This is a genomic window from Phytohabitans aurantiacus (assembly GCF_027923225.1).
Taxonomy (GTDB): domain Bacteria; phylum Actinomycetota; class Actinomycetes; order Mycobacteriales; family Micromonosporaceae; genus Phytohabitans; species Phytohabitans aurantiacus.
The window spans coordinates 56,216-113,219 of record NZ_BSDI01000008.1; the positions used below are offsets into that span (position 1 = coordinate 56,216).

A 57,004-nucleotide genomic window follows, 5' to 3' on the forward strand; every position below is an offset into this window, starting at 1 on the left:
CGGCGGGAGGTGTCGGGGACCGGGAGTGGGCGGAGTTCGGGGGGCGAGAAAGAGCGACGCTAGGACTTCACATTCTCGCAACATCCACGTACGGTAATCGATGTCATGGGAGCGCTTCCAGAGAATGTGTTCGATGAAAAGGGAGTCCCGCATGCGCAGGAGATCCGTGCTCACCGCGGCCGTCGCAGTCGCGGCCATGAGCCTCGCCGTGGCGACCGTGGTCGGCGTCGGGTTGTTGCGACCACACGCGGCGGCCGCGGCCGATTCCGCGTTCTACGTCGATCCGGACACGGGAGCAGCCCGCTGGGTCGCCGCCAATCCTAACGACTCACGCACCGCCGTCATCCGGGATCGCATCGCCAATGTTGCCCAGGCGCGCTGGTTTACCACCACCAACACGTCGGCCGTACGGGCACAGGTCGACGGGTTCGTCGGTGCCGCCGCGGCGGCCGGGAAGATCCCGATCATGGTGGTCTACAACGTGCCCAACAGGGACTGTGGTGGTGCCAGCTCCGGTGGCGCACCCAGCCACCAGGCGTACCGCCAGTGGGTCGACCAGGTCGCGGCCGGCCTCGCGGGCCGCCCGGCCACCATTATTCTCGAGCCCGACGTGCTCGCCATGATGAGCGACTGCCAGAGCGCGGCCCAGCAGGCCGAGACGGCGGCCTCGATGGCGTACGCGGGCAAGGCGCTGCGCGCCGGCTCTTCCCAGGCACGGGTGTACTTCGACGCCGCTCACTCGGCGTGGCTCTCGGCCGGTGAGATGGCTCGCCGCCTCGTGCAGGCCGACATCGCCAACAGCGCGCACGGCATCTCGGTCAACGTGTCGAACTACCGCGCCAACAGCGAGCTCATCCCCTACGCGAAGGCGGTCGTCGCCGCCACCGGGGCGCCCAACCTGAAGATCGTCGTCGACACGAGCCGCAACGGCAACGGGCCGGCCGGTTCCGAGTGGTGCGACCCGCCGGGGCGTGCGATCGGCATCGAGACCACCAACGTGACCGGCGACGCGGCGGTTGACGCGTACCTCTGGATCAAGCTGCCGGGCGAGGCCGACGGCTGCATCGCGGCGGCCGGCCAGTTCGTACCGCAGCGGGCTTACGATCTTGCGATCGCGGCCCCGCCGCGGACGACTCCGCCCGCCACGACCCGGCCGCCCACCACGCCGCCGGTCACCACCCCGCCGGTGACGACCCCACCCGTCACGACCCCACCGGCTACGACGCCGCCCGCCACCACGCCGCCGCCGACCGCGTGCTCCATTGTGTACACGCCGAACGTGTGGAGCGGTGGCTTCACCGCGGAGATCCGGATCACGAACCGGGGCAGTGCGGTGACGAGTTGGACGCTGACGTTCACGGTCGGCTCGACCGTGCGGCTCACCAGCGGCTGGAGCGGCACCTGGTCACAGTCCGGCAGCCAGATCACCGCACGCAACGCCGCCTGGAACGGATCGCTGGCCACCGGCGCCACGACCAGCGTCGGCTTCCAGGCCACATACACCGGTAGCGCACCGGGTACGCCCACCGCGTTCGCCCTGAACGGCGTTGCCTGCACGGCTTGACCCGCCCCCACAAAACGGGTGTGGCCCCTCGCTGGGACGTCGAGGGGCCACACCCAGGGACATTTGGATGGGACGATGTAGTCATGTCCACCGCTGTCGATACGGCCACCCAGCCGCCGCGCCGGCGCGGCCACACCCGCTGGATCGCCATCGGGGTCGTCGTCCTGACCGCCGTGCTCGTGGCGGTGGTGCTGCGTGGCCTCGGCTCCGGTGGCACCGCCGAGCCGCCCACCCTGCAGAACCAGCTCGCCGATCAGGTCGCCGCGATCCTCGAGCAGTCCACGCCCACCGAGCATCACGCGCACGGCCACGGCGAGGTGGCCGAGGCCGGCAAGGTGGTGTGCGAGGCGAAGACGCTCGGCTTCGATCCGCCGAGCGCGACCACGCTGCCCGAGGTGAAGACCTTCTACGGATACCACCTGTGCGCGGTCGCCGAGAAGGACCGGCCCTGGGATTTCGCGGTCAAGCTGAGCGGGCCGCTGTCCGTCCAGTTCGCCCAGCCGCCCGTGATCCAGGTGGCCGAGGGCGGCGAGGGTTACCCGGAGCGGGTCCGCGAGATCATCCCCGCGCAGTACCAGGAGCAGGCGTTCAAGGCGTTGATCGACCCGGAGGACATGCGCGACCTGCGGTCGCGCTTCGAAGACGCCGCTTAAGGATGTAGGACCACCTTCACCGCGCCGTCCTGCTTCTTCTGGAAGATTTGGTACCCGTGGGGCGCCTCGTCGAGCGGCAGGTGGTGGGTCGCAAACGTGTCCACGCCGAGCGGGTCTGAGTCGCCGGTCAGCAGCGGCATGATGTCGTCGACCCAGCGGCGCACGTTCGCCTGACCCATGCGCAGCTGCACCTGCTTGTCGAAGAGGGTGAGCATCGGCATCGGATCGGCCATCCCGCCGTACACGCCGATCAGCGAGATCGTGCCACCGCGCCGCACGATGTCGATCGCCGAGTGCAGCGCCACGAGCCGGTCCACGCCAGCCTTCTGCATGATCTTCGCGGCGACCGCGTCGGGCAGCAGGCCGGCCATCTGCTGGGCCAGCTTGCCGGCGGGCGCCCCGTGCGCCTCCATTCCGACGGCGTCGATCACAGCATCTGGGCCGCGCCCGTCGGTGCGATCCCGGATTACCTCGGTGAGATCGCCGTCGATCGCATCGAGGTCGACGACCTCAATGCCTCGTACGCGGGCCCGCTCGAGGCGCTCCGGCACAAGGTCTACGCCAATGACCCGACCGGCGCCTCGGTGCATCGCGATCCGGGCGGACATGTCACCGATCGGTCCGAGACCGAGTACGACCACCGAGCCACCGGGCGGGATCGCTGCGTACTCGACGGCCTGCCACGCGGTGGGGAGGACGTCCGACAGGTACACGAACCGGTCGTCGGGCGGACCCTCCGGCACCTTGATCGGCCCGTAGTGCGCCTGCGGCACCCGCAGGTACTCCGCCTGACCGCCGGGCACCTCGCCGTACAGCTTGGTGTAGCCGAACAGCGCCGCGCCCATCCCGGTGTCCCGGCACTGCGTGGTCTCGCACTGGGTCTGCAGCCCCTGGCCACACATATAGCAGTGGCCACACGCGATCTGGAACGGCACCACGACGCGGTCGCCGGGTCTGATCCCGGTGACGTCCGCCCCGACCTCCTCGACGATGCCCATCGGCTCGTGGCCGAGCACGTCGCCCTTGCCCATGAAGGGACCCATCACCTCGTACAGGTGCAGGTCGGAGCCGCAGACACCACTCGACGTCACCTTGATGATCGCGTCGGTGGGCTCTTTGATCGTGGGGTCGGGAACGTCGTCGACCCGGACGTCCCTCTTGCCATGCCAGGTAACCGCTCGCATGTAGGCGAGGTACCCCCAGCCGGGGAGCCGAAACTGGCCCGGCTGGTGGCCCGACCAGCCGGGCGCAGGTCGGAACCACCAGCCGGGGGTTCGTGGGGCGCTATCCGCCGGTGGCGTGCAGGTCCGCCACCTCCGCCGCGGTCAGCACCCGGCTGTACACGCGGAAGTTGTCGAGAGCGCCGTCGAGGTAAGGATCGCCGCCGTACTGCGAGCGACCGAGCCAGTTCTGGGTGGTGGTGCCGAGGTCCGCCGGGCGCCGGGTCAGCGAGGAGTTCCGGGCCGCTTCGACGCCATTGATGTACAGGATGCCGACGCTGCCGGAGAGCGTGACCGCGACATGCGTCCACACGCCGGCCGTCAGCGCGACCGGTGCGTTGATGCGTTGCTCGCCACCGGATCCGGAGCTGGTGATCGCGAAGCGCGCCGTGCCCGCGCTACTGCGCGGCGTGAAGAACATGCTCGCGGACGTACCGGCGCCGAAGTCGAACACCCGGGCCCAGGTCGCGATCGTGTCCACCCGGACCCAGGTGGCGACGCTGCACGCGGTCGCGCCGGCGAGGATGCCCGACGGGAGCGCCACGTGCGCGGTCGAACCGCTGAGGTTGACCGCGTTGCCGGTGCGGCCCGCTATCCAGCCCGCACCGCCAGCGAGGGAGGCGGTGCGCCCGTTGCCGGTCGCGTCCGCCGCGGTGGTGCCGCCCGTCTCGTCGAAGCGGTAGTGCGCGACGAACGGCGGCAGCTGGGGTGTGGTGCCGACGGTCCAGTACACCGTGTACCGCTGGCCATGCATCTTGTAGAACGGCAGCAGTGTGACCTGCCCGGTGCTGGCGGTCGCGGTGAACTGCAGCGGCGTCGACGTCGACGCGATGGTCGACGCGTTCAGCGTGGGCAACGACGAGATGTTGTTGGTGCCGTACGCCCCCGCGAGCACGATGGGCCCGTACTTGACCGCCTGCGTGGCAGCACTGTCTGGAGTGGACTCACGAGACAGCGCCATCGGCAGCGAGATGTCGACCGCGTCACCGGAGGCCCACGCGCGGCTGATCGTCGCGTACGAGCCGGGCGTCACGGGCTCGGTCACGGCGGTGCCGTTGACGCGGATCTGGGCGCCGGTGGCCCACGACGGCACCCGCACCTTCAGCGTGAAAGCGCCGGAACCGGTGATGGTCAGGCGGCTGGTCGTCGTCTCCGGGAAGCTGGTCTCCTGCCGCACCGTGATGCCCCGCTCCGACCACATCAGCACCGAGGCGATGAAGAGGTTCACGTACAGCGTGTCTTCCGAGTGGAAGTAGATGCTGTCGGCGTACTTGGTGTTGCTCTCCATGCCGGTGCCGTGACAGCACGTCCAGTCGTTGTAGTCGTTGCTGTACGTCTTGATGCCACCGGGGCGCAGCGGCACGTAGTAGCAGTGGAAGCCGTGCGACGACGACGGGTTCTGGGCACCGAGGATGTGGTTGTAGAGCGCCTTCTCGTAGTACTCCATGTAGTCGGCGCGGGTCGGGTTGGTGAAGAAGAGCTGCCGGCTGAGCTTCAGCATGTTGTACGTGTTGCAGCACTCGGCCGTCGTGTCGCTCAGCTCGCTGGCGATGCGGCCCGCCGCCTTGAAGTACTCGCCGTTGGAGTTGCCGCCGATCGCGTACGAGTGCCGGCCCACCACGATGTCCCAGAAGTTGGTCGCGATGTCGCGGTATCGCGTCTCGCCGGTGGCGTGGTACTCCCGGATCGCGCCCAGCGCCTTGGGGATCTGCGTGTTGGCGTGGTACCCGTTGAGCTGGTCCAGATTGGACGCCAGCGGGTCGAAGACCTCGGCGTGGTCGAAGTACCGGGCGGTGGCCAGGTGATTGGGGTCACCGGTGAGCTGGTAGAGGTTGGCGAGCGTCTCGTTCATCCCGCCGAACTCGGTGTCCAGCATGTTCTGCCGCTGCGCCTGCGTGAGCCGGTCGTTGCGAAGCTTCACCCACGCGGCCATCTTCGTCAACACGTCGAGCGCCTGCGCGTTGCCCGCCAGCAGGTGCATGTCGAGCAGACCCGCCATCGTCTTGTGGAGCGTGTAGTACGGCGCCCACACCGACTGCCGGGCCTCGACGCGGTCGATGAAGCTTTCCGGAAACGCCGACAGGTACCCGGTGTTGAAGCCAGCGGCGGCCGCGCGGTCCTGGCACTTGGCCAGCTCGGCGACCAGGTAGTCGCCCTTGGTCTTGAAAGCGGCGGGACCCGCGTTGGCGTATCCCTGTGCGAGCGCGGTGAGCAGATGGCCCATCGAATGGCCGCGCAGCTCGGTGGTCGGTGACTCCCAACCGCCCATCGCGGCGGCCGACGACGGCAGGCCGACGTTGAGCCGGAACATGTGGAGCATCCGGTCGGGGTCGAGGAAGCTCAGGTAGCTGTGCGTACGCGCCATGTTGGCCTGGAACGGGCCGGACAGCAGCGTGACGGCGGAGAGTGGGAACGGGTACACGGACACCCCGGTGTCCGGCCGGGCGGCCGCAGCGGGCCGGCCGCTCAGCGCCGTGAGGCCAGCGGCGCCGGCGACACCGGTGACTCCGGCGCGAAGGACGGTGCGGCGGGTTGGGGACATTGCTTTCACCCCCTCCTCTGTGGCAGCCAGACGCGCATGGTCGCCGGACCGCGGTTGGCCCACAGGTGGTACGGAACAAGCCTGAGCGTGCCCACCTCTTGGTCGCCGTCGCCATGCGACCCGTACGGCCAGCCGTTGGCGGAGACCGGAAGCTGAGCGGCCGGCACGTCGAGGGCGACGGCGTCCGGCCCGAGTGCCGGCAGCGGGTGCTCCACCACCGGCGCCGACCGGTCCGCCGCGACCGCTTCGAGCGGCACCGCGGGGTCCTGGTCGACCGATTCCGCGCAGTACACCAGCGGGCCCCGCTCGACCGCGATACAGTCACGCACCGAGTCGATGCGCGGATCGGGTGTCGTCCATCGTGGACCGACCGGCAGTTCGAGCCGCACCTGGTCGCCGACGCGCCAGGTGCGCGTCACCCCCGCGTACCCGGACCGGACCCGCTCGGTGCCCTCAGGCGTGACGAGCGTGGCCTCGCCGGCCCAGCCTGGCACCCGCAGTGAAAGCCGCCATGGCCCCGCACCGGTCTCGGTGATCCGCACGGTGACGTCGCCACGCCACGGATACCCGGTCTCGACGGTCAGCCCGGTCTCGCCCGCCCGCACCTCCGCCGACGCGTACTGGTGTATCTGGACACCGTCGCCGTCGGCGGTCGCCAGGTATCCGCCGAGCGAGGCGAGCGTGCGCGAGATGTTGGTCGGGCAGCAGGACACGTCACGCCACGGGGCCCGCTCGCTCGACGAGGCACGCGGCCACGGCTTCGACGAGTCCATCGGGGCGCCGGTCACCCGCTGGTGCAACGGGTTGGTGTAGAAGAAGGACCGCCCGTCCAGCGACGTGGAGGCGGCCACCACGTTGTACAGCGTCCGCTCGGCCAGGTCGGCGAAGCGCGACTCACCGGTGGCCAGCAGCAGCCGCCACGACAGCATCACCGATGCGATGGCTGCGCAGGTTTCCACGTACGCCCGGTCGGTCGGCAGCTCGAAGTCGTCGCCGAACGCCTCACCCTCGTGCCGCGAGCCCATGCCCCCGGTGAGGTACGTGCGGGCGGCCACGGTGCGCTCCCACTGCCGGACGACGGCGGCGAGCAGCTTGTCGTCTCCCGTCTCCACCGCGACGTCGACCGCGCCGGACGCCAGGTACAGGGCGCGCACGGCATGACCGTCGAACGCGGCGCGCTCCCGGATCGGCATGTCGTCCTGGAAGTACGCCCGGCCGAGCTCGATGTCGGGGAGCGTGGCCTGCCCGCGCCGGTCGATGAACAGCCGAGCCTGGTCGAGGTAGCGGGTGATGCCGGTGACCCGGTACAGCTCGACGAGCGCCATCTCGATCTCGGGGTGTCCACAGAGGAACTGCCGGCCGGCTGCCCCGAACTCCACGCACACGTGGTCGGCGGCGCGGATGGCGGTGGCGGTGAGCGCGTCTTCGAAACCGGTGCGCAGGCGGGCGACCCCGGCCTGGATGAGGTGCCCGTAGCAGTACAGCTCGTGCCCCCACACCAGGTCCGAGTAGCGCGGCTGCTGCCCCGGGCGGCCGAACATGGTGTTGAGATATCCGCCCGGCTCCTGCGCGGCGGCGACCACGATGGACAGTTCGTCGAGAGGCGCGTCGCCGCCTCGGCCGATCTCCCAGGCCATCGCCTCGGCCAGCTTGTAGACCTCGGAGTCGGAGAACTCGCGGCCTTGACGGAGGTGCGGCGCGAGCTCGCCCGCGGCGGCGAGGCGGAAGTTGCCGAGCCAGCCGGTCCGCTCGAGCCAGCTGTGGGCGTGCGGGATCGTCGCGGCGCCGTTGCGCTGCTGCCGCTCGGCCCAGAACCCGCTGGTCAGCCGGGCCTGGTCGATCCCCAACGGGCTCAGCGAGCCCCTCGACGGATGCACCGGTCCGATCATCTTCACCCTTTCAGAGCGCCAGCGAACGGGCCCGGCTGGGCGCACTGGGGACCCATCGGCATTCCACCTCCATCGATCCCCGAAAACCTTTTCGGCAATGTAGCCACGCTATTACACCGCTGTCAAGGTCACATTTCTTATGGATCTCATGGCGTCATGGTCTACATTGTTGAGGTACCCGAAAGCGTTTCGAAAGGGTTTCGGTGGCCAGGCAGCGTTCGCAGTCCGTCACACTCACCGACGTGGCCCGCCGCGCCGGGGTGTCCGTCGCGACCGCGTCCAAAGCGCTCAACGCCCGCGACGAAGTCGCACCCGAGACCCGCCGCCGCGTCCTGCAGGCAGCCGACGAGCTCTCGTTCCAACCCAACGTGCTGGCGCGCGGCCTGATCTCCGGCCGCACCCGCACCATCGGCCTGCTCACCGACGAGCTCGCGGGCCGGTTCTCCATCCCGATCCTGCTCGGCGTCGAGAACGCGCTGGGCAGCGAGCAGATGTCCGTCCTGCTCTGCGACGCCCGCGGCGACGCCATCCGGCGCCGCCACTACATCCGCACGCTGCTCGCACGCCAGGTCGACGGCTTCATCATCCTCGGCGACTCCAACGACGTCCGCCCGTCGCTGACGGGTGACATCCCGGTGCCGGTCGTGTACGTGTACGGCGAGTCCGACGATCCCAACGACCTGTCCCTGCTCGCCGACGACGCCGACGGCGCCCGCCTCGCCACCGAACACCTCGTGTCGCTCGGCCGGCGCAACATCGCCCACATCACCGGCCCGGAAAACTACCGCGCCGCCCGCGACCGCGTCGCCAGCCTGCGCGACGTACTGGACGGCGCCGGCCTGTCGTTGATCGGCGGCGAGCCGCTGTACGGCGAATGGTCGCAGCGCTGGGGCCGGCACGCCGCGCGGATGCTGCTCAGCTCGTACCCTGAGATCGACGCGATCTTCTGCGGCAACGACCAGATCGCGACCGGCGTGGCCAACACCCTCCGCGACCTCGGCCGGCGCATACCTGACGACGTGTCGATCGTCGGATACGACAACTGGCACGAGTTCGCGGCCGACTGCCAGCCCCCGCTGACCACCGTCGACCTCAACCTCCAGCAGCTCGGCGAAACGGCGGTCAAGCACCTGTTCGCCGCCCTGGACGGCCAACCATCATCCGGCGTGATCCGCCAACCATGCCGCCTGGTAGTCCGCGACTCCACCGGCCCCGCCTGACTCCCTCTTTCGTGATCAGGGCGTCCCCCAAGTCGCTATAGCGACTTGAGGGACGCCCTGACCACCGCAGCGTTCGTCGACGGCCCGGTACCGTGGGCGGGTGACGGTGGTTGAGGTTTACACGGATGGGGCTTGCAGCGGAAATCCCGGCCCCGGCGGTTGGGGCGCGGTGCTGCGGTACGGCGGGCATGTCAGGGAGCTGTGGGGCGGCGAGCCCGCCGGCACCACCAACAACCGGATGGAGCTGACCGCCGCGATCCAGGCGCTGGAGCACCTGAACCGGGCGGTCACCGTGCGCCTGCACACCGACAGCACGTACCTGCGGGACGGCATCACCAAATGGATGCGCGGCTGGGAGCGCAACGGCTGGATGACGTCGGCGCGTACCCCGGTCAAGAACGCCGATCTGTGGCGCCGCCTCGCGGCAGCGGCCGAACGTCACGAGATCGAGTGGGTGTGGGTCAAGGGCCACGCCGGCGACGAGGGCAACGAGCACGCCGATCGCCTCGCCAATCGTGGCATGACGGAGGCCCGCAGCGGCGCCACCCCGCTCACGACTCCCTAGGCGCGATCTCGACCGAAACGGTTTCGGTGTAGTGGACCTGGCCGAAGCAGGCCACCCGCACCGCCGCCCACCAGTGTGCGCCCGGTCGCGCCGTCGGCGGCGCGTCCACGACGAACGGGACTTCGATCGTCTCCCCGGCCGGCACGATGACGCCCCGCGTCCAGGGTGTGATCGCGACGCCGTCGCGGCCGCCCCAGGTGCCGTCCGGGCTCAGCAGTTGGGCCTCGCCGCGCAGCTCGCTCCGGAGCAGGTTCGTCAGCCGCAACGTCAGCTCTGCCCGCTCGCCGGGTCCGACGCGCACAGTCGCCGCTGGTTCGGACCCAGCCGGGTGAAGGACCGCCGCCACGAACGGCCCCGAGGCCGCGCCGGAGACCGATACGGCGACGGCGTCTTCCAGGGTCTGGCCCAGGTCGTCGCGGATGCGCGCCGCCACCACGTAGGTGCCTGGCGAGGCGTCGAGAGTACGCACCGTCACGGGGAACGTCGCGTGGGAGCCCGCCGCGAGGTCGTACCGGAATGGACCGGCTGGCTCCACGTGGAGCCCCGCGGGCACATCCAGCGCCACTTCGCCGGACGCCGCCCGGCTCGACGCCGCCACCCGCACGATCACGTCGCCAGTCGCGCCCAGCGCTAGTGACGACGGTTCGACGTGGACGGCCGTGGGCAGGTATCCGGCCGGGGCCGGTCCCTTGTTGTGGAGCCAGTACCGGGTGAAGACGGGCTGGGCCGGCTCCACGACCGGCGGTGGCAATGTGGACGGCGCCGCCGCGGACGGGCGCGCGGTCACGGTCACCACGTCGGCGGCGCCGAGCTCGACCACCACCGCGTCACCGTCCACAGTGAGCGGTCGCCGCTCGCCACCCTCCAGGACGTCGGTTCGCTCGGGTGACGTGAGCCCACCGTGCAGGCGGACACGTGCGGTCGCGGGCACACCGCTCGACTCGTACAGCCGCAGCGTCACACCGTCACGCGGGTCGACGTCGCCGGGCAGCCCGGACGCCATCGGGTTGCCGCGCGGCTTGACCGCCGACAGGATGACATTCGCGGGCTCGACTGAGGCGAGGCTCAGCCGCGCCGGCAGCTCTCCCGGCGACGCCGGCGCCTCGTCGACGCGTACCGCGTGGTTGGCCTCCTGGCCGGCGCGCACGAAACCGGCGGCGCGCCAGTCACCGGGCCCCGCGACCAGGCTGTAGCGGAACGTGTGGCTCCAGTGCTGCAGTTGAAAGCCGCTGCCGTCCGGTGCGGTGCGTCGGGGGCCGTCGATCCAGACGCCGCTGGGCCACGCGCTGCACGCGCGCATGAGGGAGAGGTACAGCGTGCCGTCCGGCTGCGCGACGAAGCTCGGCGTGCCGTGGTTGACCAGCGCTACCGAGTACTCGTCGACCGGCTCGGCGGTGCCGGGCAACCCGTGCGGCAGCGGCACCTCGATGGTCGAGCCGTCGAAGTCGAGCGTGTCGCCGGCGACGATCAGCACCGGCAGGTCGCGCGGCCCGCGCAGGTCGGCGCCCGGCGTCCACGCCGACAGGCGGTCGCGGGTCGCGGGTACGAATACGATGCCGTTGCGTACCAACGCTTCCCGGTACCCGGGATCGGCGGCGTCGAGCACCTGAGCGGCGAACGCGTTGCCGGCGCCCAGAACGATCCGCACGTCGGGCAGGTTCGAGTCGGCGTCGAGCGCGCCGTACCGTGGCCCGTCCGGCAGCGTGGACGTCGCCGTCACGCCCACTGCGACGAGCCGCGCGAGCAGGTCCCGCACGGGTCCGGCGGACACGACCTCGGCCACGCCGAACGCGTGTGCGGTGCGGCTGCCGTCCGGCCCCACCAGCGCGATGCGGGCGGTGGAGGACAGTCCGGCCCACGTGTGCGCGGGACTGTCCAATGTCCACAGATCCGCGGCCGCGTCCGATTCGGGAAAGCCGAACGACCGCCCGATGGCCGCGTATCCCACCTCGGCAACGGGAAGCGCACCGGGCAGGTCGAGGTCGAACCGGACGCGCAGCAGGTTGTCCTGCCCGATGGAGCCGTCGACGTGGGTCTGGAAGTCGATCCGGTCGACACCGTCCCACAGTACGGCCTCGTGGCGGACGCGCAGGTCGCCAAGAGCAAAGGAGGACACGACCCGGCGCCCGATCGGCGACTCCTCAATGGACACATCCGCCGACTCGGCGCAGATCCCGGGACCGCTCGGGAGCAGGTGCCACGGCCCTTCGCCCCAGCGCGGGTGGGTCGCGTGCTCGGGCTGGCACACCAGAGCGGCACCGGCACCTCCGGGACGGAGCAGCTCGCGCCCGGTGCGCCGGTCGACGATGCTGCTGAGCGCGCCGCTGGGCGAAGCCTCGACGGCGAAAGCGTCGTTCTGAGCAACGAGAGCTGGAGACCAACCCGCCGGCAGGGTGGAGGCCGGGACGGCACGGTACACGCGATAGCCGAGCGCCGGCACGTCACGCGCCACGAACGACAGCGTCACGTCCGCGAGCCCACCATCCGGGTGCCGCAGCACTCCTTCGGCCATGGCCGGCACCGGCTGGCCTGACTCGTCGCGGAGTGAGACGCCGGCGGGACCCGGTGCCGGGTAATGCAAACGGACGGTGGTGACGCCGTCGCGAGCCCAGGACAGCGGGTTGACCGCGACGAGGGCCCGCCCCGGCCCGCTCGTGTCGGCGGCCGCCGCGATAGCCGCCACCGCCGCGGCCCGGGCCCCCTCCCCCAGCTCGTACGCCTCCCGCCAGCCGCCGAGCAGGTCGAGGTACACCTGGTCCGACTCGGTGCCGGTGACCGCGTCGTGATGCGCCCCGTAGGCGAGCTGCCGCCACGCCTTGTCCAGCCCCTCGGTGGGGTACCGGCTGCCGAGCAGAGCCGCCACAGTGGACAGCCGTTCGGCGTCGAGCACGGCGACCTCGCCGGCCCGCTGGCCCTGCTTGGTGTCGATGTAGGACACGTCCTTGCCGGTGTAGACAGGGTTCATGTCGCGCGTCTGCGGTGACGGGGCGCGCCCGCTGTCGGCAAGCTCCCGGCGCACTGCGGCGAAGTAGTCCCGGGGCAGCCCGAGGACGAACCGCGGCCACACGTAACGCTTCGCCCACAGCCGGTGGATCTCCGTGCACCAGCGGGACGGGATGTTGTGGTCGTGGCCGACCGGCAGCAGCACGTGCCGGGTGGCCGCCACCTGCTTCAGCTCGCTGTACTGGGCGTACGCCTCGGCCATCGCCTCGTCGAGGGTGTCCTTGCGCTCCATGTTCCAGCCGGCGACGTAGTGGTCGGCCATGTACGCCGTCAGCAGGCCCCGGCCGGTCGGCGATATCCACTCGAACTCGCTCGGGAACTGCATCCGCGTGATGTCACCGGCGTGCCGGCGCGGGCCGACGTGGTGAAACGGTCCCCGCGCCCACGCCGAGGAGTCGAGGCCGGCGTCGGCCATCAGGCCAGGGAAGGCCGGGTCGTGTCCGAAGACGTCGAGCATCCACGCGGTACGCGGATCGCCACCGACCACGTCACGCTGGTATCCCACGCCGTACACGGCATTGCGGATCGTCGACTCGGGGTGCGTCAGGTTGGTGTTTGGCTCGTTGTACGTGCCGCCGACCAGTTCGACGCGCCCCTCCCGGAGGAACCGCCGCAGGTCGTCCCGGTCCTGCGGAAACACGTCCCAGTACGGCTTGAGGTAGTCGAGCTCGGCGAGCACGAACTTGTAGTCCTCGTCGTGGCGGGCCGCGTCGAGGTGCGCGCGCACGAGGTCGAACGCGGTGCGGTTGAACTCCGGCCGACGCTCCTCCGCCACCGGCAGGTCGTACCACGTCTCGGTGAAGCCGGCCTGCGTGTTCCACCAGACCGGGTCGTAGTGGAAGTGCGACACCATCCACATCGTCCAGCCGGTCTCGGCCGCCGTGACCGTACCGTCCAACGTGGACGGACCCGCAACGGCGGTGACCCGGTGCACCGACCCGGGACGCGACGGCGCGGCGATCCGCACGCCGACCTCGACGACGCCAGGTGCGGTGGCGAGCACCGGCTCGGGCGTGGTCACGGTGGGGCCCTCGACCCGTACGCGCACCGGCGCGAGCACAGTGGACAGCGTGACGCGCACGACCTGGCAGGGTGCGGCGGCGGGGCCTACGAAGAGATCGGTGGACTGGATTTCGGTTATCACACTGGTTCCGCTCGTTGCAGGGCACGTTCTCGGGCGTTGCGAAGGCCGCTCGCCAGCCCACCGAGGAGGGTGGCGTCGTCACCGAGCGCGGACACCGCGAACGCGGGGATGGGCAGCGGAAGCAACGCTGCGAGCCGCTGACGAAGGGGTACCAGATAATCGCCGAAGTGGCGGCCGACGCCGCCGCCGAGCACGACCAGCTCGGGGTCGAGCAGTGTCATCACCGCGGCCAGCGCGGTGGTCAGGTGGTCGAGTTCGTCCGCCATGGCGCGCACCGCGGCCGGTTCTTCGGCCTTGGCCGCGGCGAGCACGTCTTCCGCCCTGGTCGCGGTGGTGAGGCCGTGCCGGTGCGCCGCGGCGACCAGGCCGTCGGCCGCGGCGGCGGTCTCCAGGAGTCCACGGCGCAGCGCGGCGGGGCCCGACGCCGGCGTCACGACCGGGAGGAACGCGACCTCGCCGGCGGTGCCGTGGGCGCCGCGATGCAGCCTTCCGCCCAGTACAGCTCCGATGCCGAGCCCGCTGCCGATGTGCAGGTATACGAAGTTTTCGACGCCGCGTCCGAGACCGTACGCCTGCTCGCCGAGCGCCGCGAGGTCGACGTCGTTTTCGAAGGCGATGTGCTCGCCGAGCCGCTCGCGCAGCGTGGGCACCAGGTCCGGGCGCTCCCACCCGGGCAGGTTGGAGGCGTGGCGGACCCGGTGGCCGGTCTTGTCGTACACGCCGGGGCTGCCCACCACGACGTTGAGCACCGACTCAGGTGCGACGTCGGTGCCGGCGAGCAACTCGTCGACCATGTCGCCGATCTGGTCGACCAGCTTGCGAGCGCTGCGCTTGGACCGCCGCCGCGACTGGCCGGCGATGGTGCCGGTCAGGTCGGCGAGCAGTACCCCCACCCACCGCAGCCCGACGTCGATGGCGACCACCCACCCGGCCTCGGGACGCGGGCCGAACAGCTGCGGCGCGCGGCCGGCGGCGCCGGTGCGCAGGCCGACCTTCCGGACCAGACCGACCTGCTCCAGCCGGGCGAGGGTGAGCCCGACGGTCGGCTTGGACAGGCCGGTCTCCTTGACCAGTTGGGTGACCGAGGTGGGCGCGAGCTCGAGCACCCGCTTGAAGACGGTGCGCTCGTTGACCTGGCGCAGGAACGCGGCGCTCGTGGCGACCTCGGACGCGGTCATCGGACCAGTAAACACCACCCGCGTTCGCGATTGAAAGGAAACCTCCCTTACACTCACCCACCATGACAGAGTTGGCTGGCGCTCGCTCCGCTCACGCGGGTCACGCATGACGAGCCAGGTTCTTGGGATCGACATCGGCGGGACAAAGGTGGCGATTGCTACCTCGGCGGCCGGGAACCGGCTCCACGAGACGCATCGCGCCACCAACGCGACCGACGGCGTCGAGGCGGTCGTCGACCGGATCGTCCGGAGCGCGCGCGAACTGGTCGAGGCCGACCCGGCGCCGCTGGCCGCCGTGGGCGTCGTCTCACCCGGCGTCATCCGCGAGGACGGCGTCGCGCTCGCTCCCAACAACCCCGGCTGGGAGACGCTGCGGCTGCGCGAGACGTTCGCGGCGGCGTTCCCGGGAGTACCGGTGGCGGTCATGAACGACGTCAAGGCCGGCGCCCTCGCCGAAAGCGTTTCCGGCGCGCTGGTCGGCACCCGGTCGGGCATCTACCTGAACCTCGGCACCGGGCTGTCCGCGGCGTTCGTCGTCGACGGCACGGTGGTGGAGGGAGCGCACGGCGCCGCCGGCGAGATCGCGTACCAGCTGCCCGGCCCCCGGCACCCGGTGGCCTTCGCCGACGGTCGCGCGCCACTGGAGGAGATCGTCTCGGGCCAGGCCATCGGCGCGAACGCCTCCGCTGTACTCGGCCGCCGGGTCGACGCCGCCGAGGCGTTCGCACTGGCCCCCACGCAGCCGGCGGTCGCCGCGGTGGTCGACGCGGCCATCGAGGCGCTCGCCACGCACGTCGCCAACCTGTCGGTCGCTCTCGACCCCGACCGCGTGGTGCTGGCCGGCGGCCTGGTCGGGCAGGCGGTGGTACTCGTACCCCGGCTGGCGGCGGTGCTGCGCCGGACCGTGCCGTTCCCGCCGGAGGTCCTGGTGGCCAGGCACCCGTTCGACGCCCCACTCGCCGGCGCGCTCGTGATCGCGGCACGCGCCGCCGCCCTACCCTTGGTGCGATGAACGACAACGTGCAGACGAGCGACAAGGCGCAGGCGAGCGACAACGCGCGGGTGCGGCAGCTCCGCATCGTGGTGACGGCCGACGACTACGACGCCGCCCTCCGTTTCTACCGGGACGTGCTCGGGATGCCCGAGGAGGCGGCGTTCTCGTCGGAGGACGGGCGGGTGACGATCCTCGACGCCGGCCGCGCCACGCTGGAGCTGGCCGATCCCCATCACGCGGACTACGTCGACGAGGTCGAGGTGGGACGCCGGGTGGCCGGCCACATCCGGGTCTGCTTCGAGGTCGACGACGCGGCCGCGAAGACCGCCGAGCTGGCAGGAGAGGGCGCCACCGTGGTCGCCGAGCCCACGCGCACGCCGTGGGACTCGCTCAACGCCCGGCTCGACGCCCCCGCCGGCCTGCACATCACGCTCTTTACCGAGCTTGGTCCCACGACCAGTTGACCGACTTCTCGAACGTGACGTAACCGGCTCGCGCGAACGCGGCGGCCATCGGCGTGTTGCCCATGTCGGTCGCCGCTCGGACGCGCGGTACGCCCTCAGCGGCCAGGACACGCGTGCCTTCGGCGAGGATCTCATCGACGTACCCCTTGCCGCGATGCTCGGGCAGCACCGCGACGTACCCGATGACCGGGTTGTACGGGTTGCGCCCCGGCGTGACGAACCCGACCGGCTCACCGTCGGGCAGCGTCGCGACCCGCCACCAGTCTCGCGGGCTGATGTAGATCGCCAGCTCCCGGTCGAAGTGCGCGGCGGCCGCCTCGGTGGGCGTCATGCGGGTGAGGTCGTCGCGGCTGTGCGCGTCGAGCGTGCCGTCCAGTACCCGCGTCATCAACTCGATCATCTCGTCGCGGCCGTGCGGCTGGCGGAAGAGCAGCCGCCCGCTCGGCTCCGCGATCGGGGTACCCGGCCGCCACTCCAGCCGCAGCCGCTCCACCAGGGGCCGCGCGCCCAGCCGCTCGATCGCCGCCAGCCGCTCCTCGACGACCCGCCGGCTCTCCGGCTGCTCCCGCCAGTCCGGCGGCACGAACCGGAGGTACTCCGGCGGGGTACCGCCAGCCGGGACGACGGCCGCGAACGCGGCTTCCAGCAGGGCGACCCCGTCGTCGACAGCGCCGCTCTCGATATCGAAGATGTCGAGGAGCTCCGGGTCCGGATCGCCCCACCACGCGACCCGCGCCACGAGGTGATCGCCGCGCAGCGCCACCCACATCCATTCCGGGAGCCGCCGCCCGGCGTCGAGGTCGTCGGCCAGCTCGTGGTCGAGCGTGTACGTCAACCGGCAGAACAGGTCGAGTTCGTCGCGCCCCGAGATCGGGCGCATGATCAAATCCATTCCGCTAACGCTGCGCCTCTTCCCACTCGCGCGCCACCCGTTTTGGCACGCACATCCGCCACGCGTCGATGACCAGTTCGCGCATCTCGTCTTCGTCGAGGGCGGCCGTCCACGCCTGCACCCAGTTGAACCGCTCGTCGGATCGGGACGGCGGGAAGAACTTTTCGGGCTCGGCGGCGATCAGCGCGGCCCGCTCCTCCTTGGGAAAGCCGAACCCCATCGTGGTCTCGTCGCGCGAGAACGCCACGTACACGATCTGCTTCACCCGGAACTTGACCCGGTCGCGAATCAGATGCTCGGACGTGCGCGGCAGCGTCAAGGCCACCCGTCGCACGTCCTCGACCGTCACCATCGGCCTAATGTAATGCGCTATGGGCCGGGTCGAGGAACTGCTGCGGGAAGCGGCGCCACAGGTGCTGGGCGTGCTGATCCGGCGGTACGGGCAGTTCGACGCGTGCGAGGACGCCGTACAGGAGGCGCTGCTGAGCGCCGCGACCCAATGGCCAGACGAGGGCATACCCGACAATCCACGCGCGTGGCTGGTCACCGTCGCGTCGCGCCGGCTGACCGACCAGTTCCGCAGCGACGCCGCCCGGCGCCGCCGCGAGGCCACCGCGGCGGCGATGGCCGGGGAGGCGTACGAGGACCAGGAGCCGGCGCACGACGACACGCTCACCCTGCTCTTCCTGTGCTGCCACCCGTCGCTCACGGCGGCGTCGCAGATCGCCCTCACCCTCCGCGCGGTCGGCGGCCTCACGACCGCACAGATCGCGCGCGCCTTCCTGGTACCGGAGGCCACGATGGCCCAACGGATCAGCCGGGCCAAACAGCGCGTCAAGGCGACCGGCAGCGAGTTCACGATGCCGCCCGAGACCGAGCGCGCCGAGCGGCTGCGTGCGGTACTGCACGTCCTGTACCTCATCTTCAACGAGGGCTACACCGCCACCTCCGGTCCCGAGTTGCACCGTAGCGAGCTGACTGGCGAGTCAATCAGGCTCACCCGGGGCCTGCACCGCGCCCTGCCGGACGACGGCGAGGTCGCCGGGCTGCTCGCGTTGATGCTGCTCACCGAGGCCCGGCGGCCGGCACGCACCCGGGCCGACGGCTCGCTCGTGCCGCTCGCCGAACAGGACCGCACACTGTGGAGCCGGCCCGACATCGAGGAGGGGGTCGCGCTGATCACGGACACGCTGGCTCGCGCTCCCATCGGCCCGTACCAGATCCAGGCCGCCATCGCCGCCGTCCATGACGAGGCGCCGCGCGCGGACGACACCGACTGGCCGCAGATCCTCGGCCTTTATTCGGTACTGGAACGCGTCGCGCCCGGCCCCATGGTCACCCTCAACCACGCGATCGCGCTCGCCATGGTCAAGGGACCGCGAGCCGGCCTGGACCTACTGTCCACACTCGACTCAGATGAGCGGGTCGCCGCACACCACCGGCTCGCCGCGACGCGGGCGCACCTGCTGGAGATGGCTGGCGACCCGGCGGCCGCCCGCGACCAGTACCAGCTCGCCGCCAAGCGAACGAGCAGCGTCCCCGAGCAACGCTACCTGGAAGCGCGCGCCGCGCGGCTCCCCCACCAGGAGATGCCTTGAGCGCTTTTCTCGGCATCGATCTGGGCACGAGCGGGCTGAAGCTCGCCCTGCTCGCCGAGGACGGCTCGCTGCTCGCTGAGGCCGAGGCCGGGTACGAGGTGCGCCGGCCGCACGCCGGCTGGGCGGAGACGGACCCGGCCGAGTGGGTGGCCGCGCTGCGGACCGCACGGGCGGCCCTGCCGGCCGCGAGCATCGCCGCGGTCGGCGTGACGGGCCAGATGCACGGTGCCGTCCTATGTGACGAGTCAGGGGTACCGGTCCGGCCGGCCGTGCTCTGGCCGGATCAGCGCGCCACCGCCGAACTCGACCGCTGGCGCGCCATCGCCGCCCCCGCCCGCGATCGGCTGGCCAACCCTCTGGTGCCCGGGATGACCGGCCCGATCGCCGCCTGGCTCGCCACACACGAGCCAGACAGCGTCGCCCGCGCCACCCACCTGTTGCTGCCCAAGGACTATCTGCGCCTGACCATCGCCGGCCCACCCGTGACCGAACGCAGTGACGCCTCCGCCACCCTTCTCTGGGACGTGGTAGCCGACGACTGGTCGTCTGAGGCAGCCTCCCTCATCCCCGCCACCCTGCTCCCCGAGGTGGTGTCACCATCCACAGTGGTCGGTTCGATGGAGGACGCCGCTGTGATAGCCGGGTGCGCGGACACACCCGCCGCCCTGCTGGCCGTCGGCACCGTCGACGACCTCCAGATCAACCTGGGCACCGGTGCACAGGTCCTGCGCCGGGTCGCCCACCCGTCCCCGATGGCCTCCCCGGTCACCCACCTGTACGTGGCCGCCGACGATGGCTGGTACGCGATGGCCGCCGTGCAGAACGCGGGCCTGGCGCTGGACTGGGTTTGCGACGTATTCGGCCTCTCCTGGGCCGACCTGATCGGGGCGGCCGCCGGCGTGCCGGCCGGCGCGGGCGGCGTGACGTTCCTGCCGTTCCTGACCGGCGAACGCGGTGGCCTGGCCGGGCCGTCCAGCCGCGGCGGCTGGCTGGGCCTGCGCGCGTCCACGACCCGCGCCGACCTCGCGCGGGCCGCCGTGGAAGCCATGGTGTTCGCCGTCCGGCGAGCGGCGGAACTACTCGGTCCGCTGGGCCCGGCGGTACGCCTGACCGGAGGCGGCGGGCGCGAGCCGTTCGTGCGCCAACTGCTCGCCGACGCACTGGGTGTGGTGGTGCGGCGCGTGGAGGTGCGGAGCGCGTCCGCGACCGGCGCGGCCATGCTCGCGGCTCGCGCGGTCGGCACGCCGCTGCGCCCCGACCGCCCTTCCCCACCCGAGACCGACCCGCGCCCCAACCCCGCGCTGGAAGCGGCCTACCACTCCTGGCTGGACCGCGCTCCCGCCGCCTAGCGGGTCAACGAACCCCCGTCCGGTGCGGGGCGAGGACGGCTAGGAACTGCTCGCGCATCGACTCGATGAGGGTGCTCTCGCGGTGGATCGCCCATCCGATCATCGCGCCGTGGTAGACGGTTTCGACGAGCTTCGCGAGGGCCGCGACGTCGGTGCCTGGGCGCAGCTCGCCCGCTTCGAGCGCTGAATTGAGGTTCTGCGCGACGCGGGCGCGGATGGCTCGTGCTCCACGGAGCGTCTCGGCGTGAAAGTCGGGATCGGTGAGGTCGAGCTGGAGCATCGCGAGGGAGTTGGCCATCTGCTCGGGCGTGGCGACCGGGTCGACGGCGAGCACGAGTCCCTCGACGACGCGCGCGAGCGGCGAGGTGGCCGTCGAGCGGTCCAGAGCGCCCACCCAGAGGTCGATCGCTCGCTTGTCGGCCGCGAGCAGCATGTCGCGCTTGGTTCCGAAGCGCTGGACAAGCGTCGCGGCCGACAGGCCCACCTCCGCAGCGGCCGCGGCGAACGTGACATTCGCCGGGCCGACGCGGTGGGCGAGGGCGAGGACGGCGTCGAGGACCGCCTCATCGCTGATCGTTCGTGGGCGCGGCATCAGTCGGAGGCCGGCACGCCGTTGGCGAGGGAATCCACCCTGGCTTCGAGGTCGACGGCGCCCCAGTCTGGCCGGTTGCCGTCGGCGTCGACCAGGTCGTAGTGGTGCATGAGGTCCCACGACCCGAGGCACTGGCCGCTGAACCGGTGCCGGTCCGGGTCGGCCGCGAGCGCCGCGATCCCGCGACCGAGCAGGTGCGGCGTCTCGGAGTGGCTGAAGAAGGGCACCCGCTCGGCCGCCTCGCGCCACGTCTGCTCCGTGACTCCAAAGTGGTCGAGCATCGCTTCCGATCGGAGATAACCGGGTGTGACCGCCAGAGCCGTGACGCCGTGCGGCTTGAGCTCGTGGGCGAGTGCCACGCCGGTGCGGGCGATGACGGTTTTGACGAGGTCGTATGGCAGGTTCGTGCGATACGGCACGTCGTATTTTCCGTCGCCTACCTCGACCACGAGGCCGCCGCTGCCCTCGAGCATGAGTGGGATCGCGAAGTGATTCGTGATCAGGTGGGTCTCGATGCCGTTGCGCAGGACGCCGAGCGTCGCGTCGAGCGGGTGGTCCCACGACGACTTGTCCCACTGGACAAACGGATCCCCGCCCCAGACGTCGTTGACGAGGATGTCGAGCCGCGCGTGGTCGCCGCGGATGCGATCGACGAGCGAGCGCACATCGTCCACATTGGTGTGGTCGCAGCGAACGGCGATCCCTTGGCCGCCGGCGGCGGTGACGAGCTCAGCAGTGTCCTCAATGGTCTCGGGGCGATTCATCGGTGAGCGCCCGGCCCGGGTGGAGCGCCCGCTGCCATAGACGGTGGCGCCGAGCGCTCCTAGCTCGACGGCGATCGCGCGACCGCAGCCGCGCGTGGCGCCGGCGACGAGTGCGACCCTGCCCGCGAGGGGGTGATCATCATTGCGCATTCCACCACTATAAACGAACGTACGTTTACTAACAAGCGCCCCTCCCACGTGATCAGGGCGAGCTCTCGTCAGCCGCGCAGGGCGCGGATCACCAGCCAGGTCGCCACCGCCGCTACGGCCGCCAGGCCCACGACGCCGGCGTACCGGGCGGTGCGGGTGCCCGCCGAGAGCTTGAGCAGGTCGATCGGCTCGACCTCCCGCTCGACCTCCCGCTCGACCTCTCGCCCGGTCTGAGCCGGCGCGGCCTCGGAGACGGCGGGTGGAGCGTCGGGGACGCTGTCGGGGACGGCGGGTGGGGGTGCGTCGGGGGTTGGCCCGGCGATCTCGCTCGCCAAGCAGTCGGCGAACTGGCCGATCAGCCGCCCGCCCACGTCGGCCATCATCCCGCGCCCGAACTGCGCCGGCTTCCCGGTCACCACCAGGTCGGTGGCGACGTCGACGCGGGTCTGGTCGCCGTCGGGCACCAGCACGGCGGTGACCGTCGCGGACGCGGTGCCGGCGGCCCGGGTATCGCGCCCGGACGCCTCGATGACGACCCGGTGGGCCGCGTCGTCGCGTTCGACGAAGCGGCCCTTTCCGGTGTACGTCAACACGATCGGTCCGACCTTGACCTTCACCTTGCCGGTGAACGCCTCGCCGTCGAACTCGGTGAGCGCCGCCCCCGGCATGCAGGGCGCGACGCGCGGCACGTCCAACAGGACCTGCCACGCCTCGTCGACGCCCACCGGCACGGTGAAACTGTGGTCAAGACGCATGGATACCTCCTGCCGCGACAACGGCACGACGGGTCAGCACGGTTGCCAGATGACTGCGGTACTCCGCGGACGCCCACACGTCCGCCGGTGGATCGGCACCTTCGGCCGCTCGCGCGGCAGCGGAGCTTACCGCGTCGACGGTCGCCGGCGCACCGGTCAGAGCCTCCTCGACAGCGCGGGCCCGCACGGGGCGATTGCCCATGTTGGTCAGGCCCACCCGCGCCTCGGCGATCGTGCCGTTCTCCCGGCGAACCGCCACGGCGACGCCGACGATGGACCACGCCTGCGCGACCCGGTTGAACTTCTCGTAGTGCGTTCCCCAACCGTCCTGTTTGGGCACACGGAGCGCGGCTAGCATCTCGCCGTCGCCGAGGGCGGTGGTGAGGAAATCGACGAAGAAGTCGGCCGCGGAGATGGTGCGCCAGCCGTCGGGACCGACCACCTCGAACGAGACGTCGAGCGCGACCGCCACACTGGGCAGGTCACCGGCCGGGTCGGCCTCCGCCAGGGAGCCGCCGATGGTGCCGAGGTGCCGCACCTGGCGGTCGGCCACGGTGGCGGTGGCCTGTGCGAGCAGCGGCGCGTGGTCGCGCACCAGGGGATCGCGGAGCAGGTCGGCGTACCGGGTCATCGCCCCGATCACCAGCGCGTCGCCGTCGTCGCGGACGCCCCGCAGCTCACCGAGGCCGCCGAGGTCGACCAGGAGCGTTGGTGCGGCCAACCGCAGCCGGAGCATCGGGATGAGGCTCTGGCCACCGGCGAGCACCTTGGCGTCTTCGCCGCCGTCGGCCAGCGCCTGTACCGCTTCGTCTACTGTGGACGGCTTCGTGTACTCGAACGCGGCGGGAATCATGACCGAGCACCCCCTCGCAGCGCCTGCCAGACCCGCTCGGGCGTGGCCGGCATCCGGATGTCGCTCACACCGTACGGCCGCAGCGCGTCGACGATCGCGTTGATGACAGCCGGCGTCGACGCGATCGTGCCGGCCTCACCGACGCCCTTGGCACCGAGCGGGTGGTCCGGTGCCGGGGTCTCCGTGCGGTCGCTGACGATGTCGGGCAGGTCGGCCGCGCTGGGCGGCGTGTAGTCGATGAAGGTGCCGGTGAGCAGGTTGCCCTCGCTGTCGTACACGGCCTCTTCGAAGAGGGCCTGCGCGATGCCCTGCGCGACCCCGCCGTGCACCTGGCCCTCGACGATGAGCGGGTTGATGACCCGTCCGACGTCGTCGACGGCCACATAGGACCGGATCGTGACCCGGCCGGTCTCGGTGTCGACCTCGGTCGCGCACAGGTGCGTGCCGTGCGGGAACGAGAAGTTGCCCGGGTCGTAGGTGGCGTCGGCGTCGATGGTCGGCTCGACACCCTCGGGCATGTCGTGCGCGGCGAACACCGCGAACGCGCAGTCGGCGATCGTCTTGCCGGCCGCGTCCGAAGGCGCGCCGCGCACCCGGAAAGCCCCATCGGCGAACTCCAGGTCGGACACGTCGCACTCCAGCAGGTGCGCCGCCACCGGCTTGGCCTTGTCGACCACCTTCGTGCAGGCGTTGACGAGCGCGATGCCGCCCACGGCCAGCGACCGCGACCCGTACGTGTCGAGTCCCTTGTGGGAGGTGCGGGTGTCGCCGTGCAGCACCTCGACGTCTTCGAACGGCACGCCGAGGCGGTCGGCGACGATCTGGCTCCACGCGGTCTCGTGGCCCTGCCCGTGCGGCGAGGTACCGGTGACGACCTCGACCTTGCCGGTGGGCAGTACCCGGATGCTGGCCGTCTCCCAGCCGCCCGCGGCGTACCGCAGAGCGCCCAGTACCCGGGACGGTGCGAGGCCGCACATCTCGGTGTACGTGGACACGCCGATGCCCAACTGCACCGGGTCACCCGACTCGCGGCGCGAAGCCTGCTCCGCCCGCAGCGCCTCGTACCCGAACAGCTCCAACGCCTTGTCGGTGGCCGCCTCGTAGTTGCCTGAGTCGTAGGTCAGTCCGGCGACGGTGTCGAACGGGAACTCGTCGTGCCGGATCCAGTTGCGCCGCCGCACCTCGACCGGGTCCATGTCCAACTCGACGGCCAGCTCGTCCATCAGCCGCTCGATCGCGTACGTGGCCTCGGGCCGGCCGGCCCCGCGGTAGGCGTCGGTCGTGGTGGTGTTGGTGTAGACGCCGGTGCACACGAAGCGGTACGCCGGGAACTTGTAGATCGCGTTGTACATGAACGCGCCCAGCAGCGGTACGCCCGGCGTGACGATGCCCAGATAGGCACCCATGTTGGCGAGCAGGTTGACCCGCAACCCCAACACGGTCCCGTCCCGCCTGGCGGCCAGCTCCAGATCCTGGATCTGGTCGCGCCCGTGGTGTGCGGAGAGCAGGCTGTCGGACCGGGACTCGGTGTACTTGACCGGCTTGCCGACCCGCTGCGCCGCCATGAACGCGATCAGCTCCTCGGCGGTCACCTGGAGCTTCCCGCCGAACCCGCCACCGACGTCCGGCGCCACCACCCGCACCTTGTGCTCCGGCGTACCGGTCACGAGAGCCACCATCACCCGCAGGATGTGGGGAATCTGCGTCGCGGACCAGATCGTGTGCTGGTCGCCGGTCGGGTCGACGACCACGCTGCGCGGCTCCATGAACGCCGGGATCAGCCGCTGCTGGATGTACCGGCGCTTGATGACCACCTCGGCGCCGGCAAAGGCCGCGTCGACGCCGTGGCCGGTGCCGGCCTCGCCGGAGTCGAAAATCCACGTGTACGCCTTGTTGGTGCCCTTGTCTGCGTGCACCAGCCGGGCGTCTTCGGCGAGGGCCTCCTCCATGTCGAGCACGACGGGCAGTGGCTCGTAGTCGACCTCGATCGTGGCGAGCGCGTCGACCGCGCTGGCCCGGTCGCGGGCCACGACGACGGCGACCGCCTCGCCCGCGTGCCGCACCTCGTCGACCGCCAGCGGCGGGTGGTCGGGGTGCACCATGTCTTCGGTCACCGGCCACGCGCACGGCAGGCTGCCCTGCGTCTCGGCCACGTCGCGGCCGCTGAACGCCGTCACCACGCCGGGCTCGCGCAGCGCGGCCGACGTGTCGACCCGGGTGATCCGGGCGTGCGCCATCGGGCTGCGCAGGATCGCCAGGTGCAGCATGCCCGGCAGCATGACGTTCTCCGTCCACATCGTCCGGCCGGTGATGAGCCGGGCGTCCTCCTTGCGTTTGCGTGCCGCGCCCACCTCACCGGTGGGTCGTTCCTGGACAGTTGTCACGAACGGACCTCCCTCACGGCACGGGCCGCGGCACGGCCTCGACGGGTACTGACTCGGGCTCGGACGGCACGGCGGGCGCCGCCTGTGGCGTACCCGGCATCTGGCCGTCCACTGCGGACGCTGGCTCCGCGACGTCGGCGCCGCGCAGCGCGGTCGCCGCGTCACGCACGGCGCGCACGATGTTCTGGTATCCGGTGCACCGGCACAGGTTTCCCTCGATGCCCTCGCGGATCTCCGCGTCGCTCGGGTCCGGGTTTTCGGCCAGGAGGTCCACCGCGGCCAGGATCATCCCGGGGGTGCAGAAGCCACATTGGAGCGCGTGCCGGTCGTGAAACGCCTGCTGTACCGGGTGCAGTGAGCCGTCGCCACCGGCGAGGCCCTCGATGGTGATGATCTCGGTGCCATCCGCCTGGACGGCGAGGACGTTGCAGCTCTTGACGGCATGGCGGGTCGTAGCGGAGTCGCCGGCGACGAGCACGGTGCAGGCGCCACAGTTGCTGGTGTCGCAGCCGACCACGGTGCCGACCTTGCCGAGCCGATCGCGCAGGTGGTGAACGAGCAGGGTGCGGGACTCTACGTCATCGTCGTAGCGGACCCCGTCGACGGTGATGCTGATCCGGGTCATAAACCCTCCCGGGCGGGACAGGGCCCGGTGCGGGCTGCACCGGACCGGGGCTACCCCACAGACAATCTCTCGCGGCCGTCCACCGCAAGGGGTGCGGCGTAACCCGCTGGAAACGTTCGCGGTGCGGGCGCGGAGCGAGACATCACCACATAGTGATCATCATCAATCAATCTCAATTCGAATGAGATCGATAGTGACACCCGAAAGAGCACAATAGTTGGCCGCGCCGAATTTGTGACGACACCCGTACGATGTGTGCACACTGCCGTCCACCCCCGGAGCGGACTATGCCCGAGTTGCTCTATTTCGAGATCGATCCGGACTGCGCAATCGCCGTCGAGGTCGATGCCGATTCGACCGGCTTCCAACGTGCCGGAACAGGTGCCGGCGCCGCGCTGCCGGCGGGTACCCCGCAACCGCTGGCCGAGGAGGCCAAAAGCGAGTTCGTGGCCGAATGGCAGGGCAAACTCCGCCGCCTGCTACTGGCCCATCCCGAGGCGGCCGCCGGGCCATTCCCGTTGGCGGATCTGTATTGGACCCGCCCGGTCAGTCATATCGCCGAGCCGAAACCCGCGACGATCTCGTGCTGCCGCTCGACCTGGTCGACGACCTCCCGCAGCGATTTCTGAAGACGCGGCTTGTCCACAGTGGCAAGTTCACTCAAGGGGAGCTTGCTGACATCTACAATGCGGGATACGCGATCCCCGGACGACTCCACGGGCGAGTTTCTACCATACGCAGCAACCAAGTGGCTCCGAATGGCCTGAATGGCGCGTTGAGACAAGCCCTTAGGCTCTCGAGATTAGGCCTACAAGCTGCTCCAACGCCTCCAAGCTGTGACCAGCGACGAAGTCGTCAAGATACGGCAGGGCCGCCGCCATCCCGGCCACCAATGGGGCGTATCCCGCCTTGCCCCGGTGCGGGTTGACCCAGACCACCCTGAAGGCGAGCCGAGACAGCCGCGCCATCTGCGCCGCGAGCAGGGCCGGGTCGCCCCGCTCCCAGCCGTCGCTGCACAGCACCACCACGGCGCCGCGAGCGGTGCCGCGCTGCCCCCATCGGTCCAGGAACGCCTTGAGCCCGTCGGCGAGCCGGGTGCCGCCGTGCCAGTCGGCGATCGCACCGCCGGCCGCCCGGAGGGCCGCGTCGGGGTCGCGGTGCCGCAGCGCCCGCGTAACCCGGGTCAGCCGGGTGCCCAGCGTGAACGCCTCGGTCAGCGTCGGCCGGCGGCGCACGGCCGCGTGCGCGAAGCGGAGCAGGGCGTCCGCGTACGGTGCCATCGAGCCGGAGACGTCCACGAGCAGTACCAGGCGGCGGGGCTTGTCGCGGTGGTCGCGGCGGGCCAGCCGGGTGGGCTCGCCGGCGTGGCGCAGCATGCGGCGGACCGTCCGGGCCGGGTCGACGCCACCCGCGCGGGCGGGGCGGTGCCGCCGGCTGGGCCGCGGCGCTGTTTCCGGTGCCAGCAGCGCCACCAGCCGGCGTACCTCGTCACGCTCCGCCACCGACAGCGCGGCGATGTCGCGCTGTCGCAGCACCTCGGCGTCGCTGGCCGCGACCGGCGTCGCGGCGTCCGGCTCGCTGGCGGTGCCACCGGGCACCGAACCGAACAGCGCCGCCGGGCGGCTCCGGGCCGCGGGCTGCGGATCGGGTACCCGGGCCGGCAGCCGCCCACCGAAGTACGCGGTGAACGCGGCGTCGTACACGGGCAGGTCATCGGGTTCGGCGCACAAGGTCAGCCGGCCCGCCCAGTACACGTCCTGCGGACTGCTGATCTGGAGTGCGCTGGCGGCGTAGATCATGGCTTCGACCCGCTCCCCCACGGCCTCGACCCCGGCGTGCCGCAACGTTTCCGCGAAGCCCACGAGGACGGCGGTCACGTCCGCCATGGTTCGGACTCTCGCACCCGGTCGATGTCTTCGCGGTATTTCAGCACCGCGCCGAGCGTGGCCGCCGCGACGTCCCGGTCGAGCCCGTCGGCGCCGAGCGCGGTCAGCGCGCTGGCCCAGTCGAGCGCCTCGGCGACCCCCGGCGGCTTGATCAGGTCGAGCTGGCGCATGCGCCGGATCGCCTCGGCGACCTCGGCGGCCAGCCGCTCGGTGACCTCCGGGAGCCGGGAGCGCAGGATCGCGACCTCACGCTCCACAGTGGGGTGCTCGACCCAGTGGTACAGGCAGCGGCGCTTGAGCGCGTCGTGCACCTCGCGCGTGCGGTTGCTGGTCAGCACCGTCAGCGGCGGCCGTTCGGCGGCGATGCGTCCCAGCTCGGGGATCGTGATCGCGGCGTCGGCGAGCACCTCCAGCAGGAACGCCTCGAACTCGTCGTCGGCCCGGTCGATCTCGTCGACCAGCAGCACCGACGGGGTGCGTTCGAGAGCCTGCAGCAGGGGGCGGGCGATGAGGAACCGCCGGTCGTAGAGGCTCGCCTCCAGCGCCGCAGTATCGGGCTTGTCGCCGGCCGCGACCGCCGCCGCCTCGACGGTGCGCAGGTGCAGGATCTGCCGCGGAAAGTCCCAGTCGTACAGCGCCTGCGAGGCGTCGAGCCCTTCGTAGCACTGGAGCCGCACGAAGTGCGCGCCGGTCGCCTCGGCCAGCGCCTGCGCGAACGCGGTCTTGCCGACGCCCGCGTCGCCTTCGAGAAACAGCGGCCGCCCGAGCCGCATCGCCAGGTGCCCGGCGATGGCCAGCCCCTCGTCGGCGAGGTAACCGACCTCGGCGAGCGCCTTGGCCAGTTCTTGGGGTGAGGCGGGGGTCACACGCCAACTATGCCAGGCGAGCGGTATCACGCTCGCCGGCAGCGGCTCTTATCAATGGCATCACGGCAGAGGTGGGCGGGGCGCCCCTGAAGACGTCCCGCTCGCTGTCACCTCAGCTGCCGGTGCTGCCCGCCGGCTCAGAGCCGACGCCTTTGCCCTTGTCCGGGCCATCGGCGGGGCCCGGCTGCGGCTCCTTCGGGTCGCTGCCGACGCCCTTGCCCGCTGGCGACGTGGCGGCGCCCTTGCCGTCGGAATCGTTCATCGAATCGGCCATTATCGGACCTCCCCTGACAATAAATGACCACGAGATAACACGGCGTACTCTAGTGGCGTCTTGCGCGCGGGCACCGCCGTCGCGTCGGGAGCCCGACACGATCACCGCAAGGACGGTCGCGTACATGGGGATTGAGCACGACGGTTGCCCACAGTGCGGGGCGCCCACCGATCCGGGCCACCGCTTCTGCGGCCGATGCGGCACGGCCCTGCACGCCCGCTGCCCGTCCTGCGACACCACCATCGCGCCCGGCCTGAGCTTCTGCACCGCCTGCGGCGCGCAACTGGGCAGTTCCGAGGCACCCCGCGAGGAGCGCCGCACGGTCAACGTGCTCTTCGTCGACCTCAAGGGCTTCACCCAGATGGCCGAGAGCCTCGACCCCGAAGACCTGCGGCGCCTGCAGGTCGACTACTTCACCACCGCCCGCGAGGTGATCCGGCGATACGGCGGGGTCGTCGAGAAGTACATCGGAGACGCGGTGATGGCGGTCTTCGGCGTGCCCGTCGAGACCGAGCACGACGGATACCGGGCGGTCTTCGCGGGGCTGGAGCTGCAGCGAAAGCTCGACGAGCGGCCCCTCGCGGGCCGGTACCGGATGCGCGCGCGGGTCGGTGTCGCGACCGGCGAGGCGCTGGTCGACCTGGCGGCCGCCCGCAACGGCGGCGAGGCGCTCGTCTCCGGCGACGCGGTCGCGACGGCCGCGCGGTTGCAGGCACACGCACCGGACGGTGGGGTGCTGGTCTCCGCGGCGACGCACCGGGCCACGGCCGGTTCCATCCGGTACGCGGACGAGCCTGCTCACCTCACGGTGGCCGGCAAGGCGCGGCCGGTGGAGGCGTGGCTGGCACAGGCGTCGGCGCACCGGCCGCAGGTCGTCGACGACGAGGGCGCGCCGCTGGTCGGCCGCCGCTCCGAGTTGGACCTGCTGATGGCGGCGCTGACCCGGTCGGTGTCGGAACGGCGGGCCCAGCTGGTGTCGATCGTGGGCGCGCACGGGCTGGGCAAGAGCCGGCTCGTCCGCGAGCTGTTCCGCACCGTCCACGACGCCGGTGACCTGCTGGTGCGGTGGCGCGTGGGGCGCTGTCTGCCGTACGGGGCGGGCGGCACGTACGACGCGCTCGCCGAGATCGTCAAGGCCGAGGCGGGCGTGCTCGACACCGACGACCCCGACGCCGCCCGCGACCGGCTCACCGCGGCGCTCGGCGACGCGCTGCCGGCCGCCGACCGCGAACGGCTGATCCGCCTGATCGCCCCGCTCGCCGGGTTGCCGGGCCGGGCGGTGCGCCCGGGTGAGATCGAGGCGGCCTGGCGGGACGCGCTGTTGGCGCTCGCCCGGCACATCCCCACCGCGCTGGTCGTGGAGGACCTGCACTACGCCGACCCGGCGCTGCTGCGGTTCCTCGCCGACCTGGTCGAGGCGGGCGGCGACGCGCCCCTGTTCGTCGTGTGCACGTACCGCCCGGAGCTGCTCGACCAGCAGCCCGCCTGGCCGTCCGCGCTGCCCGGCATGCTCACCGTCTCCCTCGCCCGGCTGCGCCCGTCTGAGATGCGCACGCTGGTGTCCACGCTGCTGCGCCAGCAGTCCATGCCCGAGGAGTACATCGACCGGATCGCAGAGATCACCGGCGGCAACCCGATGTACGCCATCGAGTACGTGCGGATGCTCGCCGAGCGGCAGGGCGACCCGGCTCTCACGATCGAGAGCGACCTGGATGTGCCGGAGACCGTGCACGGCGTCATCGCCAACCGCATCGACCTCCTCGACCACGCCGGCCGCCGCGTGCTGGGCGCCGCCGCGGTGCTCGGTGACCGGGTGTGGCCGGGCGCGGTCGCGGCCATGCTCGACCTGGACGGCGGCGACGTGGCGCTGGTCCTGCACCGGTTGCAGCAGCGCGACATCCTCGCCGCGGGCGTCATGTCCACAGTGGCCGGCGAGACCGAGCTGTCCTTCCAGCACCAGTTGGTGCGCGAGGTGGCGTACCGGCGGCTGCCACGGGCGATGCGTGCCGCGCTGCACCGGCGCGCGGCCGGCTGGCTGGATCGGGTGTCGGTCGGCGGCCGGCACGACCTGGCCACCGGGGTGGCCCGCCACCGGATCGAAGCCCTGTCGCTGGCCGAGGGTCTCGGCGAGGACACCGCCGCCGACGCCGAGGCCGCCCGCGCGGCGCTGCGGGCCGCCGCCGAGGCCGCCTATTCGGTGTACGCCGTCGACGCCGCTCTGGGATACGTGGAGCAGGCGCTCAACGTGTGGCCGCGCGACCACGAGCCGGCCGGCCGCCGCGCCGCCGAGCTGCTGCACCACCGGCTCCGGTTCCTTGTGGACGGTGACCGCTTCTACCGCGACGGGGGCGTCAAAGACGTGGCCCGGCTCGCCGAGCGGATGCGCGACGCGGATGACGTCGCGGGCGAGGCGGGAGCTGAGACGCTGCTCGGGCAGGCCGAGTCGATGCGCGCCGAGCGTGCCAGGGCACGGGAGCATCTCGACCGCGCGGTGGGGCTGTTCACGCGACTGCCCGAGAGCGCCGACACAGCCGAGGCGTACGCCGAACTGGCCCGCCTGCACCTGATGGACTACCAGACGGGCGAGGCGATCGCGGCGGCCCGCACCGCACACTCCCTCGCCGAGCGGCTCGGCCTCGCCGACGCCACCGTGCACGCGCTCGTCACCGAATACGCCGCCCGGTACGTCGCGGGCGACGCGAGCGCACTGTCCGACATGGAGCGGGTGGTCGAGGCGTGCCGCGCGCAGGGCCTGCCGACGCTGCGCCGGGCCGGTCACAACCTCGCCACCTTCGTGCAGGAGGAGGGCGACCTGGCGCGCGCGGCCGAGCTGGAGCGCGAAAGCCAGACAGTCCAGGGTGGACAGCTGCGGTTCGTGCCGAGCCACTCCGAGGAGGCCGAGCTGGCCTACTTCGAGGGCGACTGGATCGCGCTGCTCCAGGCCGCCGACGGGTACCTCGACGGCGAGGGCGCCGATACCACCGACTGGGATCTGCAGCTACGCGGCCGCCGCGCCTGGCTGCGTACCCTGTGCGGCCTGCCCGCCGGCGAAGACGTGGCGCGGGGCCTGGCGGTGGCGCGCGACTCCGGGTTCGCCAGGCTCCGCTTCAACGCCACCGCGCACGGCGCGCTCAGCTACGCCCTGGGCGGTGACGCCGGCAGGGCGGCCGAGTTACTCACCGAGCTGGCCGGCGTGTGGCGCGAGACGCCGACCGCGCTGACGATGGAGTGGCTGCCCGCGGCGGCGCACACCGCGGTCCTGGTCCCCGAAGCCGCCACCACCGTGGCAACGGTCGTCGGCACCGCCCTGCGGCGTACCCGATGGGTGGCCGCCGCCGAGGCGATGGTGACCGCCGGCCAGGCGCTGTCAAGGGGCGACCGCGAAGCGGCGGCCACCCACCTGGACGCGGCGGTGGCCCGCTACGACGAGATCGGCAGCGTAAGCGACGCCGTCCTGGCGGCGGCGCTGGCGGGCGAGCGCTACGCGGACCGCGTGGCGGCCTTCGCCACCCGCAACCGCGCCGCGCTCCTGTTCACCCTCGCTCGCCTCCCGTGATCGGTCAGGTTTGCCAGCCGTAGCGGGCCTTCAGCACGGCCGCTACCTCGGCGAAGCGGCGGGGGTCGAGGATGCAGCCCTCGCGCCTGATGCCGTCTTCGTCGACCTCCAGCACGCGGTCCAGGCGGACCCAGCTGGGGCGCTCCTGGCGGTCCCAGGCGCCCGGGCCGAGGGCGAACCAGTGGCGGTCACCGTCGCGGTCCTCGTTGCTGGAGAGCATCAGGCCGAGCAGCGTGCGCCCCTGCCGGCCGGCCACCAGCACGGGACGGTCCTTGCCCTGATCGGGCAGGTCCTCGTAGGCGACCCAGGTCCACACGACCTCGCCCGGGTCCGCCTCGCCGTCAAGCTCCGGGTTGTACTCCAAGATCCGGCCGCCGACCGGCACCTCGCTCTTCCAGACACTCTTCACGGTCCTGACCTTAACGGACACCCTCTGGTACGGGGCATAGGGCTGGACGTTGGTCGAGTGCGAGGTGGACCTGCGGGTCGACGGGGCGTGGCGGTTCGTATCGGAAGGGCCGGAGGGCGCCCGCACGGGGCAGCGGGGCGTCTACCCTTCGACAGAGGGGGACATCATGAACTGGACACTTGAGGTCGTCGTCGTACCGGTCTCCGATGTGGACCGTGCGAAGGCGTTCTACGCCGACCAGCTCGGCTTCAACGTCGACCACGACACGAAAATCGGCGATGGGATGCGCATCGTCCAGCTGACACCACCCGGCTCGGGCTGCTCGATCGTCATCAGCAAAGGCATGAGCGAGATGGCTCCCGGCTCGCTGAAGGGCCTGCAACTGGTCGTCGCCGACCTGCGCAAGGCGCGCGCCGAGCTTGTCGACCGCGGCGTCGACGCCACCGAGATCCAGCTGTACACGCGGGAAGGGACGACGCGCCCCGCCCGCGACGGCGACGACCTCAACAACGAGGGGTTCGTGCACTTCACCGACCCGGACGGCAACGCCTGGGCGGTGCAGCAGATCTCAGCGCGCGACTAGCGTCAGCTCGAAGCTGTACAGCGATGCCCGGTACGCGTGGTGGCCATACTCGACCGCGCGCCCGGCGTCGTCGTACGCGGTGCGAATCATGGTGAGCAGCGGCGCACCGCGCGCCTCGCCGAGCGCCTTGGCCTCGGCGGCGGTCGCCTTGCGCGCACCGATCGTCTGATCGGCGAGCCGCAGGTTGATCCCCGCCGACCGCATCACCTGATACAGCCCGTGCTTCGCCAGGTCTTCGGAGCTGAGCTGGAGCAGCCCGGCCGGCAGATAGTTGCGCATCACGGCCAGCGGCTCACCCTGGGCGTACCGCAGTCGCTCGATCGCGAGCACCGGAGCGCCTGTCGGCAGCGCCAGCGCCACGGCCACCTCGTCGGGCGCCTCGGTCTCACCGAACGACAGCACCTCGGTGCGCGGCTGCTGATGCGTGCGGTGCAGGTCGTCGTACAGGCTGGTCAGCTCGACGGTGCGCCGCACCTTCGCGTGCACGACCTGGGTGCCCACGCCGCGCTTGCGCACCAACAGTCCCTTGTCGACCAGGTACTGGATCGCTTGCCGCATGGTGGGTCTGGACAGTCCGAGCTGGTCGGCGAGCGCGATCTCGTTTTCCAGGCGGGTGCCGGGGACGAGCTGACCCGACTCGATCAGCTCCTCGAGCCGCTGCGCCACTTGGAAGTACAGCGGCACGGGGCTCGACCGGTCTACCCGGATGAGCTGGCCTACGGGGTTCACGACGGGCTCCTTCACTGCGGACTACCGGTTGGTGCGTCGGCCAGCGCCACGGTACTGCGGGCGCCGGTGGCAAGGGATCGGAGGCACGCTTCCGCGACGGCGGTGGCCGCGTAACCGTCCCAGGCGGTCGCGCCACCCGGCCGGCCATCGACCCACGCCTGCAGCTCGTCCAGGTATGCCTGGCCGAACCGGGTGCGCCAATCATCCGGCAGCGGTTGGGTGCGGCCCCCGCTGCGCGTCACCGCGCCGGTGCTCGGGGTGTCGAGCGAGACCGTACCAGTGCTACCCACCACCTCGCAGCGCACTTCGTATCCGTACTGGCAGTTGACGAAGCTTTCGACCTCTATGACCACACCGCCCGCGGTCTCCAGAATCACGATCTGCGGGTCGCGCAGGCCGCCGGCAAGAGGGCTGGATTTCACGGCGACCACCGTCGCCGCGACGATTTCCGCGCCCAGCAGCCACCGCGCGGCGTCTATTTCGTGTACTACCGAGTCCGTCAGCGACATCTCGCTGGTGAACCAGGATGGGGCCGACGCGTTGCGGTGCACGCAGTGCATCAGCAGCGGCTCGCCGATGCCGCCACCATCGAGCACCGCTTTCACCTGCCGGTACCCGAAATCGTGCCGGCGCATGAAGCCGACCCGCACCAGCGAGCGGCCGTGCGCCGCCTCGGCCTCGACGACCTTGAGCGCAGACTCAGCGGTGGTGGCGAGCGGCTTCTCGCAGAGCACCGGTTTTCCCGCCGCGAGGCAGGCGAGCACCTGCTCGGCGTGCAGGTCACCGGGCGAGGCGATGAGCACCGCGTCGACGGCCGGATCGTCGATGACGTCGTGCGCGGCGAAGTGCACGGCCGCGCCGACCGGGGCGCCCACCTCGATGGCGCGCTCCCGGTCGACGTCGAACACCGCGGTCACCTCGGCGCCCGATACCTGCTGTGCGAGCCGCCGGACGTGCTCGGCACCGATGCTCCCGGTGCCGATTACGCCGACTTTAACGGTCATTCGTGCTCCCTCAGGTCCGCTGGAGTTCGTGGGTGAGGGCGGTCAGCTCGTCGCCGCCGGCCATCTCGCGGGTCAGGTCGTCCAGGCTGATCTCGGCCCGCTTGCGGTCCAGCCGCATCCGGCCCCGGTTGAGCAGGATGAAATGGTCACCCACGAGGTACGCGTGGTGCGGGTTGTGGGTGATGAACACGACGCCGAGCCCGGCGTCCCGGGCGGCGGCGACGTACTTGAGCACCACCCCGGACTGCTTGACGCCCAGCGCGGCGGTGGGCTCGTCGAGAATCAGCACCCTCGCTCCGAAGTGGATGGCCCGCGCGATGGCCACGCACTGGCGCTCGCCACCGGAGAGCTGCCCGATCGGCTGCTCGACGTCGCGAAGGTTGATGCCCATCCGTGCCAGTTCGTCGCGGGTGGTCGCGCGCATCGTGTCGATGTCGAGCACCTTGAACGGTCCCTTGCGCAGCTCGCTGCCGAGGAAGAAGTTACGCCACACCGGCATCAGCGCCACCACCGCCAGGTCCTGGTAGACGGTGGCGATGCCGCGGTCGAGCGCCGCGCGCGGCGAGCCGAAGCGGGTCGGCTCGCCGTCGACGAGCATCTCGCCGCTGTCGTGCTGGTGCAGGCCCGACATGATCTTGATCAATGTGGACTTTCCGGCACCGTTGTCGCCGAGCACGCACGTGATCTCGCCGGCGTTGACCCGCAGGGAGATGTCGTGCAACGCGACGATGTTGCCGTACCGCTTGCCCACAGTGGACATCTCGATGAGCGTCATCGCCGCACCGCCAATCGCCGCACCCACATGTTCAGCACCGTCGCGAAGAGCAGCATGATTCCGAGGAAGAACTTGAACCAGTCGGCTTCCCACCCGGCATACACGATGCCCTGGTTGGTCATGCCGAAGATGAGCGCGCCGAACGCGGCGCCGATGGCCGAGCCGTATCCGCCGGTAAGCAGGCACCCGCCGATGACGGCCGCGATGATGTAGATGAACTCGTTGCCGACGCCCTCGCCGGACTGCACGGTGTTGAACGCGAACAGCCGGTGCATGCCCATGAACCAGGCGCACAACCCGACGCCCATGAACAGCGCGATCTTCGTCTGGCGCACGGGTACGCCGACGGCCCGCGCACTGTCCACATTGCCGCCCACCGCGAAGATCCAGTTTCCGAACCGGGTGCGCAGCAGGATCCAGGTGCCGATGACCACGAACAGCAGCCACCACAGCACCGTCACCCGGATGCTCACGCCACCGACCTCGAACGAGGAGGCGAAGACCCGCCGCGCCGACGAGAACCCGTCCATGTCCGAGATGTTGTCGGTGGCCACCTGACCGCTGACCTGCTTGGTGATCGCGATGTTGGCGCCCTGGAGCATCAGGAACGTGCCGAGGGTCACCAGGAAGCTCGGGATCTTCGTCGTCATCACGAGGAACCCGTTCAGGAACCCGATCCCCAGCGCGAACACCAGCGACACCAGTACGCCCACCCACACGTTGAGGCTGAGCTGGTAGCTGAGCATCGCGGCGAACAGCGACGAGGCCGTGACGTTGACGCCGGCGGACAGGTCGAACTCGCCGCCGATCATCAGCAGCGCCACCGGCACCGCCATGATGCCGATGGTCGAGCTGACATACAGCACGGTGGCCATCGCCGACGTCTGGCGGAACGGGTCGGCGATCACGAGGAAGAAGACGAAGATCGCGATGGCACCGACCAGCGATCCCAGCTCCGGCCTCGCCAGCAGGCGGTGCGTCACCGGGTACCCCGGTTGGCGTACTCGGCGATCGCGTCGATGTTGGACTTGTCCACGAACGACGGTCCGGTGTAGACGGTCTGGCCGCCGCCGATGGTGTTGCCGTTGGTCAGGTACAGCCACAGCGAGTCGATCGCCAGGTAACCCTGGAGGTACGGCTGCTGGTCGACGGCCCACTTGACGCCGTCGGACTTGATGGAGTTGACCAGTTCCTTGTTGGTGTCGAACGTGACGACCTTCGCCGCGCTGCCCGCGTCCTTACCCGCGTCGACGGCCGTCAGCGCGATCGGGGCACCCAGCGCCACCACGTGGTCGACGCTCTTGTCCTGCTGGAGCTTCGCCGTGATGGTGGACTTCACGGACGGCATGTCCTTGCTGTTCACGTTCAGGTTCTCGACCGTACCGGCCGAACCGAAGCCCTTCTTCACGCCCGCGCACCGCGCCTCCAGCGCGACGTGCCCCTGCTCCTGGATCACGCAGAGCACCTTCTTGGCGCCCTCCTGGGCCAGGCGCTGCCCGACGGCTTCGCCGGCGACGCTCTCGGCCTGGCCGAAGAACTGGAGCACGCCCATGCTCTTCCAGTTGTCCACGCCGGCGTTGAACGCGACCACCGGGATCTTCGCGGCCGTCGCCTTGGCCACCACGTCCTTCATCGCGTCCGGCTTGGCCAGTGTGACCGCGATGCCGTCGACCTTGCTGTCGATCGCGTTCTGCACCAGGTTGGCCTGCTCCGGCGCCTCCGCGTTGTTGGAGTACTTCAGTTCGACGTTGTCCTTGGCCGCCGCGGCCTCGGCGCCCTTGCGGATGAGGTCCCAGAACGTGTCGCCGGGGACCTCGTGCGTGACCATCGCGATCGTGAGGCGGGGAGTATCGGCCACACCGGCGTTACCGCTGTTGGTCGACTCCTCCTCCTGCTTGCCGCCTTCGCTGCTGCACGCCGCGACGCCGAGTGTGACGGCGGTCAGGAGGGCGAGCAGAGCGACGGTTCGTGGGTTTCGCGCCATTGTCTACCTCCGTGGGGTCGCCAGCGGCCGGAATCAGGGGCGCGGCCGCTGGATCAGTGCATCGTCGGGAAGTGGTAGCTGGCACCGGCAGGGTGCGACACGTGCGGCCACCGTGAGGTGACCACCTTCGCGCGGGTGTAGAACGAGATGCCCTCGGGCCCGTGCACGTGCTTGTCGCCGAAGAGCGAGTCCTTCCAACCGCCGAACGAGTAGTACGCCATCGGCACCGGAATGGGGACGTTGATGCCGATCATTCCAACCTGGACACCGCGCTGGAACCTGCGCGCCGCCTCGCCACTGGAGGTGAAGATGGCGGTGCCGTTGCCGTACGGGTTCGCGTTGATCAGCGCGATGGCCTCGTCCACGGTGTCGGCCCGCAGCACCGACAGCACGGGACCGAAAATCTCCTCGCGGTACACGTCCATCTCCGGGGTGACCGCGTCGACAACGGTCGGCCCCACGAAGAAGCCGTCCTCGTACCCGGGCACCACCAGGCCGCGGCCGTCGACCGCGATCCGGGCGCCCTGCCGCTCGCCGGAGTCGATGAACCCGACGATCCGGTCCCGAGCCGCGCTCGTCACGACCGGCCCCATCTCGCTGGACGCGTCGCGCCCCGGGCCGACCTTCACCGCGGCCGCCTTGGCACTGACCGCTTCGAGCAGCGCCTCGCCCGCGTCACCGACCGCCACGGTCGCGGAGATCGCCATGCAGCGCTCCCCCGCCGAGCCGAACGCGGCGGCCACCAGGTGGTCCGAGGCGTAGTCGACGTCGGCGTCCGGCAGCACGATCGCGTGGTTCTTGGCGCCGCCGAGCGCCTGCACCCGCTTGCCGCTGGCGGTGCCGCGCTCGTGGATGTACCGGGCGATCGGCGTGGAGCCCACAAAGGACACCGCCGCCACGTCGGGGTGGTCGAGCAGCGCGTCGACCGACTCCTTGTCGCCGTGCACCACGTTGAAGACACCGTCGGGCAGACCGGCCTCGGCCCACAGCTGCGCCACGAGCAGCGATGCGGACGGATCCCGCTCACTCGGCTTCAGCACGAAGGTGTTGCCGCACGCGATGGCGATCGGGTGCATCCACATCGGCACCATCACCGGGAAGTTGAACGGGGTGATGCCGGCGACCACGCCCAGCGGCTCGCGGAACGAGTACGTGTCGACGCCGGTGGAGACCTGGTCGGAGAAGTCACCCTTGAGCAGATGCGGGATGCCACAGGCGAACTCGACCACCTCCAGCCCGCGCTGCACCTCACCGCGTGCGTCCGACACCACCTTGCCGTGCTCGTCCGAGATGACCTCGGCGAGCTCGTCCATGCGGCGGTTGACCAGTTCCCGGAACGAGAACAGCACCTTCGCCCGCCTGCTCAGCGACGACTGCGACCACTCGACGAACGCGGCCTTCGCGGTGCGCACCGCCTCGTCGACGTCGTCCGCCCCGCCCAGGACGACCTCCGCCTGCTGCTGGCCGGTGGCCGGGTTCCAGACCGCGCCGCGCCGGGTTGCCGCGCCAGCGGTCAGCTTGCCGCCGATCCAGTGCTCGATGGTCCTCACTGCTTCGTTCCCCTCAGGTATGACCGCTGGTTTGTCTTCGCGGCCTCGTACTGCTTGCGGGCCTGCCGGGTGGCGTCCAGTTCGGACACCTCGGCGACCGGTACGTCCCACCACGCCTCGCTGCTCGGCGAGTAGACGAGCGGGTCGGCGTCGACGTGGACGAGCGTGGGCCCGTCGTGCGCCTTGGCGTCTTGTAGGGCCGCCCGCAGCTCGTCGACGCCCTTGGCACGCAACACCCGGACGCCGAGGCTCGCCGCGTTGGCGGCGAGGTCGACGGGCAGCACATCGCCGTCCAGCCTGCCGGTGTCGGGGTTGCGGTAGCGGTACCAGGTGCCGAAGCGCGGGGCGCCCACGCTCTCCGACAGCGCGCCGATCGACGCGAACCCGTGGTTCTGCACCAGCACCACGATGAGCTTCACCCGCTCCTGGACGGCGGTCACCAGCTCCTGCGACATCATCAGGTAGGAGCCATCACCCACCATCACAAACACATCCCGGTCAGGGCACGCCATCTTCGCGCCCAAGCCTCCTGCTATTTCGTATCCCATGCAGGAGTACCCGTACTCGACGTGGTAACCCTTCGGATCCCTGGTGCGCCACAGCTTGTGCAGGTCACCGGGCATCGAGCCGGCCGCGCACACCACCACGTCACGCGGCTCGGAGACCTCGTTGACGACCCCGATCACCTCGGACTGGGACGGCAACGGGCCGTGCCCCAGGTGGTACGCCCGCTCCACCGTCTCGTCCCACTCGGCGGCGAGCCGGCGCGCCTCCTCGCGGTACGCCGGGTCGACTGACCAGCCGCTCAGCGCCTCGGTCAGCGCCACGAGCGCCTCCCGGGCGTCCGCCACGACCGCGGCGCCGGCGTGCTTGGCGGCGTCGAAGGCGGCCACGTTGACGTTGACGAACCGCACGCCGCTCTCGGCGAACGCGGTGCGCGAGGCGGTGGTGAAGTCGCTGTACCGGGTGCCGATGCCGATGACCACGTCGGCCTGCCGGGCGATCTGGTTGGCGGCGGTGGTGCCGGTACTGCCGACCGCTCCCAGCGACAGTGGGTGGTCGTACCGCAGCGAACCCTTGCCCGCCTGGGTCTCGGCGACCGGTACGCCGGTGGCCTCGGCGAACAGCCGCAGCGCCTCGTTGGCGTCCGAATAGGACACACCACCGCCGGCGACGATCAGCGGACGGCGGGCCGACCGGATCAGCTCGACGGCGCGGGCCAGCGCGGCCGGCTCCGGCACCGGCCGCGGTACGTGCCACACCCGGTGCTCGAACAGCTCATCCGGCCAGTCGAACGCCTCGGCCTGTACGTCCTGCGGCAGCGCCACGGTCACCGCGCCGGTCTCCGCCGGATCGGTCAGCACCCGCATGGCGGACAGCAGCGCCGACGGCAACTGCTCCGGGCGCCACACGCGGTCGAAGTACCGGGACACGGGCCGGAACGCGTCGTTGACCGACACGTCGTACTGGCGCGGGTCTTCCAGCTGCTGCAGCACGGGGTCGGCGACCCGGGTGGCGAACACGTCGCCGGGCAGCAGCAGCACGGGCAGCCGGTTGATGGTGGCCAGTGCGGCACCTGTCACCATGTTGGTGGCACCGGGACCGATCGACGACGTACAGGCCAGCGTGGTGAGGCGGTTGCGCATCCGGGAGTACGCGGCCGCGGCGTGCACCATCGCCTGCTCGTTGCGGGCCTGGAGGTACGGCAGCGCCCCGGGCGCGCTCAACTCGGCCTCCAGCAGCGCCTGGCCCAGCCCGGCCACGTTGCCGTGCCCGAAGATGCCGAAGCAGCCGTCGAACAGCTTCTGCTCGACGCCGTCCCGCTCGCTGTACTGCGCGGCGAGGAACCGGACTGTGGCCTGCGCGACGGTGAGTCTCATCCCTTGTTACCCCCACTGAGCTCACTGCTCGGGCTCCGCCCGAAGGGAAGTCGTGCGTCCACGGGCTGGTCTGCCCAGGTGCCGCGGATCCAGCCGTGCGCCGGGTCGTCGCAGACCAGCCACGCGCGCTCGTCCGCTGGACCGGCCATCACGTTGAGGTAGTACAGGTCGTAGCCGGGCGCGGCCATCGAGGGCCCGTGCCAGCCGTGCGGCACCAACACGACGTCGCCGCTTCGCACCTCGGCGAGCACGTCGATGCCTTCGCCGTAGACCCTTTGGTACGCCGGGCCGTCGCCGGAGATCTCGAAGTAGTAGATCTCCTCCAGCACGGACTCGCCGGGCCGGTCCTCGTCGTGCTTGTGCGGCGGGTACGACGACCAGTTGCCGGCCGGGGTCAGCACCTCGCAGGCGATCAGCCGGTCGGCGAAGGGGAAGGCGTCGGGAGTACCAAAGTTGTTGACCTGGCGCGAGCAGTTGCCGGCGCCGCGCAGCTCGACCGGCACGTCGCTCTTCGCGATGTACCGGGGTTCGAGCCGGCGCCGCGCCCGCGCGGCCGCGACCGCGAAGCGCCCACCGTCCACACTCGACACGGTGACCGTGGAGTCCCGCGGCACGTAGGCCACATCGGTGGGGCCGGCGAACACATCCGGCCGCCCCTCCAGCTCGGCGGTGAACCCGTCACACGACACCGCACACGCCCCGGCCAGCGGGACGACCATTATCTCCTCGTCACCCGTCGCGAACTCCCGCGCGCCGCCGGGCGCGAGCTCCAGGACGCGCAGCCCCGAGTACGCCCAACCCGCCGACTCGGGCGTGACCTCTGTGCACCGTGGCAGGTGGTATTTCATAGCAGGCTCACCGCCGTGTCGACCGCGAGGGCCACGTCGTCGTCGCTCGGGTAGAGCAGCGACCGGCCGGCCACAATCCCCTTGACCGTGGGCAGTTGCAACGCCTTCTGCCACCCCTCGAACGCGGCGTCCCGGTCGGCCGGGACCTCACCGCCCAGCAGCAGCGCCGGCAGCGTCGAGGCGGCCATCACCCGCTCCATGTCCGGCACCACCGGCACCTTGAGCCACGTGTACGCCGACGTGCCGCCCAGCCCCGACGCCACCGCGATCGCGCGGATCATCGCCTCCGAGGTCAGGTCGTTGTGTACCCGGCCGTCGACGCGGTGCGAGATGAACGGCTCGACCATCGCCATCCGCTTGTGCGCGGCCAGCTCGTCGACCGCCCGCGCGCTGGCCTCCATCGTGGACACCGTCGCCGGGTCTTCCGGGTCGATGCGCAGCAGCATCTTGCCGCCGTCGAAGCGCATGCCGGCGATCGCGTCGGCGCTGTACCCGGTGAACCGATCGTCCATTTCGAACACCGTGCCGGCGAGGCCACCGCGGTTCATCGAACCGATGACGACCTTGCCCTCCAGCGCACCGAGCAGCAGCAGGTCTTCCAGGATGTCCGCGGTGCCCAGCACGCCGTCGACCCCGGGGCGCGACAGCGCCACGCACAGCCGCTCCAGCAGGTCGGCGCGGTCCGCCATGGCGAGTGGACGGCTACCGGCCCGCAGCGCGCCGCGGGCCGGATGGTCGGCGGCCACGAGCACCAGCCGGCCGCCGATCACGCCGGGCCGGCGCCGGTGCGCCGCTTCCGCGATCGCGGCGGGCTTGTGCACCCGCGTCCGCACGATCTCCATCAGGTGGTCAGCGAACATCCAACTTCCCCGTTTCCAATACCTCTGCCGTGGTGGGCATCGCGTCCGAGCACGCCAGCCGGCCGGCGACGATCGCGCCCGCGACGTTCGCGAAGCGCATGACGTCTCCGGTGTCCCATCCGGACAGCAGCCCGTGGCACAGTGCTCCGCCGAACGCGTCGCCCGCGCCGAGTCCATTCACGACCTCGACCGGGAACGGCGGCACTTCCACCGCGCCGTTCGCGTCGACCGCCAGCACGCCGCGCGGCCCCTGCTTGACGACGGCGAGGTCGGCGCCCCGGTCCCGCAGGGCCTTCGCGGCGGCGGCCGGCTCGCGCTCGGCCACGGCGGTGAAGCACTCGTCGAGGTTGCCGACCGCGACCGTCGCATACGGCAACGCCTCCTGGATCCAGCGGCGGGCCTCTTCGCGCGAGGGCCAGAACATCGGCCGGTAGTCCAGGTCGAGCACGGTGATTCCGGCACGGTCGCGGGCCTTCAGCGCGGCCAGCGTCGCGGACCGGCTCGGCTCCTCGCAGAGCCCGGTGCCGGTCACCCAGAACACGCCAGCGGCGCGGATCGCGTCGAGGTCGAGCTCGTCCTCCCTGATCTGCAGATCAGGAGCCGTCGGGTACCGGTAGAAGTACAGCGGGAAGTCGTCCGGCGGGAAGATCTCGCAGAACGTCACCGGGGTGGGCAGGTGCTCGACCGGTGTCACGTACCGGTCGTCGACCCCGTACCCGCGCAGTGCCTTGTGGATGAACTCGCCGAACGGGTCGGCACCCGTGCGGCTGATGACCGCCGCCCGCTGGCCGTGGCGGGCGGCGGCCACCGCCACATTCGTGGCACTGCCTCCGAGGTACTTGCCGAACGTCTCCACCTCGGCCAGCCCCACGCCGACCTGGAGCGGATAGATGTCGACCCCGATCCGCCCCATCGTCAGCACGTCGAACGTGCTGAATGCATTCATCTGATGCCCCGCAGATACTCCACACTGGACAGCACATCGGCCAGCGGGTCGGCGTCAGGCCCGTCGAGCACCTTGTCCTGCTCCAGGACGAACCAGCCCTGGTACCCGGAGGCGACCAGCCCGCGCACGATCGCCGGTACGTCCACATCGCCCTCGCCCAGCGGCCGGTAGATGCCGGCGCGCACGGCGTCGGTGTACGTCAGCTCGCCCGCGCGCACCCGTGCCGCCAGGGCCGCGTCGACGTCCTTGAGGTGCACGTGCTCGATCCGCTCCGGCGCCTTCGCCGCCAGCGCCGCCGGATCGGTGCCACCGATCAGCAGGTGCCCGGTGTCGAGGCACAGCGGGATGCGCGAGTCGGCGAGCACCCGCTCGACCTCCGGCGCGCGCTCCACCATCGTGCCCACGTGCGGGTGCAGCGTCGCGGTCAGCCCGGTCTCCGCCACCACACCGACGGCGGCGTCCAGATTGGACAGCAGTGACCGCCAGCCGCGCTCGTCCAGGTCGGGGCGGGAGTCGTACCCCGAGCCACCGGTGTCGGCGGCCAGAACCACCACCTCCGCGCCGCCCTCGGCGAAGCTCTCAGCCGTACGGCGCAACGCCGGCAGCGGATCGTGGTCCGGATCGTGCAACACCACCGGCACGAACCCGCCGACCGGACCCAGCCCGTACGTCGACAGCAGCGCGGTGCGCGCCTTGGCGTCTTCGGGCAGGTATCCGTCTGGCCCGAATTCGGCCGCCGTGATGCCGGCTTCGCGCATCTCGGCCAGTACCCGCTCGGCCGGCAGCTGGTAGCCCCACCCGGGGACCTCGCACACGCCCCACGAGATGGGCGCGCCCGCAATGTTGACCCTCACCGGCGCACCTCCGCGACCGCGACGGGACGGTGCTCGCGACGCGACCGGTCGCACGCCTCGGCGACGTAGAACGCCTCCAGCGCGTCCGCCACCGTGCACGGCGAATCCGCCTTGCCCGCCACCAGGTCGGTGAAGGCGGTCAGTTCGGCGATGTACGCCGCGCGGAAGCGCTCCATGAAGTTCGGGTACGCCGTGCCGGCCGGCCACGCCACACCCGGCTCGGCCGAACGCAACGGCAGCCGGTCGTCCAGCCCGACGGAGACGCTGTCTTTCGCGCCCAGTACCTCCAGCCGCACGTCGTATCCGGCGGCGTTGTACCGGGTACCGGATACCAGCGCGATCGTGTCATCGTCGAGCGTCAGCACCGCGGCGCTCGTGTCGATGTCGTCCGCCTCCCGGAAGAAGTCTTCACCCCGGTTGGCACCCACCGCGTACACCTCGACCACCTCGCGGCCGGTGACCCAGCGGATGATGTCAAAATCGTGCACGCTGCAATCCTTGAAGAACCCACCCGACGTCGCGATGTACTCCGCGGACGGCGGCGCCGGGTCCAGCGTGCCCGCCCGCAGCGTGTGCACCCAGCCCAGCCGTCCACTCTGGACAGCATCACGCGCCGCGGTGAAGCCCGCGTCGAAGCGCCGCTGAAAACCAATATGCACCGGCACCGTCGACCGCGCCACCTGATCAAGCACCGCGAGCGTGCCCGCCACGTCCGGCGCGACCGGCTTCTCGCAGAACACCGGCAGCCCCGCCTCGACCGCTTCCAGGATCAGCCCCGCGTGCGCGTCGGTCGCGGCCGCGATGGCCAGCCCGTCGATCCCGGCGCTGAACAGCTCCGCGGGCGTCTCCACCGCGGTCACCGACCCGCCGAGCTTGGCCGCGACGCTGGCCGCCCGGTCCGGGTCGGCATCGGCCACCACGAGCGACTCGACATGATCGAGCCCTCTCAGTGTCTCGGCGTGAAAAGCACCGATCCGGCCGACGCCGGCGAGTCCGATGCGCATGGATGCGGCCTCCTGGATTTCTGAAAAGTGGCAGCTCTGTTACGCCCACTGTTCTATCCAGCCCGCGACTTTGTCAATACATACTAACCACCTAACACCCTGTTACCCGCCACAGCCCTCGCCCTGCGCCGATCTTGCAGTTGTCATGTCGAAGTGCCCGATTTGGGCCCTGAGAACCGCAAGATCGGCGGGCGTGTGGGGCTGTGCGGCGCCAGCGGGCGGGCCCCGCGCGCGGCGGGCGGCCGCGAGCGCCGCTCACCAGAGCAGCCGCAACCGCAACCCTCGACCTTCCGCCCCGCGCGCCCCGCGCGCGTCCGCCCCCAGGCCAGCCCAGCACGGCGTGTCGCCACGCCCTACCCGCCGATCAAGGGCGAATGCACGCGGTTGGATCGCTACACCGCGTGCATTCGCCCTTGATCCATGCGAATGCCCTTGATCGGCGCGCAGGGCGCGGCGCGCACCACGCAGGACGCGGCCCGCACCGCGCAGGATGCGGCCCGCACCGCGCAGGGCGCGGCCCGCACCGCGCATGGGCGCGGCGACACGCCGCCGCCAGCCCCTCAACCCCGGCGGGCTAGCCCCAGCCACGACGGCGCGCCGCGCCCCGAATCGCCGATCAAGGACGTTCGTGCTGATCGAGGGCAAATGCACGCGGAATCGCGATCGAATCACGTGCGTTCGCCCTTGATCGGCGGGCAGGGACGCTGCCCGCGACGCCAGCAGGGGCGCTGCCCGCCACGCCGGCAGGGACGCCTGCAGGGGCGCTGCCCGCCACGCCGGCTGGGATGGCCGCGGGGGCGCTGCTGGAGAGCCTGGCGGCGGGCGCCGTGGGCGTGGATGCGGCAGCGGGCGTGGGTGTGGGCCGTGGGAGCCACGCGGGGGCCGCGGGAGGCGGTGTCGGGCGCATCGCTGGGGAGCGGCGGCGGAGCCACCAGCCGCACGCGAACCAGGCCGCCGTGGTCAGGGATGCTCCGGCGATCGCGTCGACCAGGTAGTGGTTGGCGGTGAGGACCACCGCGGCCGTCATCGCGACCGGCATCATCACGCCGATCACGCGGACCCACAGCCTGCGCGCGGCGACGGCGATCGCGATACCGATCAGCAGGTCCCAGCCGACGTGCAGGCTGGGCACGGCGGCGTACTGGTTGGTGAACATCGGCGGCTGGAGCACCCGGTACGCGTGCGAACTCACCGTCACCGTGTCGATCATGCCGAGCTCGGCGAGCCGGGGCGGCGCCACCGGGAACGTCGAGAAGATGATCATCCCGATGCCGCCGGACAGCATCATGGCGTTCCGGGTACGCAAGTAGATCGCGGGATGGCGGCGGGCGAGCCAGATCAGCGTGACCGCGATGACCGGCCAGTGCCCCCAGATGTAGATCCAGTTGAAGAACGTCTTGACCGCCGGCGAACTCGCGAAGGTCTCCTGGAGCCACGGCTCGTGGTAGATACCGAGGAACCGCTCGAAGTCGACCACCCGATGGGCGTTCGCAAGCGCCTGGGACACGGATCCCTCGGTGGCGCCACGCACACCGAAGTACACGCAGATCGCCGCGAGCAGAATCGCGATCTGCGGCACCAGACGGACCGGCGACGCTCCACTGTCGACTGTCCGTCGTCTGTGCTGTAACCTCTCGACCCCCGTCATTACTGCCATAGCGACAGCCTCCCGAATGATCGTCGCACTTCCATCCGGGCCGGGCACCGAGTTCTCCCTGATTCACCTCTCCGGCTGAGGAGGGATATGGCCCTAAGGGTTTACTGGGGGGCATGCAGGTACGCCGTATCAGCGCCGAGGAGCGCCTCAGCCACTCGTTCCCCCTCCAGGCCTACGCCTTCGAGCAGTCACCGGCCCCAGCCGCGAACACCGACCGCTGGCGCGCCTACCTGCCTTACAACGAGGGCAACCGCACGCTCGTGGCCGAAGACGGTGACACCGCGCTGGCCGCCGCGACCGCGATTCCCATGCGGCAGAACGTGCGTGGCCAAATGCTGGCGATGGCCGGCATCGCGGGTGTCGCCACGCACCCGCTGGCGCGCCGCCAGGGCCATGTGCGCACGCTCCTGATCACCCTGCTTGGCGAGATGCGCGAGGAGGGCCACTCGGTCAGCGTGCTCTACCCGTTCAGGCCCTCGTTCTATGCCCGTTTCGGCTATGTCACCCTGCCGAAACGGCGCACCGTCAGCTTCGCGCCCGCTGACCTGGGCGACCTGAACCGCGCCGACCTGCCGGGCGAGGTGACCTGGGAGCGGATGAGTGCGGGATACGACACGTACCGGGAGTTCATGCTGCGGCTGGCGCGGGAGCGGCACGGGCTCGCGCTGTTCCCCGACTACCGCGACGCGCGGCTGCGCGACGACGACGAACGCTGGCTCGTGACCGCCCGGCTCGACGGCACGGTGATCGGTGCGGCGGCGTACAAGGTGACCGGCTACAACGGCGAGTTGGAGGTCGACGACCTGCTCGTCACCACGCCGCTCGGCCGCCTGCTCCTGCTGCGGTTCTTCGCCCGCCACGTCGACCAGGTGTCCAGGGTGGTGGCGGGGCTCCCGGCGGACGAACTGCCCGAGCTGTGGGGCACCGACCTGCAGGTGACGGTGGAGGGGCACACGACGATACCGACCGGCAACGCGCCGATGGCCCGCGTGCTGTCGATCCAGGCGCTGGCGGGCCTCACGGTCGGGCCCGGGCGGGTCACCGTGGAAATCGTCGACGATCCGTTCCTCGAAGGGGCGTTCACACTCGACGGGCGCGGCGGCGCGCTGGAGGTGACGGCCGGCGGGGAAAGCACAGCCGCGCTGAGCGCCGCGGGGCTCTCCGCGCTGGTGTACGGCGTACTGGATCCCGAGGAGTTGCCGCTACGCGGGCTCGGCGCCGTGCCCGCCGACGCCGCTCGCGAGCTGCGCGCGCTCTTCCCGCGGCTGGTTCCCCACGTCGTCGCGGACTTCTGAGGCAGGGCCGCCGCTGGAGGCCAGGCGTGACCGGTACCGGCGCAGCGCCAGCGCCGACACCAGCAGCGCCGCGAACACCACCGCGATCGTCGACACTCCGGCGCTGTTGAGGCCGTCAGAGAGCCAGTGCTGCACACGCGACGCGACCGTGATCACCGGATCGTCCACAGCGGACGCGTCGGAGGAGAGCCGGATCTCGTAGCCGCCGTAGTACGCCACGTAGCCGCCGGCCAGTACCAGAAGCACGCCGCCGGCCCGCGCGATGGCGGGCCCGGCACGGCGTACCGAACGGATGAGCGAGGTGCGCAGCAGCGCCACGGCCAGCGCCGCCACGCCCACCGACAGGCCCATGCCGACGGCGTACGCGACGAAGAGCCCGATCCCGGCGCCGGTGGAACCCGCGCGCATGCTCGCCACGACGATGGCCAGGAACGGGCCTATCGTGCAGCTCAGTGAGGCGGCCGCGTAAGCGGCGCCGAACAGCGCCATCGACGGCACGCTGCGCCGCACGGACGGCGCCTTCGGGCCGCGCCACGGCGTGGGCAGCGCGCGCCCTGCGGCGAGCCACACGCCAGCGACCACAAGGGACAGTCCCAACGCGACGGTGACCCACGGCAGCCGCTGCTGGATCCAGCCGGCGGCAGGGGCCAGCGCCAGCCCGAACGCGCCGAACACCGCGACGAACCCGGTGGTCATGGCGGCGGTCGAGACCAGCGCGCGCCGGATGGCACCACCACCGTCCCCTTCGGACACGAGGAGCGACAGGTACGCCGGCAGCAGCGCGAAGCCGCACGGGTTCACCGCCGCGAGCATGCCCGCGGTGAGCGCCAGAACCAGCGTGGTCTGTGTCATGCCTTCGCCAGCTCGGCGACCTTGCCCTCGAACTGCATGCTGTCGAGCCAGCTCTTGTTCAGCACCTTGCCGTCCTTGTCGAGGATCAGATAGACGCTCTGCTCGACGATGCCGAACTTCTTCCATACCGCGCCGGATGCGTCGTTGAGGTGCTTGACGTTGGCGACGTCGCCCTCCGCGACGAACTGCTTCATCTCGTCGAGCCTGCCGAGGCCGGCGATGCCGAGCAGGTTCACCTTGTCGCCGTGTGCCCGCTGCATGTCGGCGACCGACGCGGCCTGGCCGAAGCAGGTGGCGCACCACGGCGCCCAGAACCACAGCACGGTCGGCTTTCCGGCGAGGCTTGCAGCGTCGAACGACTGCCCTTCGAGCGTCTTGCCCTGGAACTTGAGGATGGAGGGCACCACGACCGGGGCCTCATCGGCGGCGGGGGCCGACTGCGACGCGACCGGGCCGGCCGCCTCCTCGAAGACCGGAGCCGGGTCGCCACCACAACCAGCCAGCGTCATAGCGCCAGCAACGAGCAGTGCGGTCACGGTAAGCCGGACACGCATGCGGAACCTCCCCTGGACGGCTGCGAGGGAGTACGTCGCGGGACGGTCAGAGGTTCAACGATTCCGCCCGCCGCGAACCCGGGTGGCGTTTCCCGGCGCGCGGCCTAGCGTGGCGGGATGGACAAGATCGCGCTGGTCATCGGCGCCACGGGGCAGATCGGTCAGGCCGCTGTGCCGGCTCTCGCGCGGGACGGCTGGGAGGTGCGGGCCGCGAGTCGCCACCCGGACGGTGTCTGGCCGGCGGAGCTCGGAGTGCGCGAGGTGCGGCTCGACCGCGGCGACGACGCCCAACTGGCCGCAGCCGTCGGCGACGGCGTCGACGTGGTGGTCGACGCCGTCGGGTACAACGCCGGTCACGCTGAGCAACTACTCAAGCTCGCCGGCCGGATCGGGTCCGCGGTGGTGATTTCCAGCGCCGCGGTCTACGCCGACACCGCCGGGCGCGGTCTGGGTGGCGATTTTCCGGTACCGATAACGGAGGCGCAATCCACCATGGCGCCCGACGACGGTGACTACGCGACCCGCAAGGTGGCTCTGGAGCGGGCTCTGCTGGACGCGGGCGACGCGCTACCCACGACGGTGCTGCGTCCGGCCGCGATCCACGGCCCACGAAGCGAGTTCTTGCGCGAGTGGTACTTCGTGCGGCGGGCGCTGGACGGCCGGCGGCACCGCATCCTCGCCCACAACGGTGAGAACCGCTTTCAGCCCACGGCCACCGCCAACCTGGCCGAGCTGATCCGGCTCGCCGCCGCGAAGCCGGGCTCCCGCGCGCTCAACGCCGCCGACCCGGATGCGCCGACGGTACGCGAGATCGGGGCGGCCATTCACGCGGTGCTCGGGTACGAGGCGGAGGAGGTGCTGATCGACGGACCGCCGCCGATGGGCGCGGTGGGCGAAACGCCCTGGTCGATCGCGCACCCGTTCGTGCTGGACATGTCCGCGGCGCGGCGGGAGCTGGGATACGCGCCGGTGACCGGGTACACCGAGTCACTACCGGCCACAGTGGACTGGTTGGTCAGCCAGGCCCGCGAAAGGCAGGGCGGCGACGCGTTTCCGCGCCTGAACGAGCTGCACGGCGTGGACTTCTTCGACTACGCGACCGAGGACGACTGGCTGGCTCAGCGGTCGAACCGGTAGAGGTCGTACGCCTTCATCAGCTTGATGAGGTTCTGGGCGTACGTCGGCGACGTGGCGTACCCGGCCTTGTGTATCTCGACGGCGAACCTGTTCGGGTCGTTGCTGTACCTGAACGCGTTGCGGTACCGGGGATTCACGGTCAGGAACCGGCCGTGGTCGGCGAAGGAGCCGTTCGCGTTGCGGTACGCCCGGAACTGCGCGGTCGTCGGGTAGCACTTCTTGCCATCGCACTCGTGCGTGGCGTAGGAGCGGCAGCCGAGCGCGATACCGCCGGGGTTGCCGAAGCACTTGATGCCGAAGTAACTGTGGTCGCGCCGGGTCAGCCAGCTCCGCCCCCAGCCGGACTCCAGGATCGCCTGCGCGATGGTGACCGACGCCGGCACCTTGTACTGCCGGAAGCCGGCCCGCGCGGGCCCACTGGTGCGCGCGATGAACTGCGCCGCGTTCGCCGCCGGCGTGCTCGGCGCCTGCTGGCCGCACCAGGGCAGGGTCGGCAGGTGCGGGCTCCACACCGTGTACGCGTCGGCGACGTACCGGTTGCCCGGCAGCCTGTTCCACGCCGCTGAGCGCCGCACCTTGCCGGTGACCAGTTCGCCCCACACCTGGCACTCGACGGCCATCACCCGCCCCTCGGCGAGCCGGCCCACCTGGCCGAAGCGGGTGCCGGGGCCGGAGCGGACGTTGAGCGGGCCGACGCCGGTGCGCACGGTCGGCAGCACCGCGCCGCGCGGGCCGCACCAGTGCACCCAGGGGCGCCCGGGGGTCCACCGGACGAAGGCGTCCGCCACGTACCGGCCGTTCGAGAGACGATTCCACATTGGAGTGCGCCCTTGGGTGCCGGCGATCAGCTCCCCGTACACCTGACAAGTGACCGCGAGCCGTGCGCCCTCGCCAAGCCTGCCCGCGACGGCGTCCGCTGTGGACGCCCCGACCCGCATGTTGAGACCCGTTCCCCCGCTCCGCACCGTGGGAATGGCCCCGGCAGCCTGGGCCGCCGGGGCCACGCTGACCCCCGCTACGAGCACCACCACGATGACGCCACTTCGCACCCCTACCATGCAGGGATACTATTTGCCCGTTTTGACACGCACGTGGCAAACGAGAAAATTGCTCCCTAATGAGCTACACGCCGATGCGGTGCCACGGCCCCCAGATCGCGAAGGTCATGCCCCGGCTGGCCTGAATGTTGACGAAAAGGGTGTGCCCGTCGGGGCTGAACGTCGACCCGGCGAACTCGTCGTTCGACCGGTCCGCGCCCGTGCTGCTGGTGAGCCGGTTGAGCGCGATGTCGAAGAGCCGCCCGCGCCGGGTCAGCCCGCGCAGGTAATTGTTGTTGACGTTGTCCTCGCACACCACGAGCGTGCCGCGCGGGCTCGTGGTCACGTTGTCGGGGAAGTCGAGCACGTCCGGCCCCGGCGACTCGTACGCCAGCCGCAACACCGACGCGCGCGTGTCGTACGCCCAGATCTGGCCGCTGCCGTTGCCGTAGCCGTCCGCGATCGGCCCGAGCGACGTCTCCGCCGGCCCGCCGCCCTGCGTGGCGGTGAAGTAGACGATGCCGTCGTCGTACGCCGAGCCCTCCAGGCGCGAGAAGTACGCCGCGCCCTGCGCCCAGCCCTGCCGCGCCACGTGCGTGAGCGCGGTGTCGTTGGTGGTCGGCGCCGTCTGCCCCGGCGTGTACGGGAACGAGGGCGCCGGGTCGTCGATGTCGACCCACTCGACCCGGTACGACGCCCGGCGCGGCTGGGCCGCCGCCAGGTTCAGGTTGGGCCGCCCGCGCACCTTCAGCATCTGCAGCCGGCCGCGGTTGCCCAGTTTCCCGGTCTTCATCGGGTGCTTGCGCGGCTTGTACCGGTAGAACCCGGACGGCCAGCCGAAGTTGTCCTCGGTCAGGTACAGGTATCCGCTCCACGGGTCGAACGCGACCGACTCGTGCGAGAACCGGCCCGCCGCCGTGATCGGCTCGCGGTCCGACTGCCCGCGCACGGGTACCTCGAAGATGAACCCGTGGCGCTGGGTGAGCGGCAGGTTGGGCGTACCGGTGAAGTCGGGCCCGACGTCCGGCCCGTTGACGGTCTCCTCGCAGGTGATCCAGCTGCCCCACGGCATCCGGCCGCCCGAGCAGTTCATCATCGTGCCGTTGCAGCTCGTGTAGCCGCTCACCACCTCGCCGTACTTCGTCACCTCGACCGTGGTGGTGCCGCCCTGCGCCATCGGGTCGTACGCCGCGCCGGCGTCGCCGAAGGCCGGACCGGGATTGTTGACCTCGTGGTTGCGAACAAGGCGGATGGTGCCATTGCGCCCGCGGAAGGCGCCCATCCCGTCGTGCCGCCCCGGCAGCGCGGTGCCGTCGTCGAGCGTCACGGCGAACTCGGTGTCGTGGAAGGACCGGTACTTGAATCCGTCGGGTAGCCACAGCCGGACCTTGCCGTCGCGGAGGTCGGCGATGGGACCAAGTTGCGGCGTGTGCTCCGTGGGAGCCGCCGCGCTTGCGCGGTTGACGAAGCCCAGGAAGGGCCCGCCGATCAGGGCACCGCTCGCGGCGACGGTGCCGCGCAGCAGGGTGCGCCGTTGCAGTTCTGCCATCTGCTGATGATGTCACTCCTCAGCCGACCGGCAACCCAACGTTGACCTGCGAGTTAGTGGCCCGATCGCGGGTGTGCCATGCGACCATGAACACGGCCGTCCACAGTGCGCCGAGCAGCACCGAGGTGACCGTCTGGCTGGCCGTGTTCCAGCCGACGTACACGCGTGCGCCCGAAACGACCATCACCGCGACCGTCGCCGCGGTCCAGGCGCCGACGGCCGCCGGCCAGCGGGTGCGCTGCGAGACCATCCAGGCCAGCGTGCACAGGCTCGCGGTCACGACCGCGAGTTGGGTGAGGAAGAAGCGCTCCGGCAGCAACTGCTCGACCACGGCGAGCACGAGCAGCGGGACGAACGCGCCAACCGTGCCGACCATGCTCACCAGGTCACCGCGCCAGGCTCGGCTGCGCCAGCCCAGCACCACGGCGACCAGTGCGACGGCGGCCACCAGGTACTGCGGGCGGAGCACGTCGATGACCACGTCGGCGGCGTGTGCGGTGCCCTCGGTGCGCCGGTCGGCGAACCAGTTCGCTATCGCATTGTCGATAAGGGACAGTCCACTGTGTCGCACGACGACCTCGACGAGCCACGCCATCGCCAGCCCGATGCCGAAGAGCAGCAGCATGCCGGCGACCAGGTTGATGACGAGTGCCCAGCCCGGTCCGATCTGCATGGACAGCAGGAAGAACAGCACACCGTACCGCTGCGTCATCCACCGCAGCGGCGGCAGCGCACCCGCGCGGGCCGCGAGTGCCCGCGCTGGATCGGGGTTGCGGCCCAGCCACCGTCCGGTCAGGACGATGCCGACGATCGCCGCGAGCAGGATCAGCACCGCACCGGTCGCCTTGCCCAGGTACCGGGACACCGTCTCGTATGACTCACCCGCGAGGTATCCGACGAGCACCGACGCGCCGACCCACGTGGCGACGCCGGCCGCGTTCCAGGGTGCGAAGCGCTTGTACGGCATACCCGCGGTGCCGGCAAGGCGCGGCGCCAGCGTGCGGACGAATGCCAGCCACCGCGCGCCGAACATGGCCCGCCCGCCCAGCCGGTTGACCATCGCGTCGGCCTTGCGCCAGCGCTCCTCCCCGACCCGGACCCCCACCCGGCTGGCGCGCAGCCGCGCGCCGTGCCTGCGCCCGCTGCGGAAGGCGAGCGCGTCGCCGGCCAGCGCCGCCCCGATCATCACCGCGATCGCCGGCGCCAGGCGCAGCGTGCCCAGGTACGCCAGGAAGCCCACCGTCAGCAGCGTCGCCTCAGCCGGCAACACCAGTCCCACGATCACCGCGGTCTCGGTAGCCACCAGGACCGCCGCGATGAGGTAGATCAACACCGGCGGCAACGCTTCGAGCAGGCTCAGCAGGCTTTCCATGGTTCTCCCCCGACCACGTGGCCAGCATGACATGCCCGTGCCCCCGGGTCAGCCTCGCGATCATGGACACGGGAGAATAGGGGCATGCAGACCCGCTCCGATCTCCGCAACGTCGCCATCATCGCCCACGTCGACCACGGCAAGACCACCCTGGTCGACGCCATGCTGCGGCAAGGCGGCCAGTTCCACGCCCGGGCCGAGATGACCGACCGCGTGATGGACTCGATGGATCTGGAGCGGGAAAAGGGCATCACGATCCTCGCCAAGAACACGGCGATCAGCTACCGGCCAGCCGACGGCGAGGCCGTCACCATCAACATCATCGACACCCCTGGTCACGCCGACTTCGGCGGCGAGGTGGAGCGCGGCCTGACCATGGTCGACGGCGTGGTGCTGCTCGTCGACGCCAGCGAGGGGCCGCTGCCGCAGACCCGGTTCGTACTGCGCAAGGCGCTCCGGGCCCGGCTGCCGATCATCCTGGTCATCAACAAGGTCGACCGGCCCGACGCCCGGATCAAGGAGGTCGTCGACGACACGTACGAGCTCTTCCTCGACCTCGACGCCGACGACAGCCAGATCGACTTCCCGATCATCTACGCCTGCGCCCGCGACGGCATGGCATCCCTCACCCAGCCGGCTGACGGCGGGCTGCCCGACAGCCCGGATCTCCAGCCGCTCTTCCAGACCCTGCTGGACACCATCCCGGCGCCGGCGTACGACGAGAACGCCCCGCTCCAGGCCCACGTCACCAACCTGGACGCGTCGCCGTTCCTCGGCCGGCTGGCGCTGTGCCGGGTGCGGCAGGGCACGATCCGCAAGGGCCAGACCGTGGCCTGGTGCCGCGAGGGCGGCACCATCGAGCGGGTACGCATCTCCGAGCTCCTGATGACCGACGGGCTGGAGCGCAAGCCCGCCGAGAGCGCCGGGCCGGGCGACATCATGGCGGTCGCCGGCATCCCCGAGATCATGATCGGCGACACGCTGGCCGACGCCGACGACCCTCGGCCCCTGCCCCGCATCACCGTCGACGAGCCGGCCATCTCGATGACCATCGGCACCAACAACTCGCCGCTGGTCGGCCGGGTCAAGGGTGCCAAGGTGACCGCCCGGATGGTCAAGGACCGCCTCGACAAGGAACTGGTCGG

General features: G+C 70.9%; 50 protein-coding genes (1 of these 50 only partly in view). 14 read left to right on the plus strand and 36 right to left on the minus strand.

Features of this window, described 5'->3' with window-relative positions; translation table 11 throughout:
• The first annotated feature begins 151 nt into the window (after positions 1 to 151).
• Positions 152 to 1,564 carry a glycoside hydrolase family 6 protein gene (locus tag QMG73_RS11595; RefSeq protein ID WP_281894515.1) on the plus strand — a complete coding sequence of 471 codons (1,413 nt, stop codon included), beginning with the start codon at positions 152 to 154 and terminating at the stop codon, positions 1,562 to 1,564.
• Positions 1,565 to 1,647: 83 nt separating this feature from the next.
• Entirely contained in the window at positions 1,648 to 2,217 is a 570-nt protein-coding gene (locus QMG73_RS11600; RefSeq protein WP_281894517.1) for a hypothetical protein, read from the plus strand.
• Here QMG73_RS11600 and QMG73_RS11605 read toward each other — a convergent pair.
• The 3 genes from QMG73_RS11605 to QMG73_RS11615 all read right to left on the minus strand — a co-directional run bounded on the left by QMG73_RS11605 (position 2,214) and on the right by QMG73_RS11615 (position 7,856).
• Positions 2,214 to 3,401, minus strand: coding sequence for a zinc-dependent alcohol dehydrogenase (locus QMG73_RS11605; protein ID WP_281894520.1), 1,188 nt, complete (start codon positions 3,399 to 3,401; stop codon positions 2,214 to 2,216). The genes QMG73_RS11600 and QMG73_RS11605 overlap by 4 nt on opposite strands.
• Positions 3,402 to 3,501: 100 nt before the next feature.
• Positions 3,502 to 5,979, minus strand: coding sequence for a glycoside hydrolase family 127 protein (locus QMG73_RS11610; RefSeq protein ID WP_281894521.1), 2,478 nt, complete (start codon positions 5,977 to 5,979; stop codon positions 3,502 to 3,504).
• A 5-nt stretch (positions 5,980 to 5,984) separates the two neighbouring features.
• Entirely contained in the window at positions 5,985 to 7,856 is a 1,872-nt protein-coding gene (locus QMG73_RS11615) for a glycoside hydrolase family 127 protein (protein WP_281894522.1), read from the minus strand.
• A 215-nt stretch (positions 7,857 to 8,071) separates the two neighbouring features.
• Here QMG73_RS11615 and QMG73_RS11620 point away from each other — a divergent pair, with 215 nt between their 5' ends.
• Both QMG73_RS11620 and rnhA read left to right on the plus strand, forming a co-directional pair.
• Positions 8,072 to 9,088: a LacI family DNA-binding transcriptional regulator gene (locus QMG73_RS11620; RefSeq protein ID WP_281894523.1), complete on the plus strand. Its 1,017-nt coding sequence runs from the start codon at positions 8,072 to 8,074 to the stop codon at positions 9,086 to 9,088.
• A gap of 100 nt (positions 9,089 to 9,188) precedes the next feature.
• Positions 9,189 to 9,653, plus strand: coding sequence for a ribonuclease HI (rnhA, locus tag QMG73_RS11625; RefSeq protein WP_281894524.1), 465 nt, complete (start codon positions 9,189 to 9,191; stop codon positions 9,651 to 9,653).
• Here the strand turns inward: rnhA and QMG73_RS11630 are convergent.
• Both QMG73_RS11630 and QMG73_RS11635 read right to left on the minus strand, forming a co-directional pair.
• A complete protein-coding gene (locus QMG73_RS11630) occupies positions 9,640 to 13,800 on the minus strand; it encodes a glycoside hydrolase family 38 N-terminal domain-containing protein (protein WP_281894525.1) in 4,161 nt (1,386 codons plus the stop codon). The genes rnhA and QMG73_RS11630 overlap by 14 nt on opposite strands.
• Entirely contained in the window at positions 13,797 to 14,978 is a 1,182-nt protein-coding gene (locus tag QMG73_RS11635) for an ROK family transcriptional regulator (RefSeq protein WP_281894527.1), read from the minus strand. Before QMG73_RS11635 ends, QMG73_RS11630 begins: the two co-directional genes overlap by 4 nt.
• 106 nt (positions 14,979 to 15,084) lie before the next feature.
• Here QMG73_RS11635 and QMG73_RS11640 point away from each other — a divergent pair, with 106 nt between their 5' ends.
• Together QMG73_RS11640 and QMG73_RS11645 are read left to right on the plus strand one after the other, a co-directional pair.
• Positions 15,085 to 15,990: an ROK family protein gene (locus tag QMG73_RS11640; protein WP_281894529.1), complete on the plus strand. Its 906-nt coding sequence runs from the start codon at positions 15,085 to 15,087 to the stop codon at positions 15,988 to 15,990.
• On the plus strand, positions 15,987 to 16,436 hold the full coding sequence (locus QMG73_RS11645) for a VOC family protein (protein ID WP_281894530.1): 450 nt from the start codon (positions 15,987 to 15,989) through the stop codon (positions 16,434 to 16,436). The genes QMG73_RS11640 and QMG73_RS11645 overlap by 4 nt, the downstream gene beginning before the upstream one ends.
• On the opposite strand, the gene QMG73_RS11650 is transcribed toward QMG73_RS11645, so the two are convergent.
• A complete protein-coding gene (locus QMG73_RS11650; protein ID WP_281894532.1) occupies positions 16,408 to 17,328 on the minus strand; it encodes a GNAT family N-acetyltransferase in 921 nt (306 codons plus the stop codon). The two genes, QMG73_RS11645 and QMG73_RS11650, sit on opposite strands and share 29 nt — an antisense overlap.
• Positions 17,329 to 17,332: 4 nt before the next feature.
• Positions 17,333 to 17,680 carry an MmcQ/YjbR family DNA-binding protein gene (locus QMG73_RS11655; protein ID WP_281894533.1) on the minus strand — a complete coding sequence of 116 codons (348 nt, stop codon included), beginning with the start codon at positions 17,678 to 17,680 and terminating at the stop codon, positions 17,333 to 17,335.
• 19 nt (positions 17,681 to 17,699) lie between these two features.
• On the opposite strand from QMG73_RS11655, the gene QMG73_RS11660 reads away from it, so the two are divergent.
• A complete protein-coding gene (locus QMG73_RS11660; RefSeq protein WP_281894534.1) occupies positions 17,700 to 18,926 on the plus strand; it encodes an RNA polymerase sigma factor in 1,227 nt (408 codons plus the stop codon).
• Positions 18,923 to 20,275 carry an FGGY family carbohydrate kinase gene (locus QMG73_RS11665; RefSeq protein WP_281894536.1) on the plus strand — a complete coding sequence of 451 codons (1,353 nt, stop codon included), beginning with the start codon at positions 18,923 to 18,925 and terminating at the stop codon, positions 20,273 to 20,275. The genes QMG73_RS11660 and QMG73_RS11665 overlap by 4 nt, the downstream gene beginning before the upstream one ends.
• Before the next feature lie 4 nt (positions 20,276 to 20,279).
• Here the strand turns inward: QMG73_RS11665 and QMG73_RS11670 are convergent, their stop codons facing one another.
• The 6 genes from QMG73_RS11670 to QMG73_RS11695 all read right to left on the minus strand — a co-directional run bounded on the left by QMG73_RS11670 (position 20,280) and on the right by QMG73_RS11695 (position 26,398).
• Positions 20,280 to 20,867, minus strand: a complete 588-nt coding sequence (locus QMG73_RS11670; RefSeq protein ID WP_281894538.1) for a TetR/AcrR family transcriptional regulator — start codon at positions 20,865 to 20,867, stop codon at positions 20,280 to 20,282.
• Positions 20,867 to 21,781, minus strand: coding sequence for an SDR family oxidoreductase (locus tag QMG73_RS11675; protein ID WP_281894540.1), 915 nt, complete (start codon positions 21,779 to 21,781; stop codon positions 20,867 to 20,869). The genes QMG73_RS11670 and QMG73_RS11675 overlap by 1 nt, the downstream gene beginning before the upstream one ends.
• A 68-nt stretch (positions 21,782 to 21,849) precedes the next feature.
• Complete coding sequence (locus QMG73_RS11680) at positions 21,850 to 22,536, minus strand: SRPBCC family protein (RefSeq protein WP_281894542.1); 687 nt, start codon at positions 22,534 to 22,536, stop codon at positions 21,850 to 21,852.
• A complete protein-coding gene (locus QMG73_RS11685; protein WP_281894543.1) occupies positions 22,526 to 23,389 on the minus strand; it encodes an FAD binding domain-containing protein in 864 nt (287 codons plus the stop codon). The genes QMG73_RS11680 and QMG73_RS11685 overlap by 11 nt, the downstream gene beginning before the upstream one ends.
• The gene (locus tag QMG73_RS11690) at positions 23,386 to 25,773 is read right to left on the minus strand and encodes a xanthine dehydrogenase family protein molybdopterin-binding subunit (protein ID WP_281894545.1); all 2,388 of its coding nucleotides are present in this window, start codon (positions 25,771 to 25,773) and stop codon (positions 23,386 to 23,388) included. Before QMG73_RS11690 ends, QMG73_RS11685 begins: the two co-directional genes overlap by 4 nt.
• A 13-nt stretch (positions 25,774 to 25,786) precedes the next feature.
• Positions 25,787 to 26,398: a (2Fe-2S)-binding protein gene (locus tag QMG73_RS11695; protein WP_309299457.1), complete on the minus strand. Its 612-nt coding sequence runs from the start codon at positions 26,396 to 26,398 to the stop codon at positions 25,787 to 25,789.
• Positions 26,399 to 26,685: 287 nt separating this feature from the next.
• Here QMG73_RS11695 and QMG73_RS11700 point away from each other — a divergent pair, with 287 nt between their 5' ends.
• Positions 26,686 to 27,027 (plus strand): hypothetical protein, encoded by a 342-nt coding sequence (locus QMG73_RS11700; protein WP_281894548.1) that lies wholly within the window; start codon positions 26,686 to 26,688, stop codon positions 27,025 to 27,027.
• Here QMG73_RS11700 and fxsA read toward each other — a convergent pair.
• From fxsA to QMG73_RS11715, 4 genes are all read right to left on the minus strand, one after another.
• Entirely contained in the window at positions 26,949 to 27,116 is a 168-nt protein-coding gene (gene fxsA / locus QMG73_RS46365; protein ID WP_407676780.1) for an FxSxx-COOH cyclophane-containing RiPP peptide, read from the minus strand. The genes QMG73_RS11700 and fxsA overlap by 79 nt on opposite strands.
• Positions 27,117 to 27,186: 70 nt before the next feature.
• A complete protein-coding gene (locus QMG73_RS11705) occupies positions 27,187 to 28,284 on the minus strand; it encodes a vWA domain-containing protein (RefSeq protein ID WP_281894549.1) in 1,098 nt (365 codons plus the stop codon).
• Positions 28,272 to 29,150 carry an AAA family ATPase gene (locus tag QMG73_RS11710; RefSeq protein WP_281894550.1) on the minus strand — a complete coding sequence of 293 codons (879 nt, stop codon included), beginning with the start codon at positions 29,148 to 29,150 and terminating at the stop codon, positions 28,272 to 28,274. Before QMG73_RS11710 ends, QMG73_RS11705 begins: the two co-directional genes overlap by 13 nt.
• A 112-nt stretch (positions 29,151 to 29,262) precedes the next feature.
• A complete protein-coding gene (locus tag QMG73_RS11715; protein WP_281894552.1) occupies positions 29,263 to 29,412 on the minus strand; it encodes a hypothetical protein in 150 nt (49 codons plus the stop codon).
• A 136-nt stretch (positions 29,413 to 29,548) separates the two neighbouring features.
• On the opposite strand from QMG73_RS11715, the gene QMG73_RS11720 reads away from it, so the two are divergent.
• Positions 29,549 to 32,980: an ATP-binding protein gene (locus tag QMG73_RS11720; protein WP_281894554.1), complete on the plus strand. Its 3,432-nt coding sequence runs from the start codon at positions 29,549 to 29,551 to the stop codon at positions 32,978 to 32,980.
• A gap of 4 nt (positions 32,981 to 32,984) precedes the next feature.
• Here QMG73_RS11720 and QMG73_RS11725 read toward each other — a convergent pair whose 3' ends face one another.
• Positions 32,985 to 33,389, minus strand: a complete 405-nt coding sequence (locus QMG73_RS11725; RefSeq protein WP_281894557.1) for a type II toxin-antitoxin system PemK/MazF family toxin — start codon at positions 33,387 to 33,389, stop codon at positions 32,985 to 32,987.
• Between the two features lie 166 nt (positions 33,390 to 33,555).
• Between QMG73_RS11725 and QMG73_RS11735 the strand changes: the two genes are divergently transcribed.
• Positions 33,556 to 33,972: a glyoxalase superfamily protein gene (locus QMG73_RS11735; protein ID WP_281894675.1), complete on the plus strand. Its 417-nt coding sequence runs from the start codon at positions 33,556 to 33,558 to the stop codon at positions 33,970 to 33,972.
• Here QMG73_RS11735 and QMG73_RS11740 read toward each other — a convergent pair.
• The 13 genes from QMG73_RS11740 to QMG73_RS11800 all read right to left on the minus strand — a co-directional run bounded on the left by QMG73_RS11740 (position 33,958) and on the right by QMG73_RS11800 (position 48,063).
• A complete protein-coding gene (locus tag QMG73_RS11740; protein ID WP_281894559.1) occupies positions 33,958 to 34,701 on the minus strand; it encodes a GntR family transcriptional regulator in 744 nt (247 codons plus the stop codon). The genes QMG73_RS11735 and QMG73_RS11740 overlap by 15 nt on opposite strands.
• 11 nt (positions 34,702 to 34,712) lie before the next feature.
• A complete protein-coding gene (locus QMG73_RS11745; RefSeq protein WP_281894562.1) occupies positions 34,713 to 35,705 on the minus strand; it encodes a Gfo/Idh/MocA family protein in 993 nt (330 codons plus the stop codon).
• A gap of 10 nt (positions 35,706 to 35,715) precedes the next feature.
• Positions 35,716 to 36,480, minus strand: a complete 765-nt coding sequence (locus QMG73_RS11750; RefSeq protein ID WP_281894564.1) for an ATP-binding cassette domain-containing protein — start codon at positions 36,478 to 36,480, stop codon at positions 35,716 to 35,718.
• Positions 36,477 to 37,463 carry an ABC transporter permease gene (locus tag QMG73_RS11755; protein WP_281894566.1) on the minus strand — a complete coding sequence of 329 codons (987 nt, stop codon included), beginning with the start codon at positions 37,461 to 37,463 and terminating at the stop codon, positions 36,477 to 36,479. Before QMG73_RS11755 ends, QMG73_RS11750 begins: the two co-directional genes overlap by 4 nt.
• Positions 37,460 to 38,464 (minus strand): substrate-binding domain-containing protein, encoded by a 1,005-nt coding sequence (locus tag QMG73_RS11760; RefSeq protein WP_281894568.1) that lies wholly within the window; start codon positions 38,462 to 38,464, stop codon positions 37,460 to 37,462. Before QMG73_RS11760 ends, QMG73_RS11755 begins: the two co-directional genes overlap by 4 nt.
• A gap of 53 nt (positions 38,465 to 38,517) precedes the next feature.
• Positions 38,518 to 40,014 carry a CoA-acylating methylmalonate-semialdehyde dehydrogenase gene (locus tag QMG73_RS11765; RefSeq protein WP_281894570.1) on the minus strand — a complete coding sequence of 499 codons (1,497 nt, stop codon included), beginning with the start codon at positions 40,012 to 40,014 and terminating at the stop codon, positions 38,518 to 38,520.
• Positions 40,011 to 41,894, minus strand: coding sequence for a 3D-(3,5/4)-trihydroxycyclohexane-1,2-dione acylhydrolase (decyclizing) (gene iolD / locus QMG73_RS11770; protein ID WP_281894572.1), 1,884 nt, complete (start codon positions 41,892 to 41,894; stop codon positions 40,011 to 40,013). Before iolD ends, QMG73_RS11765 begins: the two co-directional genes overlap by 4 nt.
• Entirely contained in the window at positions 41,891 to 42,742 is an 852-nt protein-coding gene (gene iolB / locus QMG73_RS11775) for a 5-deoxy-glucuronate isomerase (protein ID WP_281894575.1), read from the minus strand. The genes iolD and iolB overlap by 4 nt, the downstream gene beginning before the upstream one ends.
• Positions 42,739 to 43,602 carry a Cgl0159 family (beta/alpha)8-fold protein gene (locus QMG73_RS11780; RefSeq protein WP_281894578.1) on the minus strand — a complete coding sequence of 288 codons (864 nt, stop codon included), beginning with the start codon at positions 43,600 to 43,602 and terminating at the stop codon, positions 42,739 to 42,741. Before QMG73_RS11780 ends, iolB begins: the two co-directional genes overlap by 4 nt.
• Positions 43,592 to 44,548, minus strand: a complete 957-nt coding sequence (gene iolC, locus QMG73_RS11785; RefSeq protein WP_281894581.1) for a 5-dehydro-2-deoxygluconokinase — start codon at positions 44,546 to 44,548, stop codon at positions 43,592 to 43,594. The genes QMG73_RS11780 and iolC overlap by 11 nt, the downstream gene beginning before the upstream one ends.
• The gene (locus QMG73_RS11790; protein WP_281894584.1) at positions 44,545 to 45,402 is read right to left on the minus strand and encodes a TIM barrel protein; all 858 of its coding nucleotides are present in this window, start codon (positions 45,400 to 45,402) and stop codon (positions 44,545 to 44,547) included. Before QMG73_RS11790 ends, iolC begins: the two co-directional genes overlap by 4 nt.
• Positions 45,399 to 46,406 carry a Gfo/Idh/MocA family protein gene (locus QMG73_RS11795; protein WP_281894586.1) on the minus strand — a complete coding sequence of 336 codons (1,008 nt, stop codon included), beginning with the start codon at positions 46,404 to 46,406 and terminating at the stop codon, positions 45,399 to 45,401. Before QMG73_RS11795 ends, QMG73_RS11790 begins: the two co-directional genes overlap by 4 nt.
• Before the next feature lie 616 nt (positions 46,407 to 47,022).
• On the minus strand, positions 47,023 to 48,063 hold the full coding sequence (locus tag QMG73_RS11800; RefSeq protein ID WP_281894589.1) for a phosphatase PAP2 family protein: 1,041 nt from the start codon (positions 48,061 to 48,063) through the stop codon (positions 47,023 to 47,025).
• A 113-nt stretch (positions 48,064 to 48,176) separates the two neighbouring features.
• Between QMG73_RS11800 and QMG73_RS11805 the strand changes: the two genes are divergently transcribed.
• The gene (locus tag QMG73_RS11805) at positions 48,177 to 49,358 is read left to right on the plus strand and encodes a GNAT family N-acetyltransferase (protein WP_281894592.1); all 1,182 of its coding nucleotides are present in this window, start codon (positions 48,177 to 48,179) and stop codon (positions 49,356 to 49,358) included.
• Here the strand turns inward: QMG73_RS11805 and QMG73_RS11810 are convergent.
• Positions 49,266 to 50,210: a cytochrome c biogenesis CcdA family protein gene (locus QMG73_RS11810; protein ID WP_281894594.1), complete on the minus strand. Its 945-nt coding sequence runs from the start codon at positions 50,208 to 50,210 to the stop codon at positions 49,266 to 49,268. The genes QMG73_RS11805 and QMG73_RS11810 overlap by 93 nt on opposite strands.
• On the minus strand, positions 50,207 to 50,764 hold the full coding sequence (locus QMG73_RS11815) for a redoxin domain-containing protein (protein ID WP_281894596.1): 558 nt from the start codon (positions 50,762 to 50,764) through the stop codon (positions 50,207 to 50,209). The genes QMG73_RS11810 and QMG73_RS11815 overlap by 4 nt, the downstream gene beginning before the upstream one ends.
• Positions 50,765 to 50,881: 117 nt before the next feature.
• On the opposite strand from QMG73_RS11815, the gene QMG73_RS11820 reads away from it, so the two are divergent.
• Positions 50,882 to 51,901, plus strand: coding sequence for an NAD-dependent epimerase/dehydratase family protein (locus QMG73_RS11820; RefSeq protein ID WP_281894598.1), 1,020 nt, complete (start codon positions 50,882 to 50,884; stop codon positions 51,899 to 51,901).
• Here the strand turns inward: QMG73_RS11820 and gsmA are convergent.
• From gsmA to QMG73_RS11835, 3 genes are all read right to left on the minus strand, one after another.
• Positions 51,883 to 52,959: a sporangiospore maturation cell wall hydrolase GsmA gene (gene gsmA / locus QMG73_RS11825; protein ID WP_281894600.1), complete on the minus strand. Its 1,077-nt coding sequence runs from the start codon at positions 52,957 to 52,959 to the stop codon at positions 51,883 to 51,885. The genes QMG73_RS11820 and gsmA overlap by 19 nt on opposite strands.
• Before the next feature lie 64 nt (positions 52,960 to 53,023).
• A complete protein-coding gene (locus QMG73_RS11830; protein WP_281894601.1) occupies positions 53,024 to 54,487 on the minus strand; it encodes a PhoX family protein in 1,464 nt (487 codons plus the stop codon).
• A gap of 19 nt (positions 54,488 to 54,506) precedes the next feature.
• Positions 54,507 to 55,859, minus strand: coding sequence for a VTT domain-containing protein (locus QMG73_RS11835; protein ID WP_281894604.1), 1,353 nt, complete (start codon positions 55,857 to 55,859; stop codon positions 54,507 to 54,509).
• An 84-nt stretch (positions 55,860 to 55,943) separates the two neighbouring features.
• Here QMG73_RS11835 and typA point away from each other — a divergent pair, with 84 nt between their 5' ends.
• Positions 55,944 to 57,004, plus strand: partial view of a translational GTPase TypA gene (typA, locus tag QMG73_RS11840; protein ID WP_281894607.1) — the 5' portion only. It continues 802 nt past the right edge of the window; 1,061 of the gene's 1,863 nt are visible here — the first part of the coding sequence; its start codon is at positions 55,944 to 55,946; the stop codon falls past the right edge of the window.

Excerpts from the sequence above, each read along its gene's own strand:
- QMG73_RS11695 (WP_309299457.1), bottom strand. The coding sequence starts at position 26,398 with ATGACCCGGATCAGCATCACCGTCGACGGGGTCCGCTACGACGATGAC.
- gsmA (WP_281894600.1), bottom strand. The coding sequence starts at position 52,959 with ATGGTAGGGGTGCGAAGTGGCGTCATCGTGGTGGTGCTCGTAGCGGGG.
- QMG73_RS11810 (WP_281894594.1), bottom strand. The coding sequence starts at position 50,210 with ATGACACAGACCACGCTGGTTCTGGCGCTCACCGCGGGCATGCTCGCG.
- QMG73_RS11750 (WP_281894564.1), bottom strand. The coding sequence starts at position 36,480 with ATGACGCTCATCGAGATGTCCACTGTGGGCAAGCGGTACGGCAACATC.
- QMG73_RS11610 (WP_281894521.1), bottom strand. The coding sequence starts at position 5,979 with ATGTCCCCAACCCGCCGCACCGTCCTTCGCGCCGGAGTCACCGGTGTC.
- QMG73_RS11660 (WP_281894534.1), top strand. The coding sequence starts at position 17,700 with ATGGGCCGGGTCGAGGAACTGCTGCGGGAAGCGGCGCCACAGGTGCTG.
- QMG73_RS11800 (WP_281894589.1), bottom strand. The coding sequence starts at position 48,063 with ATGGCAGTAATGACGGGGGTCGAGAGGTTACAGCACAGACGACGGACA.
- QMG73_RS11600 (WP_281894517.1), top strand. The coding sequence starts at position 1,648 with ATGTCCACCGCTGTCGATACGGCCACCCAGCCGCCGCGCCGGCGCGGC.
- QMG73_RS11655 (WP_281894533.1), bottom strand. The coding sequence starts at position 17,680 with ATGGTGACGGTCGAGGACGTGCGACGGGTGGCCTTGACGCTGCCGCGC.
- QMG73_RS11820 (WP_281894598.1), top strand. The coding sequence starts at position 50,882 with ATGGACAAGATCGCGCTGGTCATCGGCGCCACGGGGCAGATCGGTCAG.
- QMG73_RS11700 (WP_281894548.1), top strand. The coding sequence starts at position 26,686 with ATGCCCGAGTTGCTCTATTTCGAGATCGATCCGGACTGCGCAATCGCC.
- iolD (WP_281894572.1), bottom strand. The coding sequence starts at position 41,894 with ATGAGACTCACCGTCGCGCAGGCCACAGTCCGGTTCCTCGCCGCGCAG.
- QMG73_RS11685 (WP_281894543.1), bottom strand. The coding sequence starts at position 23,389 with ATGATTCCCGCCGCGTTCGAGTACACGAAGCCGTCCACAGTAGACGAA.
- QMG73_RS11680 (WP_281894542.1), bottom strand. The coding sequence starts at position 22,536 with ATGCGTCTTGACCACAGTTTCACCGTGCCGGTGGGCGTCGACGAGGCG.
- QMG73_RS11780 (WP_281894578.1), bottom strand. The coding sequence starts at position 43,602 with ATGTTCGCTGACCACCTGATGGAGATCGTGCGGACGCGGGTGCACAAG.
- QMG73_RS11650 (WP_281894532.1), bottom strand. The coding sequence starts at position 17,328 with ATGGATTTGATCATGCGCCCGATCTCGGGGCGCGACGAACTCGACCTG.
- QMG73_RS11705 (WP_281894549.1), bottom strand. The coding sequence starts at position 28,284 with ATGGCGGACGTGACCGCCGTCCTCGTGGGCTTCGCGGAAACGTTGCGG.
- QMG73_RS11815 (WP_281894596.1), bottom strand. The coding sequence starts at position 50,764 with ATGCGTGTCCGGCTTACCGTGACCGCACTGCTCGTTGCTGGCGCTATG.
- QMG73_RS11805 (WP_281894592.1), top strand. The coding sequence starts at position 48,177 with ATGCAGGTACGCCGTATCAGCGCCGAGGAGCGCCTCAGCCACTCGTTC.
- iolC (WP_281894581.1), bottom strand. The coding sequence starts at position 44,548 with ATGAATGCATTCAGCACGTTCGACGTGCTGACGATGGGGCGGATCGGG.
- QMG73_RS11795 (WP_281894586.1), bottom strand. The coding sequence starts at position 46,406 with ATGCGCATCGGACTCGCCGGCGTCGGCCGGATCGGTGCTTTTCACGCC.
- QMG73_RS11835 (WP_281894604.1), bottom strand. The coding sequence starts at position 55,859 with ATGGAAAGCCTGCTGAGCCTGCTCGAAGCGTTGCCGCCGGTGTTGATC.
- QMG73_RS11715 (WP_281894552.1), bottom strand. The coding sequence starts at position 29,412 with ATGAACGATTCCGACGGCAAGGGCGCCGCCACGTCGCCAGCGGGCAAG.
- QMG73_RS11735 (WP_281894675.1), top strand. The coding sequence starts at position 33,556 with ATGAACTGGACACTTGAGGTCGTCGTCGTACCGGTCTCCGATGTGGAC.
- QMG73_RS11745 (WP_281894562.1), bottom strand. The coding sequence starts at position 35,705 with ATGACCGTTAAAGTCGGCGTAATCGGCACCGGGAGCATCGGTGCCGAG.
- QMG73_RS11670 (WP_281894538.1), bottom strand. The coding sequence starts at position 20,867 with ATGCCGCGCCCACGAACGATCAGCGATGAGGCGGTCCTCGACGCCGTC.
- QMG73_RS11675 (WP_281894540.1), bottom strand. The coding sequence starts at position 21,781 with ATGCGCAATGATGATCACCCCCTCGCGGGCAGGGTCGCACTCGTCGCC.
- QMG73_RS11595 (WP_281894515.1), top strand. The coding sequence starts at position 152 with ATGCGCAGGAGATCCGTGCTCACCGCGGCCGTCGCAGTCGCGGCCATG.
- iolB (WP_281894575.1), bottom strand. The coding sequence starts at position 42,742 with ATGAAATACCACCTGCCACGGTGCACAGAGGTCACGCCCGAGTCGGCG.
- QMG73_RS11640 (WP_281894529.1), top strand. The coding sequence starts at position 15,085 with ATGACGAGCCAGGTTCTTGGGATCGACATCGGCGGGACAAAGGTGGCG.
- QMG73_RS11635 (WP_281894527.1), bottom strand. The coding sequence starts at position 14,978 with ATGACCGCGTCCGAGGTCGCCACGAGCGCCGCGTTCCTGCGCCAGGTC.
- QMG73_RS11830 (WP_281894601.1), bottom strand. The coding sequence starts at position 54,487 with ATGGCAGAACTGCAACGGCGCACCCTGCTGCGCGGCACCGTCGCCGCG.
- QMG73_RS11645 (WP_281894530.1), top strand. The coding sequence starts at position 15,987 with ATGAACGACAACGTGCAGACGAGCGACAAGGCGCAGGCGAGCGACAAC.
- QMG73_RS11760 (WP_281894568.1), bottom strand. The coding sequence starts at position 38,464 with ATGGCGCGAAACCCACGAACCGTCGCTCTGCTCGCCCTCCTGACCGCC.
- QMG73_RS11605 (WP_281894520.1), bottom strand. The coding sequence starts at position 3,401 with ATGCGAGCGGTTACCTGGCATGGCAAGAGGGACGTCCGGGTCGACGAC.
- QMG73_RS11720 (WP_281894554.1), top strand. The coding sequence starts at position 29,549 with ATGGGGATTGAGCACGACGGTTGCCCACAGTGCGGGGCGCCCACCGAT.